The following is a 55,110-nucleotide window of genomic DNA, read 5'->3' as shown; positions in this document are numbered from 1 at the left end:
TTTCCCCGGCCGTCGCCAATCGCCCAGAGGCGCGCCGCTCAGCGGCGGGTCAACGCCAGAACGACCGTAGCCTCGCAATAGGGCATCCAGTTGAAGCCGCGCACCCGCAGGCGGATCAGCAGATCCTCGGCCGTGGCGGGCGTGGCGCCGCCGATCACAAAGACGTTGCGGATCCGCACGCGGGGCCGGGGATCCCAGCCGCCGGGCTCGTCCCAGACCGCGCCGCCCCAGATCCGCCGCCAGGTTCCCCCGGGCGCCAGCGGGTCGGGGATGGTCAGCGTGACCGTGCCGTCGGTCAGAAACAGCGACAGCGCGTTCATGCCGTTGGTGGCGGTCGCGGCCAGCCGCATCCGGGCGCGGATCATCTGCGGGTTGCTCCAGCCCTGCTCCTCGCAGCCCGAGAATTCGGCGATGGTGCCGCCGCCGAGGAAGTCCTGGGCCATCGCGGCGGGAGAGAGCGACAGGGTTGCCGCGGCGACGAGGCCGGCCAGCGTCAGCCGGGTTCTGGAGAACAGCGTCATGATGGTTCCTCCGATCCGGGTCATTGTACGGCCAGCGCGACACGACCGCGGGCGTTGCACCCTGGCGTACCGTCGAAATTCTGCAGTTCGAAAGCGACGAAAACTGTCGTGGCGCCATCGGTGACCTGATCGATGGGCGAGGTTTCCAGAACGCGCAGCTGCACGTCGCTGGCGGTCCCCGCGGAGCCGAAGATCAATGCTGTGTTCACCGGGAACCATTCGCCGAGCTCGGGATAGTCGCCGGGCTGAAAGTCGAACGAGTAATTGATGACGCCGCTGTTCAGGAGAATGGTAATGCGGCTGAGCGTGGCGTGATTTTCCGGCAGGCCGGCCAGGCGCCAGCGCGAGGTGATCGTCGCGGTGCCAGCCCATCCCGCGCTTTCGCAGCCGACAAAATCCGTGAGGAACCCGCCACCGCGCAAATCGGTGGCTGCAAGGGCGGGTGAAACGAGGGCTGGAGAAACAAGGCCCAGCGACAGGCCAAAGGCGGACAGTAATCTTCTGGTTTGCATAAAATAGGACTCCCTTGAACAGACGGCGAAAGCCTAGGGAGCGTCGATCCTCATCACAATAATTTAACGTCCACCGCACCGGATTTCCGATCCGAAGGGTCCGGATTGATTGAAGGTGTCGATCCTTGGCCCTTGTGCCATCGGGATTCGCTATAGGGGCGCCTCAGGAAATCGCCGGGGACCAAGCCCTCGGCCATGGCACAACACCAGACAATCGCCGCGATGATTCGAGAGGGGGAAGCAGGTCGCGGAGATCGCCCCGCGGCCTGCTTTCATCCTCATCATCGGATGGGTTCACTCCGCCTGGTCGAGATACGCGCCGTAGCCTTCGGCCTCCATCCGGTCCTTGGGGATGAACCGCAGCGAGGCGGAGTTGATGCAATAGCGCAGGCCCCCCTGATCGCGCGGGCCGTCGGGGAAGACATGGCCCAGATGGCTGTCGCCATGGGCCGAGCGGACCTCGACGCGGATCATGCCATGGGTGAGGTCGCGTTTCTCGATGACATGGGCGGGGACGATGGGCTTGGTGAAGGCGGGCCAGCCGCAGCCCGAATTATACTTGGCGGACGAGCCGAAGAGCGGCTCGCCGGAGACGACATCGACATAGATCCCCGGCTCGAAATGCTCGTCGAATTCGTTGGTATAGGGGCGCTCGGTGCCGTTCTGCTGCGTGACGCGGAATTGCTCGGGCGTCAGGCGGTCGAGGGCGTCTTGGGTCTTGGAATAAGTCATGGGCTCCTCAGTTCGGGGATGACTGGTCAGATATGGGATGCGGCGCGGCGCTTTCCAGCGCTCAGGGCTGATCGAGGGCGGCGGTCCATTCGGCCAGGAAGCGGTCGCGGGTCATGGTGTCGAGGGTCGACAACAGGCCGGGATCCAGCCGGATCGGCATCAGCCAGGGCTGGCTGGTGAAGCTCTCGGGGCGCATGACGCTGCCGCCGGTGACCTGCGCCTGGATGTCCTGCCCGACATCCGAGAGGATGAAGCGCAACAGCGCCGCGCCCCCGTCGGGATCGGCGGCATTGACCGGAATCAGGGCGGTGCGCTGCAGGGTGATGGTGAAATCCTCCATCGGCACGACCAGCACGCCCGAACCCTCGGGCAGATTGGCGGCGGCATAGCTGCCCAGCACGTTGTAGCCGACCACCAGATCGCCCGCGATCAGCCCCTCGATCACCTCGCCCGAGCAGCAATAGAGCCGCGCGTCGAGGCGGCCCATCACCTCGGCCAGACGCCAGATGGAATCGGACATCCGCGCGTCCTGCGTCAGGAACAGATAACCCGCGCCCGAGATCCGCGGATCATAGGTGCCGATGCGCCCGGCGAAGGTCTCGGGATGGTCCCTGAGCAGCGCGATCAGGTCGCGGCGGGATCGCGGCGGCGGCTGGCCGTTCAGCGCCGATTGGGCGATCAGCAGCACCACGGGTTCCAGCGCGATCGACACCAGCCGGTCGCGCCAGCGCGCCCAGCCCGGCAGACGCTGCACGATATCGGGCGGCAGGGCCCGGGCAAAGCCGTCATTGGCCAGCTTCATCTGCAGATCCATCGCGGTGGAGATCACCAGATCGAAGGGCGCGCCCTCGGCGTCGACGGCCAGGCTGACCGATTGGCTGGAGGCCTGCAGGTACTCGATGCCAAGGCCCGGGTTTTCGGCCAGAAACGCCTCGGCCACCGGCGAGAAGAACGCGAGGTCGGTGGTCCCCAATACGCGGATACGGGGCGCGTTCTCGGGGCCGAAATGGCGCTCGGCCTCGGTCTCGAACCCCCAGGCCAGCGTGACCGACAGGATCAGCGCGAGCGTGGAAACCAGAGCGTGGCGCATGTGCCGCCCTCCTCTCTTTCGGCCAGCGCGAAGCGGCCTCCCATGGCGGTTGCCGTTTCGCTGACGATGGTCAGGCCCAGACCCGAGCCCACCACACCGCCCACATTCGCCCCCCGGCGGAAGCGCTGGGCCAGCGCCGCCTGCGTCTCGCCGCCCAGTCCCCGGCCGCGGTCGGTCACCTCGATCCGGGCGTATCCCAGATCGTCGACAAGGCTGATATCCACCGTCGAATCGGCAGGCGAATATTTCACCGCATTGTCGATCAGGTTGCGCAAGGCCGCCTCGATCAGCACCGCATCGCCCGAGGTTTCCAGCGTCTCCTCGGGCAGCGACAGGCAGATCTCCATGTCCTTGAGGTCGGCCGTCGGCTGGAAGCGTTCGGCCAGCGCCCGAGCCATGGCGCCCAGATCCACGCGGTCCTGCGCCTTCTGGTCGGCGCGAAACAGGACCGTGGCATGGTCCAGCAACTGATTGGCCGAGCGCGCGGATTCCTCGGTCGCCCGGATCATGCCGCGCAGCCGGGCGCGCGTCGGCTCGTCGCCCGCCTGCCTGAGCGCCATCTCGGCCTCGGACCTCAGCGTGGCCAGCGGGGTGCGGATGTGATGCGCGGCTTCGGCGATGAAGGTTTCGGTCTGGGCCAGCGTCTGGCGCAGCCTTGCGATGAAGGCGTTGAGCTGTTCGACCAGTGGCGCGAGTTCCGCCGGCGCGGGGTGGCGCACCGGGCGCAGGTCATGGCCACCGCGACGGCCCACGGCCTCGGCCAGCCGACCGATGGGGCGCAAGAGGGTGCGCGCCGACAGCAGGCTGAACGGGATCGCGAAGAGGAACACCACCAGCCCCAGCGCCGCCGCCCGGTTCGCCAGCCCCAGCGCGATGGCCCGCTGCCCCTCGCGCGTCTGGCCGACGATCACCAGCACCGGCGCGGCGCGGTTCTCGATCATCAGGCTGCGGGCGACGGCCACCAGCCGCAGATCGGCATCGCGGTATTCGGCGTCGTAGAACACGGGTTGCAGCGCGGTCGGGGCCTGGGGCGGCAGGGGCAGGTCGGCGTAGCCGGTGACCGGCAACCCGTTGATGTCGATGCGGTGAAAGATCCGCTCCTCGCCCATCGCCGCCAGCATGGAGAAAGTCCCGGGCGAGAGGTCCAGCTCGGCCCCGCCCTCGACGCTGCGCAGTTCCTCGGCAATGGTCGACGTGGCGGCGCCAAGGATCCCGTCCAGCGTCGCCTCCGACGCCCGCTCGGCCCCCAGCCGCACGGCGACGTAGAGCGCCACCGCCAGCCCGGCCGAGAGCACGATCAGCTGCACCACCAGCCGACGGCGCAGCGAGGGCGCGCGCGCCCTCATCCCCCGGTCAGCCGGTAGCCGAGGCCGCGCACCGTCTCGATCCGGGCGGTCGAGCCCTCCAGCTTCTTGCGCAGCCGGGCGATATAGACCTCGATCGCGTTGTCGGAGACGGGTTCGGAGAGGGAAAACAGCCGGTCGCAGAGCTGATCCTTGGACAGGATGCGCCCGGGCGCCGACAGCAGCACCTCCAGCAGCCGCAATTCCCGGTTACGAAGGTCGCGGTTCTCGCCCGCGACCGAGACGAAACCGCCCATCGGATCGAACACCAGATCGGCGTAGCTTTGCAGATTGGTCACCGTGCCGCCCCGCCGCCGCAGCACGGCGCGGCAGCGGGCCTCCAGTTCCGCGAAATCGAAGGGTTTGGTCAGATAATCGTCGGCGCCCAGATCCAGCGTATCCACCCGGTCCGACACCGCCGAGCGCGCGGTCAGCACGATCACCGGCGTATCGGCCTTGCGCGCGCGCTGGCGTTGCAGGAAGCCGCGGCCGTCGCCGTCGGGCAGGGTGATGTCCAGCAGGATCAGGTCGTAGGGCGCGACGGCCAGATGGTCCTCGGCCTCGGACAGCGAGGCGGCGTGATCGACGGCGTGACCGTCCATCTCCAGCCGCTCGCGGACCGAGCGGGCAAGATCTGCATTGTCTTCGATCAGAAGAAACCGCATGGCGCCTCTTTTTCTTGCGACCTGACAAGTTCGTGACAGGTCTGTGCAAGGTTCCCAGCGAATCCTGCCCGGCGCAAGGGGGAGGACGCGGCCCGCCCGTTCCCGCCCCCGGCACCAACTGGGAGGAACTCCATGACCCGTCTTTCGCTGCCCGCGCTGTCGCTGGGCGCTCTGCTGGCCGTCGGCACCCCGGCGCTGGCCACCGAATGCATCGCCCCCGCCAACCCCGGCGGCGGCTGGGATTTCACCTGCCGCCAGATCGGCCGCATCCTCTATGAGATCGGCGCCGTGCCCTCGCCGGTGCAGGTGACGAACATGGCCGGGGCCGGTGGCGGCGTCGCCTATACCGCCGTGGTCAGCGACCGGGGCGATGACGGCGACCTGATCGTCGCGGCCTCGTCGGCGACCACGACCCGTCTGGCGCAGAACGCCTTCGCCGGGATGACCGCGGATCAGGTCCGCTGGCTGGGCACCATTGCCGGCGATCCGGGCGTCATCGTCGTGGCGGCGGACAGCCCCTATCAGACGCTGGGCGATCTGGTCGCGGCCGTCACCGCCGACCCCTCGTCGGTGGCTTTCGCCGGCGGTTCGGCCGTGGGCGGCTATGACCACCTGAAAGTGCTGATGCTGATGTCGCGTACCGGGTTCGAGGACGCCCGCGCCATCCGCTACATCGGCCTCGACGGCGGCGCCGACGCGATCACCCAGACAGTCGGCGGCTTCACCCAGGCGATGACCGGCGACATCTCGGAAATCGGCGGCTTCATCTCGTCGGGCGAAGTGCGCGCGCTGGCGGTTCTTTCGCCCGAGCGGATCGACGGCTACGACATCCCCACCGCGCGCGAGCAGGGCGTCGACCTGGTGGCGATGAACTGGCGCGGTCTCTACGTGCCCCATGACATCACCGACGAGCAGTTCGAGGCCTGGACCGCGCGCCTGCAGCAGGTCGCCGACAGCGAGCAATGGCAGCAGGTGATGCACGACAACGGCCTGGCCCCCTACACGCTGGTGGGTGACGAGTTCGAGGCCTTCGTCAACGCCAATATCGCCGAAATCCAGGAGATCTCGCGCGAGATCGGGATCCTGCAATGATCAAGGCTGACCGGATCTTCGGTCTGGTCATGATGCTGGTGGCGCTGGGGTATCTCTTCAGCGCCACCCACATTCAGACCAGCTTTCTCTCCGACCCGGTGGGCCCGCGCGTCTTCCCCTACATGATCGGGGGCGCGGTGATCCTGTGCTCGCTGGTGCTGGTGATCCGCCCGGATGCCAATGCCGACTGGCCGGGGCTGGGCACGATCCTGCAGCTGGCCATCGCGCTGGCGGTGCTCATCGGCTATGCCTCGGCGGTGCGGCCGCTGGGCTTCATCATCCCGACGGCGGTCGCCGCGGGGGTGCTGAGCTACCAGATCAACCCCAAACCCGTCAGCGCGCTGCTGACCGGGATCGGGCTGTCGGTCGGGCTCTTCGTTCTTTTCAAGATGATCCTCGGCCTCGGGCTGGTGGGATTTCCGCGCCACTGGTTCTGAGCGCGTCGTGACACGGGTCGCCTGAACCGGCGCGCCCTGGGGGAAAACCATGGATATCCTGTCTAACCTGGCGATGGGCTTTGGCGTCGCGCTGTCGCCCTGGACGCTGATGCTGGCGGTGATCGGCTGCTTCATCGGCACCATCGTCGGCGCCCTGCCGGGGCTTGGCCCGTCGAACGGCGTGGCGCTGCTGATCCCGATCTCGTTCTCGATGGGGCTTGATGCCATCTCGGCGCTGGTCCTGCTGACCTCGGTCTATTATGGGGCGATGTATGGCGGGCGCATCAGCTCGATCCTGCTGAACATCCCGGGTGACGAGCCGGCGATGATGACCACGCTCGACGGCTACCCGATGGCCCGGCAGGGCCGCGCGGGCGATGCGCTGGTCGTCTCGGGCGTGGCGTCTTTCGTCGGCGCCTTCCTCGCCACCATCGGCCTGATGCTGCTGGCGCCGATGCTGAGCCGCGTGGCCTATCAATTCGGCCCGGCCGAGTATTTCGCCCTCTATCTGCTGGCCTTCTGCACGCTGGGCGGCGTGGGCTCGAACAATCAGGCGAAATCGGCGCTGGCGGCGCTGATCGGTCTGGGCATCGCCATGATCGGGCTGGACAAGACCACCGGCATGCCGCGCTTCACCTTCGGCGAGCTGCACCTGATGGACGGGATCGACTTCCTGGTCGCCATCGTCGGCCTCTTCGCGGTGTCGGAAGTGTTCTTCTTCATCGAGAGCCACGGCAAGAATTCGGCCATCGGCGTGGTGCTGGACAAGGTCCGCATCCCGTGGAACGACCTCAAACGCTCGACCGGCGCCATGCTGCGCGGCACGGGCGTGGGCTTCGTGGCGGGGATCCTGCCCGGCGCCGGGGCCTCGCTGGGCTCGTTCCTGGCCTATATCCTGGAAAAGGGCGTGGCCCGGAACCCGCAGGATTTCGGCAAGGGCGAGGTCCGGGGCGTCGCCGCGCCCGAGGCCGGCAACAACGCCGCCGCCGGGGGTGCGCTGATCCCGATGCTGACGCTGGGCGTGCCCGGCTCGGGCACCACCGCCGTGCTGCTGGCGCTGCTGCTGACGCTCAACATCACCCCCGGCCCGCTGCTGTTCACCGAACGGCCCGAGGTCGTCTGGGGCCTCATCGCCTCGCTTCTGATCGCCAACGTCGTGCTGCTCATCATGAACGTGCCGATGGTGAAGATCTTCGTGAAGGTGCTGACCGTGCCCTCGCATATCCTGCTGCCGGGCGTGACGATGGTGGCCTTCGTGGGCATCTATTCGCTGACCGGCTCCAGCTATGACATGCAACTCATGGTCGCCTTCGGGGTCCTGGGTTACCTCTGCCGCAAGCTGGATATCCCGACCGTGCCGATCATCCTGGGCATCCTTCTGGGCAATGCCATGGAGGACAACCTGCGCCGCGCCATGGTGCTGTCGGATGGCGACTGGACCTATCTCTTCTCGTCCGGCGTCTCCATCGGGCTCTGGGTTGCGGCGATCATCGGCTTCATGGCTCCGCTGTTCCTGCGGCGCTTCCTGAAACGGCCCTCCCTGCCGGAGGCCAACGAGGACTGACATGACCACACGCGTTCTGGTGCCTTCGGGCGTGCTGGGACTGGGCTTCGACCGCGCGGCTTTGTCGCGCGGCGTTGCCATGAAACCAGACATCATCGCCATCGACGGCGGCTCCACCGACAGCGGCCCCTGGTCGCTGGGGGCGGGGCAGTCGAAATACTCCCGCGCCGCGACCAAGGCCGAATGGCGCCACCTGATGCAGGCCCGGGCCGAAGCCGGCGTGCCGCTGGTCATCGGCACCTCGGGCACCTGCGGGGCCGATGCCACGGTCGACTGGATGTACGCCATCACCGCCGAGCTGGCCGCCGAACTGGGCCAGAAGCTGACCGTCGCGCGGCTCTATTCCCAGCAGCCCGCCCGCCGAATCGTCCAGGCGCTGGAGGAAGGCCGCGTGACGCCCCTGACCCCCGCGCCCGAGATCGACGCCGACGGCCTGCGCGCCATGGCCAATATCGTGGCGCTGGGCGGGGTCGAGCAGGTGCAGGCGGCCCTCGCCACCGGCGCCGACATCATCCTCTGCGGCCGGGTGACCGATACCGCGACCATCGCCGCCCTGCCCTTGGCGCGGGGCGAGGCCGCGGGCGGCGCCTGGCACGGCGCCAAGATCGCCGAATGCGGGGCGCTGTGTTCGACCAACCCGACCTCGGGCGTGATCCTGGTCGATTTCGACGAAACCGGCTTCACGGTCGAGGCGATGGCCGAAACCGCGCTCTGCACCCCGCATTCCGTCTCGGCGCACATGCTCTACGAGAATTCGGACCCGTTCCAGCTTTATGAGCCGGGCGGCTATCTCGACGTGCGCGGCGCGCATTATACCGCGCTCGACGCCCGCCGGGTGCGGGTCGAGGGCTCGGAATGGGTGCCCGGCCCCTATACCGTGAAGCTGGAGGGCGCCCGCGCCGCGGGTTACCAGACGACGATCATGGCGGTCCTGCGCCAGCAGCATTACGTCACCCATGCCCAGGAATGGGCCGACAAGCTGCACGCTTTCCTCACCGCCCAGATCACCGAGCGGATGGGCCTGACGCCCCCCGATTACACGCTGGAATTCCGCATGATCGGGGTGAACGGCGCGCTCGGCGCGCTGGAGAACCGGCAGGGCCAGCCGGCCGAAGTGGGCGTGCTGGGCATCGTCACCGCCGCGACGCAGGAGATCGCGTCCGAGATCGGCAAGCTCATCAACCCCTGGGTCCTGCATTACCCGCTGACCGAGGATGAGGAATTGCCGACCTTCGCCTTCCCCTATTCCCCGGCAACCACCGACCGCGGCCCGCTTTACGAGTTCGCGCTCAATCACGTCATGGCGCTGGAGGATCCGATGTCGGCCTTCCGCCTCACCGTTTCGGAGGTCGGCTGATGCGTCTGGGCGACAAGGTTCTGAAAGTGCGGTCCAAGAACGCGGGGCCGTTCTGGATCACCATCGACATCTTCTGCGGCACGCCCGAGGCTTTCGCGGAGGTTTCGGGAAAGCTCGAAACACAGCGCGTGGCGGATCTGACCGGCACGCCGCTGCAACTGGTGAAGCGCTTCGATATCGCGGATCTGCGGGTGGTGAAGCTGTCGATCCCGCGCCCCGTGGTGCAGGGCAGCCGCGACGACCGCGACATGCACGGCGCCGCGCTGGCGGTGTTGATCGACGAGATGAGCCTGTAGGGTGCAGGGCCTCGGACGGTGCGTGCAAGCACGCACCCTACGCCACCCTGGGCCCGGTGGTGGGATGAAATCCCACCCTACCCGGCGCCCGTAGGGTGGGGCGCCACCCCTCCGTCGCCAAGGATCGCGTAGGGTGGGGTTTCACCCCACCAAGCGCAGAGGGTCGTCTGTCGGGTGGGGTTCACCCCACCCGTCCCCCTCACACCCCGAGCCGCGCCCTCAGCGGCGCCAGATCTCCGGCGGAAATCCCCGTCCCGGCGGGGATGAACAGCCCGCGCGTCTCGGTCCCGGTGGCGGTGACCGCGCCGTCCAGCGTGACCGTGTACTCCAGCACCAGCGCCTTGCGGCCCCAGTCGCGGGCGGTCACCGCGATTTCGATCCGGTCATTGGGCCGCATCGGGCGGCGGAAGGCGGCTTCCGAGCCCATCAGCCCCATCCCCACCGCGCCCAACTCCCGGCACAGCGCCTGATGCCCGCCGAAGCCCGCCAGCCAGTCGTGGAAGCAGCGGTCGAACCAGCCATAGATATTGGGATAGAAGACGATCCCCGCCGGGTCGCATTCGCCGAAGGTCACCCGATGCTGAATGCTGTGCAGCGCGCTCATGCCTGATCCTGTCCTTGAGGTGTTTCAGGCTTCAAACACCGCGCGCGGCACGGATGCAACCCCGGTCAGAGCGAGCGCATCAGCCCGCCGTCGACCCGGATCTTCTGCCCGGTGATATAAGCCGCGCCCTCGGACAGCAGGAACGCCACCGTCTCGGCGATCTCCTCGGCCGTGCCGTAGCGCTGCATCGGCACCGACTGGCGCCGCACCTCCTGTTCCGGCAGGCTGTCGATCCAGCCGGGCAGCACGCTGTTGATGCGGATCCCCTTGGCCGCATAGGTATCGGCGTAGAGCTTGGTGAAGGCCTGCAACCCCGCCCGCGCCGCGGCCGAGGTGGGGAACATCGGCGAGGGTTCGTCGATCCAGGCGGTGGTGATATTGACGATTGCGCCGCCGCCCTGGGCCTCGAAGATCGGGGTGACCAGCCGCGCCATGCGCACCATGGGCAGGAAATAGACCTCCATCCCCTCCATCCATTGCGCGTCGGTGATTTCCAGCAACGGGCCCTTCGGCCCGTGCCCGGCCGAATTCACCACCGCGTCGATGCGCCCCCATTGGTCCATCGCCGCCTCGACCAGCGCTTGCAGCACCCCCGCGTCCTGGTTCGAGCCGGTGACGCCGATGCCGCCCAGTTCCTCGGCCAGCGCCGCGCCCTTGCCCGAGGCCGAGTTGATGGCGACCTTCCAGCCCTCGGCGGCCAGACGCCGGGCGCAGGCCGCCCCCATGCCGGAACCGGCGGCGGTAATCAGGGCGACTTTCTCGGTCATGCGGGTCTCCATTCGCTGAATGCCTGCTCGACGCGGCCCCAGTCGGCGCCGTCGGGCAGGCCCAGTCTGAGCCAGGTTCGCGAATAGGGGAAGCGCCGCGTCCAGATCGCCCGGCGGGCCAGATGGATCTGCGCCGCCTCGGCATCCGGCGTGGCGTAGGTGCGGAACAGGGGCGTGCCGCCGACCAGCGCCCAGCCGGCGCGCAGGGCCAGCCGGTCGAGCCTGTCGGCATCTGCCGCCAGCCGTTCGGTGGTCTCCTGCTGCCAGTCCCGGTCGCGGAGCGCCCGGGCGCCGATCTCCAGCGCCGGGCCGCTGACCGACCATGGGCCCGCCATCTCGCGCAGCCTGTCCAGCAGCGGGGGGGCGCCCAGCACGAAGCCCAGCCGCGCCCCCGCCAGCCCGTAGAACTTGCCGAAGGATCGCAGGACGATCAGCCGCTCGCTGACCGAGGCGGCGACCGACAGCTCGGGCTGCGGGTCGGCGAAGCTTTCGTCCACCACCAGCAGGCCGACCTTCCTGGCCAGCCCTTCCAGCGCCTCGGGCGTCCAGCAGCGACCGTCGGGATTGTTGGGGTTCACGACCACGGCCAGATCGGCGCCGCCCAGCCCGCGCAGGCCCTCGACCGGCTCGACCTGCCAGCCCTGCGCGGTGAGCGAGGCGGCATGTTCGTTATAGGTGGGGCACAGGACCCGGGCGACGCCGGGCACCCCAAGCCGCGGGTAAAGCTGAATCGCCGCCTGCGCCCCGGCCAGCGGCAGGATGCTGTCAGACGCCACGCCATAGGCCGCCGACGCCGCCTCGACCAGCGCGCGCCGGGCGCCCTCGGTCGGCAGGGCGGTCCAGGCCTCGGCCGGGATCGCGGGCACCGGCCAGGGGCGGCGGTTGATGCCGGTCGACAGGTCGATCCAGTCCGACCCGCCGTATTCCGCGCGCGCGGCATCCAGATTGCCGCCGTGGTCCCGTTTCACCATCCGAACACCGCCAAGATTGCAAGCGGCAGCGCCAGCACCAGCATCGAGCGCCGATAAAGCCCCAGACCCCGCGCCAGATCCTGCGGCTCGGGGTCGGGGGCACCGGCATTGACCCATGGTTCCTGCGCCACCCTGTCCCCGTAAACGCGCGGACCCGACAAACGGATCCCCAGCGCCCCCGCCATCGCCGCCTCGGGCCAGCCGGCATTGGGCGAGCGGTGGTGGCGCGCGTCCTTCGCCATGGTGCGGAAGGCGGCGCCGGGGCGGGGGGAGCAGAGCGCGAAGAGGGCGCCGGTCAGCCGGGCGGGGGCGAGGTTCACCAGATCGTCGATCCGGGCCGAGGCCCAGCCGAACAACTCATAGCGTTCGTTGCGGTGGCCGATCATCGAATCCAGCGTATTGATCGCCTTGTAGGCGGCGATCCCCGGCAGCCCCGCGACGGCGCCCCAGAAGAGGGGCGCGACGATCCCGTCCGAGGTATTCTCGGCCAGGCTTTCGACGGCGGCGCGGGCCACCCCCGCCTCGTCCAGCGTCGAGGGGTCGCGGCCGACGATCATCGAGACAGCATACCGCGCGCCCTCCAGATCGCCCGCCGCCAGCGGCCGGACCACCGCCGCGACATGCTGATGCATCGAGCGGATGGCGACCAGCGGCCAGGCCAGCACCCCGGCGATCAGCGTGCCGACCCAGCCGCCCGGCAGCAGCGCCAGCACCAGCGCGGCCAGCCCACCGGTCAGGCCGATCACCACCAGCGCCGTCAACACGCCCTTGGCGCGGCGGGCGCCGCCTTGGTTGAGCCGTGCCTCCAGCCCGGAGATCAGCGCCCCTATCCAGGTGACGGGATGGCCGATCCGGCGATAGAGCGCGTCGGGCCAGCCGATCACCGCGTCAATCGCCATGGCGATCAGCATGGAGGCCGCGAAACTCATGCCCCACCCCCGGCAAAGCGCAGGAGCTGGGTGAAACCCGCCGCGCGCAGGCTGTGCTCGGCCCCGGGCGGCACCCGGCCGGGCGCGAAGATCAGCCCCCGGGCGCTGCCGGTATGGGCGATCAGCCAGCCCTCGGCGCCCAGCCGTCCGGCCAGCGCCGCCGTCGGATCGCCCGCCGGTCCGCGCAGGGCCAGCGTCCGCGCTGCGCTTTCGCTGGTCAGCGCGGCCATCCCCGGCAGGTCGGGGCCGAGGCGCCAGCGGGCCACCAGATCGGCGATGTCGGGGAAATCCTGATCCTCGGCCCGCGTGCGCTGTCCCTCGCCGAGGAAGCCGCCCAGAACCTCGAACCGGGGCAGGGGCGGCAGCGCCTCGATCACCCGGCCCTCACGCGGCGCAAACAGCAGCCGCTCGGATCGGGGCAGCATCAACGGGTCGCTTGCGCCCTCGGCCAGGACGCAGGCGCGGGCCAGAACCTCGGGCGGGCCGTCAAAACCCAGCCAGCGGGCCAGGGCCACCAGCGCCGCGGTCGAGGACCCCGCCCCGCCGCCCGGCGGCATCGTCGCCGACAGCGCGGGCAGCGCCCCGGGCACCGCCAGCCCCAGCGCGGCGCAGAGCGCCTGCACCCGGCGCGGCCCCAGCAGCGCGGCGTCCTGCCCGCCCACCGTCACCGACAGCGCGGGACAGGGCAGCGAGATCAGCGCCAGCGGCCCCCCGGGACCCAGCCGCCCCTGCATCAGCTCGCCGAAATGCCCGTCCACCCGCTGCGCGGCGGTCGGGGCGGGCGAGAGGGGGGGCAGGGCGACCTCGGACATCACGCTGACTTACTGCGGTCTTTCAGGGCCCGGGGCAAGGGTCGCACAAGGGGGTCAGTTGCCCAGCGAATCGACGGTCTGCGACCCGGCCCGCAGCATCGCCATGGCCTGGGCGAACATCGGCAGCGCCGATTCCGTCGCCAGCACCACATCGCCGGATTCGATCTGGAAGCCTTCGGCGGCGAAAAGTCCGTCGGCGGTGGTCAGATCGAAGGTGAAGATCACCTCCCGCTGGCGCGGATAGGGGCCGTCGCTCCGCACGGCACCGGCCGGATATTGCCGCAAGATCATCACCCCTTCGAGGTTGGCCCGGTTCGAGACCAGCCCGCCCATGCTGGAAATCCCGTCCAGAACGCTGATCCGCTCGCGCTCGAAATAGACGACCTCCTGCCGACCGGCGGCACCGAGGGCCACGAAATTGCGGTGATCCTCTTCGACCATGACCCGGTCGCCGCCGCGCATCTGGATGTCGTTGGCGGGGTTCGAGAAAAGTTCACGCGCCGGGATCGCCATGGCGGACCCTGCCCGGTTCACCCGCACAAGGGGGTTGCGCAGGTTCGGCGCGATGCCGCCCGCCTCGGCCAGAACGCTCAGGATCGTCGGGCTGATCTCCGGCAATTGCACGCGGCCGGGGCGGGCAACGCCGGTCACCACGTCGATCGTGTTCCCGGCCCCGGGCGCCACGGACAGCTGCACCTGCCCGTCGGGCACGATGGGGGCGATGCGGTCCTGGATCTCGCGCCGGGCCTGTTCCGTGGTCATCCCGGCGATCCGCACCTCGCCCACATAGGGCACGAAGACCCGCCCCGAGGCCGAGACGGCGACGTCGTTCATCGTCACCACGCGCTGCTCGGTCGTGGTCAGCAGCGAATCCGGCTGGCTGTCCCAGACCGAGATGCTCATGAGATCGCCCGCGCGGATGGTCCGTGCGGCGGGCGAGGCACCGGTCGAGCGCCAGTTGTGGCGCAGTTCGGGATGGGCGGCGGGCCAGTGCAGCAGCTCCCCCAGCGAGGCGCGGGTGACGGGCACGACCTGCACGCCGTTCAGCGGGTCTTCGGTGCCGCGCAGGATCTCGGATTGCAGGGCGGCGCTGCGCGGCATGGCGCAACCGGCGGCAAGCAGCGGCAGCGAAAGCGCGACGGCCAGCCCGCGCAGCAGGGCCGCCGGGCGGCGCATGCCCGCGCGGGCGATCATCGCTTGTGTCATCGTTCCGGCCACTGTCACTCACTCGTTCCGTTGCGCGCTGCACGCGGGTCTTCGCCGCATGTCAGTGCCACCCCGCAGCGAGGCTTGGGCGCGAGGCTACTGTGCTTCGCCCGGTGCGACAAGCGGGGCGCGACGAATGTTGCCCAAACGGCGCGATGGCGCAACAGCCCGGAGCCGCGCGATGCCCCCAGCGCGAGAGGCTGGCCAGTCGTGGGCGCGCGCCCTAGTCTGGGAGCGCAAGCGAGGGGGGGGGACAGCATGGCAGAGGCATTGCGCTATCAGGCCGATGTGGCCGTGGTCGGCGGCGGTCTGGCCGGACTGGTGGCGGCCTGCGAGGCGGCGGCGCGCGGCAAGCGGGTCCTGCTGCTGGATCAGGAGGGCGAGCAGAACCTCGGCGGTCAGGCCTTCTGGTCGCTGGGCGGGCTGTTCATGGTCGACACGCCCGAACAGCGCCGGATGCGGATCCGCGACAGCGAAGCGCTGGCGCTCTCCGACTGGCTGGGCTCGGCCGGGTTCGACGGGCCGCAGGACCATTGGCCGCGCCGGGTGGCCGAGGCCTATGTCGCCTTCGCCGCGGGTGGCATGCGCGACTGGCTGGCCGGGATCGGCATGCGCTGGTTCCCGGTGGTCGGCTGGGCCGAGCGGGGCGGGGCGCAGGCCCAGGGCCACGGCAATTCCGTGCCGCGCTTTCACGTCACCTGGGGCACCGGGCCCGGCGTGCTGGCGCCCTTCGAGCGGATGGCGCGGGATCATGCCGCCGCCGGGCGCCTGCGCTTCGCCTTCCGCCACCGCGTGACGGCGATCACCCGCGCGGGCGGCCGCATCGCCGGGTTGGCGGGCGAGGTGCTGGAACCCACCAGCGTGGCACGCGGACAGAAATCCTCGCGTGTCGTGGTTGGGGCGTTCGAGGTCGAGGCGGGCGCGGTCATCGTCACCTCGGGCGGCATCGGCGGCAATTTCGACCGGGTGCGCGCCGCCTGGCCGGTCGAGCGGCTGGGCCCGCCGCCCGCGCGGATGGTGGCGGGGGTGCCCGCGCATGTGGATGGGGACATGATCGACGTGGCGGCGACGGCGGGCGCCGGGCTCATCAACACCGGCCGGATGTGGCATTACTGCGAAGGGATCCGCAACTGGGATCCGATCTGGCCCGAGCACGGCATCCGCATCCTGCCCGGCCCCTCGTCTCTGTGGTTCGACGCGCTGGGCCAGCGGATGGAGCCGCCCTTCCTGCCGGGCTTCGACACGCTGGGAACGCTCAGGCGCATCCTGTCGACCGGGCACGCGCATAGCTGGTTCATCCTGACGCAGGGGATCATCAAGAAGGAATTCGCGCTTTCCGGCAGCGAGCAGAACCCGGACCTGAGTTCCGGCCGCTGGGCCGAGGTGCTGAAGGCCCGGCTGGGCTCGGGCGGCAAGGCCCCGGCGCCGGTCGAGGCCTTCAAGGACAAGGGCGCCGATTTCACCGTGGCCGCGACGCTGGAGGAGCTGGTCGCCGGCATGAACCGGATCGGCGCCACGATGGGCGACCCGCCGCTGGATGCCGGGCAGCTGCGCGTGCAGATCGAGGCGCGGGACGCGCAACTCGCCAATCCCTTCGCCAAGGACGCCCAGATCAACGCCATCCGCGAGGCGCGGCATTACCTGGGCGACAAGCTGATCCGCACGGCGAAACCGCATGCGATCCTCGACCCCGCGCAGGGGCCCCTGATCGGCGTGCGCCTGTCGGTGCTGACCCGCAAGACCCTGGGCGGCATCCATACGGATCTGGAGGGTGCGGTGCTGGACGGGGCGGGGGAACGGATCGAAGGGCTGTTCGCGGCAGGCGAATGCGCGGGCTTCGGCGGTGGCGGCTATCACGGCTACAACGCGCTGGAGGGGACGTTCCTCGGCGGGTGCCTCTTCTCGGGCCGCGCCGCGGGGCGGGCGGCGGGGTAGGGGGGCTTTCTGCCCCCCTCTTGGCCCAAGGGCCAATTCACCCCCCGAGGATATTTGCAGAACAAAGATGATGGTTAACGCTTCCTGAGCGCCGGCTCTCCCGGTGACGGGTGAGCGCGTCTGGAGACCCGGAAACGGGGCGCGCAGGGGGCGCCATTAGGACTTTCTTAACCCTCATCTTTGTTCTGAAAATATCCTCCGGGGGTCCGGGGGTGGAAAACCCCCGGGTCTCGCCACGGGCGGGCGGTCAGAGGCTTGCCCCTGCCGGACTCGCGGGCGTTCAACCCTCGCTCAGCCGCCCGGCCACCGCCTTCGCCAGCGCCTCATGGCCCTCGGGCGTCAGATGCACGCCGTCCACCGGGCTGACCGTCGCGTGCTGGCCGGCATCGAGGAACCGCAGGCCGCGGTGGCGGGCGAGCCCGGCCAGCAGCGGCGCCAGCGCCCGGGATTTCGCCGGGGCGCCGAAGAACTCGCCGGCCAGAACGCCCCGCTCCTCGACCGGCACCGGCGCGATCAGCAGCACCCGGAAACCGCCGTGGCGCGTCTGCATCTCATCCCCCAGCGCCAGGTCCAGCAGCCCGGCGATGCCGGCGGCGAGCTGCGGCGCCTCGGCCCCGAAGCGGGTCTTGCTGTCATTCGTGCCCAGCATGATCGTCAGCCAGTCGATCGGCCCGTGGCTCTGCAGCGCCTGCCTCAGCGCCGGCCAGCCGTTCATGATCCCGTCCATCACCGGATCGTCGAACTGCGCGGTGCGGCCGGGCAGCGCCTCCTCGACCAGATCCCAGCCCAGCGTGGCGGCGGCCAAGGTCGGCCAGCGGATGCCGGGCGGATAGCGGCGATAGAGGCCGCGGGTCTCGATCGGCGGGGTGCCGTGGGTGTTGGAATCGCCGAAGGTCAGAAGCGTGGTCATGCGCGCGACGGTGGTGCTTTCGGCCCCGCTTGTCCAGAACTTGCCCCTTGGAACGCGCGCCCGCTGGTCGCATATAGGGGGCAACGCCGGATGTGAGGGGATGCCATGCTGGGCAATATCGACGCCGCGCCCGCCAAGGGGCAATGGATCAAGGACACGAGCGAGGCCAGTTTCATGGCCGATGTGGTGGACGCCAGCCAGGAGGTCCCCGTCATCGTCGATTTCTGGGCGCCCTGGTGCGGTCCCTGCAAGACGCTGGGCCCGGCGCTGGAGGCTGCCGTCACCGCCGCCAAGGGCAAGGTGCGGATGGTCAAGATCAACGTCGACGAGAACCAGCAGATCGCCGCCCAGCTGCGCATCCAGTCGATCCCCACGGTCTATGCCTTCTTCCAGGGCCGCCCTGTTGATGCCTTCCAGGGCGCGCTGCCGGCCTCGGATCTGAAGAAATTCATCGACAACCTGGTGGCGCTGGTCGGCGAGGACGAGGGGCTCACCGCCGCGCTGGACGAGGCCGAGGCGATGCTGGCCGAGGGTGCGGCAACCGATGCTGCCGAGGTATTCGCCGCCGTTCTGGCCGAGGAGCCCGAGAATGCCCGCGCGCTGGGCGGTCTGGCCCGGGCGCAGATCGCGGCGGGTGCGCTGGATCAGGCCGAGGCGCTTTTGACCAATGCCCCGGCCGGGATCGCCAAGGCGCAGGAAATCGAAGCCGCGCGCGCCCAGCTGGCGCTGGCGCGGCAGGCCCAGAACGCGGGCCCGGTCGACGAGCTGCGCGCCGTGCTGGCCGCCAATCCCGCCGATCATCAGGCGCGGTTCGATCTGGCGCAGGCGCTGCATGCCAAGGGCGACGTGGCCGGTGCCATCGATGAATTGCTGGAACTCTTCCGCCGTGACCGCGAGTGGAACGAGGGCGCCGCCAAGGCCCAGCTCTTCACCATTTTCGAGGCGCTGAAACCCACCGACCCGCTGGCCGTGAAGGGCCGTCGCCGCCTGTCGTCGATGATCTTTGCCTGAGGGGCTTCGCGCACTATGTCAGGACCATGCTGAAAGCGACCGATCTTCCTGACGCCATCGCGCTGTTTCCCCTGCCGGGGGCGCTGCTGCTGCCCCGGGCCAAGCTGCCGCTGCATATCTTCGAGCCGCGCTATCTGTCGATGCTCGAGGATTGCATGGCGAGCCGGTTGCGGCTGATCGGCATGATCCAGCCGCGGCCCACCCCGGCCGGGGGCGGTGACCGCCTGCATGCCATCGGCTGCGCCGGCCGCCTGACCGCCTTTTCCGAGACCGAGGACGGGCGCTACATGATCACGCTGACCGGGGTCAGCCGCTTCCGGCTGGGCGAGGAAGTGTTGCCGGGCACCTTCCCCTACCGCCGGGCGAAGGTGCAATGGGACGGCTTCCAGCGCGATCTGGGACCGGCGGAAAGCGATCCGCTCCTGGACCGCGAGGCCTTCATGGACCTGCTGGGGCGCTATTTCGCCGCCGTCTCGCTGTCGACCGAATGGTCGAGCCTGAAGGGCGCGGATGACGAGCTGCTGGTCAATGCGCTGTCGATGCTCTGCCCCTTCCAGCCCGAGGAACGGCAGGCCCTGCTGGAAGCGCCGTCGCTGGCCACGCGGCGCGAGACGCTGGTCACGCTGATGGAATTCGCGCTGCGCGCCAGCGGTGAAAACGGGGAGCTGATGCAATGAGCGACGAGGAACGCGCCGAGCGGCACATGCTGGAGGCGCTGGTCTGCCCGGTGACCCAGGGGCGGCTCACCTATGATCCCGCGGCGCAGGAGCTGATCTCGCAGACCGCGCATCTGGCCTTTCCGATCCGCAACGGCATTCCGATCATGCTGGCGGGCGAGGCGCGGGAAGTGGAATAAACGATCGGTCACCAGGAGGACGGGATGCACAGATTTTTCCTGATCGCGGGCACGATGGCCGTGCTGGCCGGATGTTCGCCCCTGCAGAACTGCCTGATCGAGGCCGATCAGGACCAGCGCGCCATCACCCGCGAGCTTGAGACCCGGCGCCTCAACCTGCAGCGGGGTTTCGCGGTCGAGATGGTCGCGGCGCCCGAGTTCGGGCCGGGCTTCTGCCCCGGGCCCGCCGGTCCCCGGCCCTGCATGCGCTGGGACGACGGCCCGCAGGAAGTCCGCCACCGCATCAACCCGGCGTTCGAGCGTGAGCGGATCGCCCTGCTGGAGCGGCAGCTGGCGCAGGCCGAGGCGCAGGCGCAGGGCGCCCGGGCGCAGTGCCAGGCGACCTATCCCGAGTGATGGCCTCTGCCATGGGGCGCGGGGCCGCAAGGCGCTAGGCAGGCGGCGGGGGATCGGCTATGCGTGGATTTGATCAGATTATCCCGGTCCCCATGGCATCGAGCGACATTCCCGGCGATCCTGTCTCCGCCCCGGCCCAGGGTTCGGCGCCAGGCAAGATGCCTGAACACGAGGCGACCTACCGGCGGCTGCGCGACATGGTGATGTTCGGCCGGCTGGAGCCGGGGCAGAAGGTGACGATCCAGGGCATTACCGCGGCGCTGGGCGCGGGCATGACCCCGGTGCGCGAGGCGATCCGCCGCCTGACCGCCGAGGGCGCGCTGACGCTGCACGAAAACCGCCGCGTCTCGGTCCCGCGACTGGGCGCCTCGCAGGCGGATGAACTGGCCTTCGCCCGGCTGGCGCTGGAACCGCGCCTCGCCGTGCTGGCCCTGCCGCGGCTGGGACCGGACAGCATCGACCGGCTCGAGGCGCTGGACCGGGTGATCGACCGCGCCATCGCCGCGGGCGATGTGCCGGGCTATCTGGCCGGCAATTACCGCTTCCATTTCGCGCTTTACGAGGCGGCCGAGGCGCCGATCCTGACCGCGCTCACCCAATCGCTCTGGCTGCGCTTCGCGCCCTCGCTCCGGGTGGTGATGAATGCCGAGGGCGAGATCGGCCCCGACCGCCACAAGGAGGCGGTGGCAGCGATGCGGGCGGGCGATGCGCCGGCGCTGGCGGCGGCGATCGAGGCCGATATCCGGCAGGGGATCGAGCGGGTTCAGGCGGATCTCCTCGGGTCCTGACGCGGCGCCCGTGGCGGCCCCGGGGGGCCAGCCCCCCGGACCCCCCGGGATATTTTCAGCGCAAAGAAGGCGATTAGCGATTCGTTAACCATCATCTTCGTTCTGCAAATATCCTCCGGGGGTCCGGGGGTGGAAAACCCCCGGCGGCGCGGCGGTCGGGCGGCTGCTTCAGGGGATCAATAATTTGATCAAATCGCGTTGCGGCCCGCGGCCCGCTTGCGTATCCTGCGGCGAATCCCCGGGTTGACCGGGCCGAAGGAGGTTCCCGCCATGCGTCCGATCACCAACCATCTGCCCACCGCCGAGCTGCAGGCGCTGGACGCCGCGCATCACATGCATCCCTTCACCACCAACGACAAGCTGGCCAAGAAGGGCGCGCGGATCATCACCCAGGCCAAGGGCGTCTGGCTGAAGGACAGCGAGGGCGAGGAGATCATCGACGGCATGGCCGGGCTCTGGTGCGTCAACATCGGCTATGCCCGCGAGGAGATCGCCGAGGCCGCCGCCCGCCAGATCCGGGAACTGCCCTATTACAACACCTTCTTCCAGACCTCGCATGTCCCGGCCATCGCGCTGGCCGCCCGCATTGCGGAACTCGCGCCGGGCGATCTGAACCATGTGTTCTTCGCCGGTTCGGGGTCCGAGGCGAATGACACCAACATCCGTCTGGCCCGCCATTACTGGACCCTGAAGGAACAGCCCCAGCGGCAGGTCATCATCGCCCGCAAGAACGGCTACCATGGCTCGACCATGGGTGGCGCGAGCCTCGGCGGCATGGTCTCGATGCACGAGCAGGGGATGCTGCCCATCCCGGGCATCGTGCATATCGACCAGCCCTATTGGTATCTGGAGGGCGGCGAGATGACGCCCGAGGACTTCGGCCTCGCCCGGGCCCGGGCGCTGGAGGACAAGATCCTCGAGATCGGGCCGGAGAAGGTCGCGGCCTTCATCGCCGAGCCCATTCAGGGCGCCGGCGGGGTGATCGTGCCGCCCGCGAGTTATTGGCCGGAAATCCAGCGCATCGTCGACAAATACGGCATCCTCCTGATCGCCGATGAGGTCATCACCGGCTTTGGCCGCACCGGCAACTGGTTCGGCAGCCAGACCTTCGGCATCAGGCCGCATATCATGACCATCGCCAAGGGACTCAGCTCGGGCTATGCGCCGATCGGCGGCTCCATCGTCTGCGACGAGGTCGCCGCCACCATCGCCTCTGACGAATTCAACCACGGCTACACCTATTCCGGCCATCCGGTCGCCGCCGCCATCGCGCTGGAAAACCTGCGCATCATGGAGGAGGAGGGCGTCGTCGAGCATGTCCGCGACGTGGCGCATCCCTATCTGGCCGAGCGCTGGCACGCGCTGGGCGATCATCCGCTGGTCGGCGAGACCAGCCTTGTCGGCCTGATGGGCTCCTTGGCGCTGACGCCGGTCAAGGGCGAGCGGGTGCGCTTTGCGTCCGAGGCCGGCACCGCCGGGTTCATCACCCGCGAGCGCTGTTTTGCCAACAATGTCATCATGCGCCATGTCTATGACCGGATGATTATCGCCCCGCCGCTGGTCATCACTCCGGCCGAGATCGATATCCTGATGGACCGCGCCACCAAGGCGCTGGACGAGGCCTATGTCCAGCTGAAGGCCGAGGGGCTGTTGCAAAAGGCCGTCTGATGGACCTGCTGACCGCCAACGACCGGCCCGGGACCTATCCCGCCAGCTGGTACGCCCAGACCGCGACGCCCCTGCCGCCCTTCCCGGCGGCGGAGGGGGCGCTGTCCTGCGATGTCTGCGTGGTGGGGGGCGGGTTCACCGGCCTCTCCACCGCGCTGCATCTGGCGGAACGCGGCTATGACGTCGTGCTGCTTGAGGCGCAGCGGGTGGGCTTCGGCGCCTCGGGGCGGAACGGCGGGCAGGTCGGCACCGGGCAGCGGCTGGATCAGGGCGCGCTGGAGGGGATGGTCGGCAAGGGGCCGGCACGGGCGCTCTGGGATCTGTCGCTGGAATCGGTGGCGCTGAGCCGGGCGCTGGCTGAGAAGCACGCGCCCGAGGCGGGCTATGCGCCGGGCATCATCCATGCCGCGCATCGCGCCCGCTACGTCGCCGAGTTCCACGCCTATGCCGAGAAGCTGGCGCGCGATTACGATTACCACCAGATCCGGCCGCTGGACCGGGCGCAGATGCAGGGGCTGGTGGCCTCGCCCGTCTATCATGGCGGCGATATCGACATGGGCGGCGGGCATCTGCACCCCTTGCGCTATGCCCTGGGGCTGGCGCGGGCCTGCGCGGCGGCGGGGGTGCGCATCCATGAGGGCTCGCGCGTCACGGCACTGACCAAGGGCGATCCGGCCCGGGTTACGACCGACAAGGCCACGATCACCGCGCGCTATGTTGCGCTGGGGCTCAACGGCTATGCCGGGCGGCTGGAGCCCGAGATTTCCGCCCGCGTGATGCCGATCAACAATTTCATCGCCGCCACAAGGCTGATGACGGATGCCGAGCGCGCCGCGGTGATGAGCGCCGATCACGCGGTGGCGGATTCGAAATTCGTCATCAATTACTTCCGCTTCTCCGACGACAACCGGCTGCTGTTCGGCGGCGGCGAGAGCTATGGCTACCGCTTCCCGGCCGATATCGCCGCCAAGGTCAGGAAGCCGATGGAAGAGATCTTCCCCCAGCTCAAGGGGATCGAGATCACCCATGCCTGGGGCGGGACGCTGGGCATCGCCTTCAACCGCATGCCCAGCTTCGCCCGGCTCTCGGGCAATGTGCTCAGTGCGGCGGGTTTCTCGGGCCACGGGGTGGCGATGGCGACGCTGGCCGGCAAGCTGATGGCCGAGGCGCTGGCCGGGCAGGCCGAGCGCTTCGACGTCATGGCCGCCGTGCCCAGCCCGCAATTCCCCGGCGGCGCCAGCCTGCGCTGGCCGCTGATGGTGGCGGCGATGCTGTGGTTTTCCCTGCGCGACAAGATTTGAACCAGGGGTGATTCGCCCCGTGGCGGGCCGGATCACTCTCGCCGGGGGCGAGTCCGCCCCATCGGCAAAGGCCCGCCGATCGTTTGCCAGTGGCCTTGCCGCAACAGGACTCAGGGCGCCTGTGCTCCGAATCCCCATAACTTGTGGTTTTCCTGCCTCATTCCACAAGAGACGGGCGAAGCCGGGCCGGATTCGACTTTTCCACATGCTGTTGAAAGACATAGGAGTCGAGTCAGCTGCCAACACAACTGTCGGGGGACAGTGTGACCAAAATCAACCGCCGGACGCTGATGTCCGGGGCCGGTGCGCTGACCCTTGCCGGGGTCGCGCAAGCCGGTTTCGCTTCGCATGCCGTCGCGCAAAGCGTGCCGGCCGTTCCGACCAGGCCGATGCCGGCGCTGGCGCGGACCCATGATACGGTGTCATTGACCGCCGTGCAGACCAACCGTCCGCGGGTGGCGCTGACTTTCGACGACGGGCCGCATCCGCAGAACACGCCCTGGCTGCTGGACATCCTGGCGCAATACCGCGCCAAGGCGACCTTCTACGTCATCGGCCAGAACGCCCGGCGTTACCCCGAGATCATGCGCCGCATCGTCGCCGAGGGGCACGAGATCGGCAACCACACCTTCACCCATCCGGTGCTGTCGCAACTGGGCGACGGCAATGTCCTGCGCGAGGTCGACCGGACCCAGCAGATCGTCTGGGACACGGTCGGCGCGGTGCCGGTGACCATGCGCCCGCCCTATGGCTCGTTCAGCCACCGGCAGATGCGCATGCTCTTCGACCAGCGCAACCTGACCTCGGTGGTCTGGTCGGTCGATCCGCAGGATTGGCGGCGGCCCGGCGTTTCGGTCGTGGCCGACCGTATGGTGCGCGGCGCGCGGCCCGGGGCGGTGATCCTGGCGCATGACATCCATGGGCCGACGATTCGCGCCGTGCCTGCGGCGCTGGACGGGATCCTGGCGCAGGGGCTGCAGCCGGTCACCATGTCCGACCTTCTGGCCTGGCCGCATTGGGGGCCGCGCGGCCTGCGCTACGTCGCCGGGCCCGCGGGGCATTATCAGGGCTGAAGGCCCCGGAATTCCTGACAAAGGCGCGGCCCCCCGGGGGCCGCGCCTTTTGTTTTGGCGGCGAGGGGTTCCTCGGCCCCGCCCCGCCGGAGCCGCGAAAATTTTTCGCGTTCTGACATGAACTCTTCACAAACGAATAATATCGCAGCAAAGTGCAGAAATTCGCGCCCGCGGAGCCGTGGGGAGCAGTTTCGCAGCCTTGCGCGTAACCAGACCAATCAATGGGGGGATCCCTGATGTTCAAACATAGCCTGATGGCCGCGACGGCCCTGGCCCTCGTGGCGCCTGCCGCCGCTTCGGCCCAGACGGAAATCCAGTGGTGGCACGCCATGAGCGGCCGCCTGGGCGAGCTGGTCGGCGAGACCGCGGCGACCTTCAACGCCTCGCAATCCGATTACGTTGTCGTGCCCAGCTACCGCGGCACCTATTCCGAGGCGATGAACGCCGCGATCGCCGCCTTCCGCGCCGGTGAGCAGCCGCATATCCTGCAGGTCTTCGAAGTGGGCACCGGCACGATGATGGCCGCCGAAGGCGCCATCGTGCCGATCTATGAACTCATGGCCGCCCATGACGTCCATTTCGACCCGCAGGAATACATCCCCACCGTGGTCGGCTATTACACCGACCCCGATGGCAACATGCTGTCCTTCCCGTTCAACTCCTCGACCCCGATCCTGTATTACAACAAGGACGTGTTCGCGGCGGCCGGTCTCGACCCCGAGGTCGCGCCGACCACCTGGGCCGAGGTCGAGCAATTCTCGCAGCAGATCATCGATTCGGGCGCCGCGCCCTGCGGTTTCACCACCCGCTGGCCGTCCTGGATCCAGATGGAGAACTTCCTGGCGCTGCATAACCTGCCGCTGGGCACCGAGCAGAACGGCTTCGCCGGCTTCGACGCGGAACTGGTGCTGAACCAGCAGGCGCCGCTGATCCGCCACTGGGAGAACCTCGCCCGCTGGCAGGCCAACGGCATCTTCAAATGGGCGGGCGGCAATGACGGCCCCGACGCGGGCCCGACCTTCTATTCGGCCGAATGCGCGATGCTGATGGAAAGCTCGGCCGGGCGCGCGGGCGTGATGGCCAATGCCAACTTCCAGGTCGGCTATGCGATGCTGCCCTATTACGACGATGTGGAGGGTGCGCCGCAGAACTCGATCATCGGTGGCGCCACGCTCTGGACGCTGTCGGGCCATGACGAGGCCGATTACGAAGGCGTCGCGCAGTTCTTCGCCTTCCTCTCGACCCCGGAACAGCAGGCCTGGTGGCACCAGTCGACCGGCTACCTGCCGATCACCCAGGCCGCCTATGAGCTGTCCCAGGAGCAGGGCTATTACGAGGCCAACCCGGGCGCGGACGTGTCGATCCGGCAGATGAACCTGAACCCGCCGACCGAGAATTCGCGCGGCCTGCGCTTCGGCAATTACCTGCAGGTGCGCGATGTCGTCTCGGAAGAGATGGAAGCCATGCTGATGGGCACGATCACCGCCCAGCAAGCGGCTGACAACGTGGTCCGCCGTGGCAACGAGCTGCTGCGCGACTTCGAATCCTCGCTGCAGTGATCTGACCCAGAACGACCGGTAGGATGGGCAATATTGCCCATCCTACGCCTTTCGGAGGCCAGCGGTGCAAACCAAACGCATGACCTTTTCCAGCCGCTGGCTGCCCTATGCGCTGCTTGCGCCGCAGGTGCTGATCACGGTGGTTTTCTTCATCTGGCCGGCCAGCCAGGCGCTGTGGCAATCCATGCTGCGCCAGGACGCTTTCGGCCTGCGCACCACCTTCGTGTGGTTTCGCAATTTCGAGCGACTCTTCGACAATCCGCTCTACCTCGCCTCGATGAAGACCACGGCGATCTTCGCCATTTCCACGACGCTGTTGGCGATGTCGCTGTCCCTGCTCTTCGCCGTCATGGTGAACCGCATGCTGCGCTCGCGCGAGTGGTACACGACCTTCCTCGTCTGGCCCTATGCCGTGGCGCCCGCCATCGCCGGTGTGCTCTGGTGGTTCATGTTCAACACCTCGGTCGGCATCGTGCCCTATATGCTCGAGGGTTTCGGCTATGACTGGAATCACCGGCTCGATGGCAACGACGCCATGATCCTGGTGGTCCTCGCCGCCGCCTGGAAGCAGATCAGCTACAATTTCCTGTTCTTTCTGGCCGGGCTGCAATCGATCCCGCAAAGCCTGCTCGAGGCCGCGGCCATCGACGGTGCCGGCCGCACCAAGCGGTTCTGGACCATCGTCTTCCCGCTGCTGTCGCCCACCACCTTCTTCCTGATGGTGGTGAACGTGGTCTATGCCATGTTCGACACGTTCGGCGTGATCCATGCCACGACCGAGGGCGGACCGGCGCAGGCCACCAACATCCTTGTCTACAACGTTTTCCGCGACGGCTTCGTCAACGGCAACCTCGGCGCCTCGGCGGCGCAATCGGTGGTGCTGATGGGCATCGTCGTGGTGCTGACCGTGGTCCAGTTCCGCTTCATCGAGCGGCGCGTGAATTATTGAGGGGCATGCCATGGTAGAGAACGACCGTTTCGGCAGCCTGCTTGCCCATCTCATCCTGATCCTCGGCGTCGCCGCCGTGGTCTTCCCGGTCTATGTCGCGGTGATCGCCTCGACCCATGCGCCGGGGACCTTCCTGCAGGGCGTCATGCCGCTGCTGCCCGGCAGCCACGCGATCGAGAATTACCGCACGGTGATCTTCGAGGGCCGCGCCCAGGCCGGGGCCCCGCCCATCGGGCTCATGCTGTGGAACAGCTTCGTCATGGCGATGATGATCGCGGTCGGCAAGATCGCCATCTCGCTGCTCTCGGCCTTCGCCATCGTCTATTTCCGCTTCCGGTTCCGCATCTTCTTCTTCTGGGTCATCTTCCTGACCCTGATGCTGCCGGTCGAGGTTCGGATCGTGCCGACCTATGCCGTGGTGGCCAATCTGGGGCTGCTGAACAGCTACGCCGGGCTTTCCATCCCGCTGATCGCCTCGGCCACCGCGACCTTCCTCTTCCGGCAGTTCTTCATGACCGTGCCCGAGGAGATGCTGGAAGCGGCGCGGGTCGACGGCGCCGGGCCGATGAAGTTCTTCAAGGACATCCTGCTGCCGCTCAGCATCACCAATATCGCGGCGATGTTCGTCATCATGTTCATCTATGGCTGGAACCAGTACCTCTGGCCGCTGCTGGTGACCAATGACGAGCGGTATTACACCGTGGTCATGGGCATCCAGCGCATGGTCACCGGCGGCGACAGCGAGCCCCTTTGGCATCTGGTGATGGCGACCGTGGTGATGGCCGCGCTGCCGCCGATCCTGGTCATTCTTTTCATGCAACGGCTCTTCGTGAAGGGCCTGGTCGAGACGGAGAAATAACGATGGCCCGCATCGTGATGGACGACCTGCACAAGGTCTATCCCGGCGGCGTCAAGGCCGTCACCGGCATCAGCCTGGACATCGCCGATGGCGAGATGATCGTGCTCGTCGGCCCCTCGGGCTGCGGCAAGTCCACGCTCTTGCGCATGGTGGCGGGGCTGGAGACGATCACCGGCGGCACGCTGACCATCGGCGAGCGGGTGGTGAACCAGCTTGAACCCGCCGACCGCGACATCGCCATGGTGTTCCAGAACTACGCGCTTTACCCGCATATGACGGTCTACAACAATCTGGCCTATGGGCTCAGGAACAAGGGCGTGCCGAAGCCCGAGATCGACCGGAGGGTGCAGGAAGCCGCGGGCATGCTGCAGATCGCCGATTACCTCGACCGCAAGCCGCGCGCCCTGTCGGGCGGGCAGCGGCAGCGGGTGGCCATGGGGCGGGCGCTGGTGCGTGAACCGGCGGCGTTCCTGTTCGACGAGCCGCTCTCGAACCTCGACGCCAAGCTGCGCGTGCAGATGCGGGTCGAGATCCGGCAGTTGCAGAAGCGGCTGGGCACGACGTCCCTTTACGTCACCCACGACCAGCTGGAGGCGCTGACGCTGGCCGACCGGCTGGTGGTGCTGAATGGCGGGCAGATCGAACAGGTCGGCACGCCGATGGAGCTGTACCGGCGGCCGGGGACGGTCTTTGTCGCGGGCTTCATCGGTTCGCCCGCCATGAACATGATCGACATGGCCTATCTGCGCGACCGGGGCGCCGCGCCGCCCGCGCTGCCCGCCGGCACCGATCTGGTGGGGGTGCGGCCGGACGATCTGTCGCTGACCCCCGGCGAGAGTCCGGCGATGGCGCTGCGGGGCACGGTGGCGCTGCTGGAGCCCGCCGGGGCCGAAAGCCATATCTACGTGACCCTCGACGGCAATGCACAGCCGATCACCGTCCGCGTGCCGGGCCTGCCCGAGGTGGCCGAAGGCGCGGCGGTGGTGCTGCACGCACCGCTGGAGGCGCTGCACCCGTTCAACAGCGCCAGCGGCAAGCGGACCGGCTGAGGCTCACCCCTTGACCGGGCGCGGGGGCTGCCCGGGCCCGGCCTCGGCCGTGAAGCCCGCGTAGAAGGTGTCAAGGCTGCGGCCATAGACCTGGGCGAAAGCATCGGGGAAGGGTTGCCCCTCGCCCATCAGCGAAAACAGCCGCCCGGCGCCGGAAAAGCCCGCCCGCTCGATCAGCATCGAGGCGGCCCACATCCCGGCCTGATAGACATCGTCCTGCCGCGACAGCAGGTCCGAACGGGTCTGCAGGCGCGTCAGGCTGGGCACGCTGCGCCCGGCATAGCGCCGCGCACCCAGTTCGCGGATCTCCAGCGGGTCCAGCCGGTCACCCAGCGCATGGCCCACCACATCGGCCAGCCCTTCGAGCAGCCACATCGGCCCCTCGAAACGCACCCGCCCGTCGGCCGCGGTGCCCGAGCCCGGCAGGCCGGTCAGCTGGAACTGCACCAGATGCGTCGCCTCATGGGTCAGCACGAAAACCAGGGTGCTATAGGCCAGATCGGTCAGCAGCCGGGTGTTCGGACGCAGGCAGATCACCATCACCCCGGGCGTGGCAAAGGCGCCGATGCGGCCGCTGGGGTTGCAGTGATCCTCGAGCACGGCGTCCAGATTGGCGATCGGCCGGTGCTGCCTGTCGCCGGTGATCATCTGCCGCAATTCGTCGATCCCGGCGCCGACGAAGACCCGGTCGGTGCCCGAAAGTTCGACGCCCAGCAGCGCCGCGACCTCCTGGTGCAGTTCGGGAAGGCGCACGCGAATCAGCCGCGCCAGCACCGGATCGACCCCGGCCCCGGTCTGCACCACCACCGCATTGGTCGCCGAGGGCCAGTAGGCCCGGAGCGCCGGATCCGCCTGACCCAGCCTGCGGCACCAGGTTGTCGCCGTGTCCGAGGTCAGCGCATGGCCGCTTGTCACCCCCTCCTGCGCCGCGACCGTTCGCAGCGCGGCCAGGGTGCGCGGCCCGACCACGCCATCGACGGGGCCGGGGTCCTGCCCCGCCTGGACCAGCTGCTCTTGCACGCAGCGCACGTCATCGGTCCAGGCCGCGGCAGGCGCGGCGGCGAGAAGGGTCAGGAGGAGGATCAGACGCGCCAGCATGAGGGCATTTTTCAACGCGCGGGGCGGGCTGTCTACAGGCTCGGTGCCTGCTCACCGATTATTGCGTGAGATGCCTGAGCCCTTGCGTGACATCGGTACGGATCGCCAGCCTCAGCCCGGGCTCGTCCCCCGCCTTCAGCGCGGCGATAATCATCCGGTGATGCGGCGGCGGCGTGTTGCGGCGCAGGCGGCCGTAAAGCGCCCGCATCGTCGGGCCCAGCTGCAGCCAGATCGTCTCGACCATGGCCAGCATCGCCGGGGATTGGGCCCGCAGATAGAGCGTGCGGTGGAATTCCAGATTGGTGCGCACATAGGTCACCGCATCCTGCCGGACCACCGCATCGGTATTGGCGGCGTTGATCGCCTCCATCCGGTCGATCAGCGCCGAATGGGCGCGGGGCAGGGCGCGCGACCCCAGCTCGGGCTCCAGCAGCGCCCGGATCGAGGCCAGCTCCTCGATCCGCTCGTTGCCCAGTTCCGGCGTCTGCACCCGGCCCGAGGCGGACATGGTCAGCGCCCCCTCGGCCACCAGCCGCTGGATCGATTCGCGCGCGGGCGTCATCGAGACGCCGAATTCCCGGGCGATGCCGCGCAGGGTCAGGGCATGGCCGGGCGGCAGCTCGCCGTGCATGACCTGCGTGCGCAGGGTCCGGTAGACGCGATCATGCGCCGACAGGGTCGAAGGGTCCGGCAGGGGGCGCGTGGTAGACATGGCGCAGCGTGATCACAAAAGCGGCGGCGACTCAAGCCGGGGCGAAGCGATAGCGGTGCAGCGCCGCGCCTTCGGCCTTCAGCCAGCGCCGCGCCTCGCGATGGGCGGGGAAAAGCCGCGCCACCTCGGCCCAGAAGGCGGGCGAATGGTTCATCTGCGCCAGATGCGCCACCTCATGCGCCGCGACGTAATCGAGGATCGGCGGCGGCGCCAGAATCAGGCGCCAGTTGAACATCAGATCGCCCGAGGCGGTGCAGGATCCCCAGCGCGAGCGCGTGTCGCGCAACGTGAGCTTGCCCGCCGGGCGCCCCAGTGCCGCGCTGTGCCGCGCCACCTGCTGCGCCAGCCGGTCCCGCGCGCGGAGCTTGAGGAAGGCCAGCGCCGCCGCCGCGGGCCGCCCGGCGGGCACCAGCAGCGCGTCGCCCTCGATCCGGGCCGCGCGGACCGGGGCGGTGGTCAGGGTCAGGCCCTGCCCCTCGACCGGCAGCACGAGGCCCGGCGCCACCGCCAGCGGCCCCTCCAGCCCCGCCACCGCCGCCGAAAGCCAGTCGCGCCGCTCCTCCAGAAAGGCGAGCGCGCCGCGCAGGGGGGCGCGGGCGGGCAGGGTCAGCGTCACCGCCCCGTCCAGCCGCGACACCTTGAGCGAGACGCGCCGCGCCCGGGCCGAGCGGCGGAGCCGGACGGCAAGGGGCGGATCGCCGGGCATGGGGCCGGGCAGGGAGATCGTCTCGGGGTCTTTTGTCATCGGCGGGCCTCGGCGGGGTCGGCGACACCAAACAGGAAAGGCTTTGACAAGGCAATCCAACTATGGCAACGGGCGTCGATCCAAGCATGGGAAGGACCGTCTATGCCCAAGGAAGAATGGGGTGTGAAGCGCCTGTGCCCGACGACCGGCAAGCGTTTCTACGACCTGAACAAGACCCCGGTGATCAGCCCCTACACCGGCGAGGTCGTGCCGATCGACCTGCCCGGCCGCAAGGGTTCGGTCTCCATGGCTGCCGAAACGGCCAAGGCGAAGGTCAAGGCTACCGCCGATCTGGACACGGATGACGTGCTTCTGGACGATGACGATGATGTCGCGGTGGATGCGGATGACGAACTGCTCGAGGACGAGGACGACGATACCGTGTCGTTCGACGAACTCGGCGACGTCGCCGGCGAAGGCGACGACGAAAGCTGAGATTCGCGGCCCCGCAACGGGCTGGTCGGGGGCGGGCGCCATGGGTGTCCGCCCCTTTTCCATGGCCACGGGGGGTGCCGGGCGGCGGTGTTTTCAGGCTTTCGCGAGCGCATGTATTTTTCCCCTTGATCTCTCTCTCGGCAGGCCCTAAACCCCGCCTCGCAGCCGGGAACGGCGGCACCTCGGTGGGGCCATAGCTCAGTTGGGAGAGCGCTTGAATGGCATTCAAGAGGTCAGGGGTTCGACTCCCCTTGGCTCCACCAAAAGAATTCAAGGGCTTGGCGAGTGATCGTCGAGCCCGTTTTCTTTTCTGCCTCCGACATGCGCACCGGCTGTCGCTTCCCGCGACAAGCCCGCCCACTGCCTCGGCCTGACCACTCCCCCCTCCCGCAAGGTGTTTTAGGCTTAAAATAATGCTTGCGGAATGCGGTCTGACCGGTAGTCTCGCTCTATCAGGCCGCGCAGAACGGCCGCCAACACACAGGGAGTTGTCGATATGAAGTTTCGCAAGAATGCGCTGGCCTGCGCGTCGGTGCTGGCGCTGGGCGCGGGCGTGGCCCAGGCCGACCCGGTCACCGTGGGCCTGATTACCACGCTCTCGGGGGGCGGTGCCGGGCTGGGCGTCGATGTGCGCGACGCTTTCGAGCTGGCGCTGCAGATGGCCGGGTCGGACGCGATCCATCTGGTGGTCGAGGATGACGGCCAGCGCCCCGAGAACGCGGTGCAGATCGCCGACCGGATGATCCAGTCCGAAGGCGCGCAGATCCTGACCGGGATCATCTGGTCGAACCTCGCCATGGCCGTGGTGCCCGCCGTCACGGCGCAGGACGTGATCTATGTCTCGCCCAACGCCGGGCCTTCGGCGCTGGCCGGCGCGGGCTGCACGCCGAATTATTTCAACGCCGCCTACCAGAACGACACGATGCACGAGGCGGCCGGTCAATACGCCAACACGCTGGGCTATCAGAACGCCTTCATCATGGCGCCGAACTACCCGGCCGGGGTCGATGCGCTGACCGGCTTCAAGCGCTATTTCCAGGGCACGCTGGCCGGCGAGGTCTATACCCAGCTGGGCCAGACCGATTTCGCCGCCGAGATCGCCCAGATCCGCGCCTCGGGTGCCGATTCGATCTTCATCTTCGAGCCGGGTGGCATGGGCATCAGCTTCATGCGCCAATACGCGCAATCGGGTGTCGATCTGCCGATCATCTCGGCCGCCTTCACCTTCAGCCAGGACGTTCTCCCGGCGGTGGGCGATGCGGCGCTGGGCGTCATCAACACCGCCGAATGGTCGCCCGACATGGATAACGAGGCGAACGTGGCCTTCGTCGCCGCCTTCCAGGAGGCCTATGGCCGCCTGCCGTCGGTCTACGCGGCGCAGAGCTTCGACACGGCCAACCTGATCCTCTCGGCGCTGGCGGCGGCCGATATCTCGGATCTGGAGGCCTTCCGCACCGCCATGCGCGCCGCCGATTTCGACTCGGTGCGCGGCAGCTTCCGCTTCGGCAACAACCAGCATCCGATCCAGAACTACTACGCCCGTGAGGTCGTCTCGGTCGATGGCGTGCTGACCAACCGCATCGTCGGCACCGCCTTCGAGGATCATCAGGACGTCTACGCCGCCGATTGCGCGATGGAATGACCCCCGCGAGGGGCGCGCGGCCCAGGCCCGCGCCCCTCCCATCCATTCGGCCGGTCCGGGGGGTAACGTGACAGCCGCTCTTCTTTTCGAACAATTCCTGAACGGCCTGCAATTCGGGCTGATGCTGTTCCTCATGTCCGCGGGCCTGACGCTGGTCTTCGGGGTGATGGGGCTCATCAATCTGGCGCATGGCTCGCTCTTCATGATCGGCGCCTTCTTCTGCGCCGCCGCCGCCGGGCTGACCGGCAATTTCTGGCTGGGCCTTGCCGCCGGGATGGCCGCCGCCGCCGCCGCGGGCGCGCTGATCGAGGTGACGGTGATGCGCCGCCTCTATACGCGCGATCACCTCGATCAGGTGCTGGCGACCTTCGCGCTGATCCTGATCCTGTCCGAGGGGACCAAGATCCTGTTCGGGCCCTTCCCGCTCTATCTGGACGTGCCGCCGCTTCTGACCGGCACCGTGGATCTGGGCCTGACGCCCTATCCGCTTTACCGGCTGGCGCTGATCGTGGCCGGGATCGGTGTGGCGCTGGGGCTGTGGCTGCTGATCGGGCGCACGAGGCTCGGCATCCGCATCCGCGCGGGCGAGAATGACCGCGAGATGATCGCCGCCCTCGGCGTCAACATCCGCGCCCTCTATACCGTGGTCTTCGCGCTGGGCGCGGCGCTGGCGGGGCTGGCCGGGGCGCTGGTCGGCGCGGTGCAATCGGTGCAGGTCGGCATGGGCGAGCCCGTGCTGATCCTGGCCTTCGTGGTCATCGTCATCGGCGGGATCGGGTCGATCCGGGGCGCCATGGTCGGCGCGCTTCTGGTGGGGGTCATCGACACGATGGGCCGCTTCCTGCTGCCGCAGGTCTTCGCGCTGTTCCTCGACCCCAGCAAGGCCTCGGGCGCCGGTGCCGCGCTGGCCTCGATCCTCGTCTATCTGCTGATGGCCCTCATTCTGGTCATCCGGCCCAAGGGATTGTTCCCCGTCCATGCCTGACAAACGCCGAGAATATGCGCTCAATGCCGTGCTGGCGCTCGGGCTGCTGCTGGTGCCGCTCTGGGCCTATTGGGCGGGCTCGCCCTTCACCATCACCGTCTTCACCCGGATCGCCATCTTCGCCCTGGCCGCGGTCGGGCTGAACATCGCCCTGGGGCTGGGTGGCATGGTCTCGTTCGGGCATGCGGTCTATTTCGGCGTCGGCGGCTATGTCGCCGGGATCGCCGCGCAGCATGCCTTCAATGGCGAGACCTTTCTGGGCATCGCCGGGGCCAACCAGATGCTCATCATCTGGCCCGTCGCCATGATCGCGGCGGGGTTGCTGGCGGCGGTGATCGGCGCCTTCAGCCTGCGCACCTCGGGCATTTTCTTCATCATGATTACGCTCGCCTTCGCGCAGATGGTCTATTACTTCGCCATCTCCTGGCCGACCTATGGCGGCGAGGACGGCCTGCCGATCTATGTGCGCAACACCTTCCCCGGGCTGAACACGATGCGGCCCTGGAACCTGTTCATCCTCTGCTGGTGCCTCTTGATGCTGGCGATCGGTGCTTTCGCGCTGATCCGGGCCTCGCGCTTCGGGGCGGCGCTGATGGCGATCCGGCAGAACCCGGACCGGGTGGCGGCGGTCGGCATCTCGCCCTTCGGGATCAAGCTGGCGGCCTTCGTCATCTCGGCGATGATTACCGGGCTTGCGGGGGCGCTGATGGCGGATCTGTCGCGCTTCGCCAGCCCGGCGGCGATGGCCTGGACCATGTCCGGCGAGTTGATCGTCATCATCATCCTCGGCGGCACCGGGCGGCTGTTCGGGCCGGTCGCGGGGGCGGCGGTGCTGGTCGGCTTCGAGGTGATCTTCGGCGGCATGACCGAGCATTGGCGGCTCTGGCTGGGCCTTGTGCTGCTGCTGACCGTGCTCTTTGCGCGCGGCGGCATCGTCACCCTGATCGCGGGGAGGGAGCGCCTTGGTTGACCCGGTTCTGAGCCTTTCCCACCTGTCCAAGAGCTTCGGCGCGCTGAAAGCCACCGACGACGTGTCGCTGACCCTGATGCCCGGCGAGATCCACGCGCTGATCGGGCCGAACGGGGCTGGGAAATCCACGCTGATCGGCCAGATCTCGGGCCGGATCGCGCCCGATGCCGGGACCATCACCTTCAAGGGCCGCGACATCACCGGCCTCAGCGTGGCGCAGCGGGCGCGGCTGGGGCTGGGGCGCAGCTTCCAGATCTCCTCGCTGATCCCGGAATATTCGGCGCGGCGCAACGTCATGCTGGGTTTGCAGGCGCGGCAGGGTCATTCCTTCCGCTTCCTCAAGCCGGTGATGCACGACCGCCGCCTGCGGGACGAGGCCGAGGCGATTCTGGCCAAGGTCGGCCTTGCCGGGCGCGCCAGCGTGCCCTCGGCCGAACTCAGCCATGGCGAGCGGCGGCTTCTGGAGATCGCCGTGGCGCTGGCGCTGGAACCCGCCTGCTTCCTGCTCGATGAGCCGATGGCGGGCATGGGGGCCGAGGGCGTGGGCGCGCTGGTCGACTTCCTGCGCGGGCTCAAGGCGCAGGCGCCGATCCTGCTGATCGAACACGACATGGACGCGGTTTTCGCGCTGGCCGACCGGCTGAGCGTGCTGGTCTATGGCCGCATCATCGCCTCCGGCTCGGTCGAGGAGATCCGCAACGATCCCGCCGTGCGCGAGGCCTATCTGGGGGATTCCGAATGACCGCGCTGGCCGAGGTCGAGGGGATCGAGGTGTTCTATGGCGCCTCGCAGGCCCTCTTTGGCATGGATCTGACGATCCAGCCGGGCGAGGCCGTGGCCCTGATGGGCCGCAACGGCATGGGCAAATCGACGACGATCCGCGCGCTGTGCCGGATGCAGCCGGTCGCCAAGGGGAGCGTGCGGTTCGACGGCCGCGACATCACCGCGCTGCCGTCCTTTCAGGCGGCACGGCTGGGCATTGGCCTGGTGCCCGAGGGGCGGCGCTGTTTCGCCACGCTCACCGTGACCGAGAACCTGATCGCCGCCGCCCGTCCGGGCCAATGGACGCTGGAGACGGTGCGCGCCTTCTTCCCGCGGCTGGCCGAACGCTCGGCGCAGCAGGCCTCGACCCTTTCGGGCGGTGAGCAGCAGATGCTGGCCATCGGCCGGGCGCTGATGACCAACCCGCGGCTGCTGATCCTTGATGAGGCGACCGAGGGGCTGGCGCCGGTGATCCGGGCCGAGATCTGGGCCGCCATCGCCCGGCTGAAGGCACAGGGCCAGTCGATCCTGATCGTCGACAAGACGGTGAAAGAGCTGAAGCCCATCGCCGACCGCTGCGTGGTGCTGGAACGGGGCCGCGCCGTCTGGACCGGCGCCACCACGGCGATCACCCCCGAGATCGAGCAGCGCTATCTGGGGATCTGACCCCGCACCGGGGCGGCTTGCGGTTGCGGGCGCCCCGGGCCGGGGGGTAGGGTGCGGCTGACCCCAAGGCCCGTTTTCCATGACCCGCCCGCCGATCCTGCTGATAACCCGCCCGCTGCCGCAGGCCCGCCGCTTCGCCGCCGAGGCCGCGGCCGCCTGCCCGCCGCATGAGGCGCTGATCGCGCCCCTGTCCGAGGTGGTGGGCCTGCCCTTCGACCCCGCCGTGTTCGAGGGCGCATCGGGGCTGGTGCTGACCTCGGCCAATGCCGTGCCCTTCCTGCCGCCGCTTCCGCCCTTGCCCGCCTGGTGCGTCGGACCCGCCACGGCGCGGTCGGCGGCCCGGGCCGGGTTCCTGCCGCACGAGGCCGGGGGCGATGCGGTGTCGCTGCTGGCGCTTCTGAACGCCGACCGCCCGGCGGGGCGGCTGGTCCATGCCCATGGGCGGCATCTGGCGCGCCAGATCGCCGGGGCGGTGCCCGGTCTCGATATCGACGGCGTGGCGCTGTACGAGGCCCGGGCGCTGCCCCTGCCTGCGGATCTGCTGCCCCGGGGCCGGCGGATCGTGGCGCCGCTCTTCTCGCCCCGGGCGGCGGCGGCCTTGGGGCGCCAGTCGGGGGTTCTGGCGCTGCCGGACCTGCTGCCGGTGGTCATCAGCCCGGCGGCGCGGGCGGCTTTACCCGATCCGCTCGCCGCCCGCGCAATCGTCGCCGGGGCCCCGGATGGCTCCGCCATGCTGCGCGCCGTGACGGAAGCGTTGTCGCAGAATGCCCCGGCGGGTTGAGACCGGGCAGGGGGCGAGCTAAGTAACAGGGAAGCGCCCGAATTTCCGGGCGGCTCTGACGTTTGAACCGGTGACGGGGAGGTTCCGATGGCCCGCAAGACCAGCAACCGCACCAGGACGCCCAAGGAGGGCGGCAAATCCACGCCGATCGACGAGGCCGAGATCGCCGCAGGAAGCCCCGCGCAGGCGGAGGGCGAAAGCCCGGACCTCTCGCCCCAATACCCGGACCCCGCCGATTCCGCCGCGGTCAGCGATCCCGAACCGCCGACGCCCGATCCCGTGCCGGAAGCCCCGCCTGCCGAGGGCACGGATCCCGAGGTCGCGGACCCCGCGCCGGTTACGCTGGACCCGGCCGTCTCGGACCCCGAACCCCCGGCCCCGGTGGTCGAGGATCCCCGGCCCGCCCCGGCCGAGCCCGAAGCCGCCCTGCCCGCCACGGAGCCCGTGACCCCCGCCGAGCCGGAACCGACACCTGCACCCCTGCCGCCCCCGCCCCCGCCGCCCGCGCCTGCGGGCAGCAGCGCCATGCCCCTCATCTTCGGCGGGTTCGCCGCGGCGGTGCTGGGCGCGCTGGTGGTGTTGATCTTCCTGCCCAACGGCTGGCAGGGCGGCGCGGCTGACCCTGACCTGCTGCGCCGCGTGCAGGCGCTCGAATCCGCCAACGGCGGCAGCGACAGCGAGGCCGTCTCGCGGCTCGAGGCGCGCATCGCCGCGCTCGAGGATCAGGGCGACGGCGGGCTGGACGACCGGGTCACCGCGCTCGAGGCCCGGCCCCCCGCCACCACCGACCTCGCGCCGCTGGAGGCCCGCATCGCCGCGCTGGAAAGCGCGACCCCGGCCGAGGCCCCGGTCGAGGCGCTGGCTGCCCGGATCGAGACGCTGGAATCGGGGATCGACACCCGCATCATGGGCTCGGTCGCCGCCGCCATGGCCGAGGCCCGCGCCGCCATCGACGCCCGGGCCGATTCGCTCGACGCCCGCGAGGAAGATGTCGCCGCCGCCCAGCAGCGCATCGCCCGCCGTGCGGCGCTGGCCGAACTGGTCGCCGCCGCCGAATCGGGGGCGCCTTCACCCGGCGCGCTGGCAACGCTGGGTGACGTGCCCGCCGACCTCAGGCCGATGGGCGAGGGGCTGCCGACGCTGGCCGAGATCCAGGCGGGTTTCGCGGGCAATGCCCGCCGCGCGCTGGCCGCCGATCCGGTGGCGCCCGGCGCCTCGCTGGGCGAGCGGGTCACGGATTTCCTGCGCGCGCAGACCGGCGCCCGGTCGCTGGCCCCGCGTGAGGGCAACGATACCGACGCCATCCTGTCGCGCGCCGAGGCGCGTGTGCGGGCGGGCGACCTGCCGGGCGCGCTGACCGAGCTGGATGCGCTGAGCGCGGGCCCGGCGGCGGAAATGGCAGCATGGCGCGGCTCGGTCGATGCGCGGCTGGCGGCGCTGGCGGCTTTGGCCGAGCTTCAGGCGCAGATGGAAAACGGGGAGTAAGCGGCGATGTTCTGGACCGTTCTGAAGATCGTCCTGTTCCTGGCGGTGGTGGCGGGCCTCGTCTGGGGCGCCGAGGCGCTGATGACGCAGGAGGCGGGGCTCAGGCTGGCCGTCGGCAATACCGAGTTCACCCTCGGCCCGGTGCAGATGGCCATCGCCGCGCTGCTGCTGCTGGCCGGGCTGTGGCTGCTGATGCGGCTGGTGGGGCTGACCGTCGCCGTCCTGCGCTTCATCAACGGCGACGAGACGGCGATCAGCCGCCATTTCGAACGCAACCGCCGCCGCCGCGGGCTGGAGGCGCTGACTGACGGCTTCATGGCGTTGGCCGCGGGCGAGGGGGAAAAGGCCCTGACCAAGGGCCGCAAGGCCGAGAAGCTGCTGGAAGATCAGGCGCTGACCACGCTGCTGATCGCGCAGGCGGCGCAGGTCAAGGGCAATACCGCCCTGGCCGAGGATTATTACAAGCGCCTGCTGGAGGATGATCGCTCGCGCTTCGTCGGCGTGCAGGGGCTGCTGGCCCAGCAGGTCGAGGCCGGCAATGCCACCAAGGCCCGCAAGCTGGCCGAAACCGCGCTGACCCTGCGCCCCGGCCATGCGCCGACCCAGGACCGGCTTCTGATGCTGCAGAACCAGGCGGGCGACTGGTCCGGCGCGCGCCGCACGCTATTGGAAACCACGCGCTCGGGCCGCCTGCCGAAGCCGGTGTTCAAGCGCCGCGACGCGGTCCTGACCCTGCAACAGGCCGAGGCCGAGGAAGCCGCGGGCAATACCGCGCTGGCGCAGGATCTGGCGATCGAGGCCAACCGCGAATCGCCCGAACTGGTGCCTGCCGCGGTGATGGCCGCGAGGGCGCTCGCTGCGCGCGGCAAGGGACAGGCCGCCGCCAAGCTCATCAAGCGGGCGTGGAAGGCCCAACCGCATCCCGAACTGGCCCAGGCCTTCGCCGCCATCGCCCCTGACGAGGCCCCCTCCACCCGGCTGAAGCGCTTCGAGCCGCTGCTCGCCCTGACCCCGGGGCCCGAGGCGCAGATGACCCGCGCCGAACTGCTGATCGCGGCCGAGGATTTCCCCGCCGCGCGCCGCGCCATGGCCGATCTGCACGAAACCCACCCGACGCAGCGCGTGATGACCATCATGGCCGCCATCGAGCGCGGCGAGGGCTCGCCCGATCAGGTGGTGCGCGGCTGGCTGGCCCGGGCGCTGATCGCGCCGAAGGGCCCGCAATGGGTCTGCGAGAATTGCCACCACGTCCATGCGGGCTGGCACGCGCTCTGCGCCCATTGCGGCGCTTTCGACACGCTGGGCTGGACCGAGACGCCCGACAGCTCCGGCCCCAGCGCCACCGGGACCGAGATGCTGCCGCTGATCGTCGGCGCCCTGCCCGCGGCGGATCTGCCCGAGACGGTCGAGCCCGAACCCGCCCCGGAGCCCGAGGTCGCCGATGTCATCCCGCCCGAACCCGAAAAGGACGATGCCGCCGCCGAGGCCGAGGTGATCGACCTGAACCAGACACGGCGCATGGGCCTGTGATCCCGCAATGCTGCGGGCGAAAAAAGGGGCTGGATACGGCCCCGGCCCGATGCTAAGACCCAGCCACCAGAACGGGGCCCTTCGGCGCCCCGTGCGTGGCACCGGGCCGGTGTAGCTCAGCTGGTAGAGCAACGCATTCGTAATGCGTGGGTCGGGGGTTCGAGTCCCTTCACCGGCACCATCCTTCCCGTCGGTTTCATGATCCTTCCCGCCTCGGCGGCGGCTTTCGCATGCGTTCCGTTCGGGACCGGCCGCGGCGGCCCCCCTGAGGGCACCGGGCGAGGGGGCATTGGTTGCGATCCGGCCGCCCCGCGTCGCACCCCTGTCACAGGTGCCGGGCCAGAGTTTTCGCTGCCATGTACCCCGGGACCGCCGGTCTGCCGCCGGGCCGCGCAGCTGTCATGAAAACTTCACTGGCACCGGATAAATAATTCCACTAATCAGGAATCATGGAAACGACAGATGCCTCCCTCGCCTTCTCGACCCTCGGCCATCCCGACCGGCTGGCGGTGTTCCGCCTGCTCATGCGCTTCGCCCCCCGCGGCGTGCGCCCGACCGAAATGGCCCAGGCGCTGGAGCTGAAGGCCAACACGCTTTCGCATCACCTGGCCGATCTGACCGCGGCCGGGCTGGTCGCGGCCGAACGGCAGGGGCGCAGCCTGTACTACTCGGTCGCGATGGACAGGGCCGAAGCCTTGATCGGCTACCTCGCCCTCGACGTCGGGCGGGGGCGGCCACAGTTCACCGCCCCGATACGGGGTCCGCAGGAGGACCGGATCATGCCGGACAAGACCTTTAACGTGCTCTTCATCTGCTCGGGGAATTCGGCGCGCTCGATCTTCGCCGAGGCGCTGCTGCGCGATCTGGGCGGTCCCCGGTTCCACGCCTATTCGGCCGGCACCAACCCCAACAGCAGCCTGAATCCGGTGGCGTTGCAGGTGCTGGCGCGCAATGACCATGCGGTCGATGGCCTGCGCTCGAAACACATCTCGGAATTCCAGCAGCACGGCGCGCCGGTGATGGATTTCGTCTTCACCGTCTGCGATACGGCCGCGGCCGAGGAATGCCCGCCCTGGCCCGGCCAGCCGATCACCGGCCATTGGGGCGTGCCCGATCCCGCCCGCGCCACCGGCACCGAGGCCGAGAAGGGCATCGTCTTTGCCCGCACCTATGGCGCGCTCCGCCGCCGCATCGCGACCTTCGTCGAGCTGCCGGTCGAGACGCTTGACCGCATGGCGCTGCAGGCCAGCGTCGACGCCCTGTCCCTGACCCAACCGCAGGACTGACCCATGCCCCGCATCGCCCTGAACGGCCTCGGCCGGATCGGCAAACTCGTGCTGCGCGACCTGATCGAGCAGGGAATTGCCGGTGACATCGTGCTGCTGAACGACCCGGCGGGCGATCCCGACCAGCACGCGCTGCTTCTGGAATTCGACAGCGTGCACGGCCGCTGGCCTGCCCGGATCGCCGCCCAACCGGGCGCGCTGACGATCAACGATCACAAGATCCGCCTGACGCAGGAAAAGACGCTCGAGGCGCTGCCGCTCGGCGGCGTGGACATGGTCATCGACTGCACCGGCGTCTTCAAGACGCAGGCGAAACTCGCCCCCTATTTCGCCGCCGGGGTGAAGAAGGTCGTGGTCTCGGCCCCGGTCAAGGAGTCGGGCGCGCTGAACCTCGTCTATGGCATTAACCACGATGGCTACGATCCCGCGCGCCATGACCTCATCACCGCCGCCTCCTGCACGACGAATTGCCTGGCGCCGGTGGTCAAGGTGATCCACGAGGGCCTCGGTATCCGCCACGGCTCGATCACCACGATCCATGACGTGACCAACACCCAGACCATCGTCGACCGCCCCGCCAAGGACATGCGCCGCGCCCGTTCGGCCCTGACCAACCTGATCCCCACGACGACCGGCTCCGCCACAGCGATCACCGTCATCTACCCCGAACTGAAAGGCCGCCTGAACGGCCACGCCGTGCGCGTGCCGCTGCTCAACGCCTCGCTCACCGATTGCGTCTTCGAGGTGGAGCGCGCGACCAGTGCCGACGAGGTCAACGCGCTCTTCCAGATCGCCGCCGACGGGCCGCTCAAGGGCATCCTCGGCTTCGAATCGCGCCCGCTGGTGTCGTCGGATTTCACCAACGACCCGCGTTCGGCGATCATCGACGGGCCCTCGACCATGGTCATCAACGGCACGCAGGTGAAGATCTACGCCTGGTACGACAATGAATGGGGCTATGCCTGCCGTCTGGCAGATATCGCCCGGATGATCGCCGCCAGCCTCTGACCCCTTCTTTGCGCTGCAAATATCCCGGGGGGTCCGGGGGGCTGGCCCCCCGGTTCCCCGGCCCGGACGTGAGAGCCCGCATGAATCCGCTTCGCGCCTATGCCGCCGTCACCGCCGCCTATTGGGCCTTCATGCTCTCGGACGGGGCGCTGAGGATGCTGGTCCTCCTCCAGTTCAACGGGCTGGGCTTCAGCCCGATTCAACTGGCCTGGCTGTTCCTGCTCTACGAACTCGCCGGGATCGTCACCAACCTCTACGCGGGTTTCCTCGCCCAGCGCTTTGGCCTCGCCGCCACGCTCTATGCCGGACTCGCGCTGCAGATCGCCGCGCTGCTGGCGCTGACGCAGCTGGGGCCGGAATGGTCCGTCGCCGCCTCGGTCGGTTTCGTCATGGCGGTGCAGGGGGTTTCCGGCGTGGCCAAGGATCTGGCCAAGATGTCGTCCAAATCCGCCGTCAAGCTTTTGGCGCCCGAGGGCGGCCTCTTTCGCTGGGTGGCGCTGCTCACCGGCTCGAAGAACGCGGTCAAGGGCGCCGGTTTCTTCCTCGGCGCGGCGCTGCTGGCCCTGGCCGGGTTCCAGCCCGCGCTCCATGCCATGGCCGGGGTTCTGGCGCTGATCCTGATCGCCGTCGCGCTCTTCCTGCCCAGGGGCCTGCCCGCCCCCGACAAGGGCGCCAAATTCGCCGGCTGGCGCTCGCCCGATCCGCGGGTGAACCGGCTGTCGCTGGCGCGGCTCTTCCTGTTCGGCGCGCGGGATGTCTGGTTCGTGGTCGGCGTGCCGGTCTATTTCCAGTCGGTCCTGTCGGATGGCACGGACGAGGGCCGCCGCTGGGCCTTCTTCGCCATCGGCGGTTTCCTCGCGCTCTGGATCATCGCCTATGGCGCGGTGCAGGCGCTGGCGCCGCGGCTTCTGCAAGGGGGCGAGCCGCAGGCCAAGGCCCGAAGCTGGGCCGCGCTGCTGGTGCCGATCCCCTTCGCGCTGGCGCTGGCGGCGTGGCTTTCGGGCGGGCCGCAGGATTGGCTGACGGCGGTGCTGGTCCTCGGGCTGCTGGCCTTCGGCTTCGTCTTCGCCGTCAATTCCTCGGTCCATTCCTACCTGATCCTGGCCTTCGGGCAGGCCAGCCGGATCACCCGGGACGTCGGCTTCTACTACATGGCCAACGCCGCCGGGCGGCTCTTGGGGACGCTGCTGTCGGGCGTCAGCTATCAGCTGGGAGGCTTGCCGCTGTGCCTGGCCACGGCGGGGCTGCTGGCCGCCGCGGCCTGGATCGTCACGCGCCGCCTTTGACCACCCGCTGGTCGATGGCGCCGAACAGCGGCGTGCCGTCGGGCAAGGCCGCCTCCATCCGAACCCGGTCGCCGAAGGCCATGAAGGGCGTCCGCGGCGCGCCGTGATCGACGATCTCCATCCCGCGCCGCTCGGCGATGCAGGAGGAGCCGACCTCGCGGTAATTCTGGTTGGCCACGGTGCCCGAGCCGATCACCGTCCCCGCTACCAGCTTGCGGGAATAGGCGGCATGCGCCACCAGATCGTCAAAACCGCAGCCCATGTCGACGCCATTGGCCGCGCCGAACCGCGCGCCGTTCCAGTCGATCAGCAGGTCCAGCGCGATCCGCGCCTCGGCCCAGGCCGGTCCCAGCTCATCCGGCGTGACCGCGACCGGCGCCATGGAGGAGGCGGGCTTTGCATGGATCCAGCCGAAGCCGGTCCGCATCTCGACCGGCGCGATGCGGCGCAGCGACCAGTCGTTGATCTGCACCAGCAGCCGGATGTGGCGCCGCGCTTCGGCCGGGTTCACCCCCATCGGCACGGCGTCGGTGATGATGCCGAACTCGCCCTCGAAATCGATCCAGTCGTCTTCGGAAGGCAGCGGCACATCCTCGGCCCCCGCCAGGAATTCATGCGACATGCCCTGATACATCAGGGGCTTGCCCTGACTGTCGATGGGAGCGGCCTTGAAGGCCTGCATCATCAGCTCGGCATGCGCGGCAAAGGCCGAGCCGTCCAGCCATTGCCAGGCCCGGGGCAGGGGGGCGAGCGCCGCGGCCGGGTCGAAGGCCACGCCGCCGCCCGCGTTCAGCGCGCCATATTCGGCCTCCAGCGCCGGGGCGAGGGCTTCCCATCCCTCCAGCGCCGCTTGCAGCGTGGTGCAGGCCTTGGCCGGAGCGCAGCGGCTCAGGTCGCGGCTGACCAGATGCAGGCGGCCGTCCTTGCTGCCGTCCGGCAGGGTGGCGAATTTCATGATGGTTCCTCCCAATCGTCCCGGGCGGCACTGTCGCGGGCTTTCGCTGCCTCGGCAAGGGGTGAGGCGCAGACGATCGGACAATCGGGCAGACGATCAGGCGCGCTGGATCATTTGCCGCACCGCCTCCATCTTGGCGACGACCGGCGGTGTCAGGACGAAGGGATAGAAGGTCTCGTGCCCCATCGCCTGATTGACGGCGTTGAGCGCGACCGACAGCGCCGCCCAGGCCTCGGCCAGCCGTGCCATCGGCAGGGCGGCCAGATCCGCCAGGTCGAGCGGCAGATCCCCCGGCACCAGCCGGAAGGCCCGCGCCGTTTCCAGCCCGTCGAGCAGATGCATCACATGCGCCCAGGTCTCGGCGAAATCCTCCCAAGGGTGGGACGAGGCATAGGCCGAGATAAAGTGCTGCGACCAGTCCGGGGGCGGCCCGTCGCGGTAATGCGCCTCGAGCGCGGCGGCGTAATCCTGCCGCTCGTCGCCGAAGACCGCGCGCAGGGCGTCGAGGCGCGCGGGCTCGCCCCCGGTCAGCACCTGCCAGTAATGATGCGCGACCTCGTGGCGGAAATGGCCGGTCAGGGTGCGGTAGGGCTCGCCCAGCGACTGGCGGATCGCGGCGCGTTCGGCATCGTCGGCCTCGGCGATGTTGAGGGTGATGGTGCCGTTGTCATGGCCGGTCATCACCTTGGGCGCATCGGAGGCCAGCGGATCGCCCTTCAGCTCGAAGACCGGGGCGGGTTGGCCCTGCGCATCGGTCAGCGGCAGTCGCAGGTGATGCAGCGCGCGGATCACCGGGCGCTTGGCGGCCTCCAGCCGGGCCCAGCGCTCGGCATTGCCGGCGACGGTCAGGTCGGGCACGATCAGCGTATGCTGGCAGGACAGGCACAGCCCGTCCGGGCTTTCGCCAGCCCAGTTGCAGCCGATCGCCTCGCGGTTGGCGCAGAACCCGTCGCCATCGGTCGAGGGCAGGAACCCCCGCCCCGGGGCATAGACCAGCGCCGTGCCGCAGCTCAGGCAGGCGGTATTGGCGAAAAAGACCTCGTGGCCACACGAGGGACAATCGAAACGACGCATGACAAGCCCTTGAGAGATCGGGTTAGGGTGCCAGTTAACCCGTGAAGGGGCGAGAGGTTTCATCTGCCCCTGAGGACGTGATGCCGATGCCAGCCGATGCCACCCGCCTTCTGACCCTGCGGCCCGAGGGCCTCTATTGTCCAGAGGGCGATTTCCATATCGACCCGACGCGCCCGGTCGCCCGCGCGCTGATCACCCACGGCCATGCCGACCATGCCCGGGCCGGGCATGGCGCGGTGCTGGCCTCGGCCCAGACGCTGGACATCATGGCGATCCGCTATGGCGAGGGCTTCGCGGGCACCCGGCAAGTGGCCGAGGGGACGGTCACGCTGGGGGGCGTCGAGGTGCGGTTTCATCCGGCGGGCCATGTGCTGGGCTCGTGCCAGATCGAGGTCCGGGCGGGCGGCGTCAACGCGGTCGTCTCGGGCGATTATTCCCGGGTGCCGAACCCGGCCTGCGCCCCCTTCGAGCCGGTGCCCTGCGACCTTTTCGTGACCGAGGCCACCTTCGCCCTGCCGGTCTTTCACCACCCTCCGCCGGGCGAGGAAATCGCCCGGCTGCTGGCCTCGGTTCAGGCCTTCCCCGAGCGCGCGCATCTGATCGGCGCCTATGCGCTGGGCAAGGCGCAGCGGGTCATCATGCTGCTGCGGCAGGCGGGCCATGACGCGCCGATCTATATCCACGGCGCCCTGCAGCGGCTCTGCGACTACCATCTGGAGCAGGGGATCCCGCTGGGCGACCTGCGCCCCGCGACCATGGACAAGGCCGAGGCGAAGGCGCTGCGCGGTGCCGTGGTCATCGCGCCCCCCTCGGCCTTCGCCAGCCCCTGGGTGCAGCGTTTCGCCGATCCGGTGATCGCCTTCGCCTCGGGCTGGATGCAGATCCGCGCCCGGGCCCGCCAGCGCGGGGTGGAGCTGCCGCTGGTCATCTCGGACCATGTGGATTGGCCGGACCTGACCCGCACCCTGCGCGAGCTGAACCCCGGGGAGTTCTGGATCACCCACGGCCGCGACGACGCGCTGATGCGCTGGGCCGACCTGGAACAGCGCCGCGCCAAGCCGCTGCATCTGGTGGGCTACGAGGACGAGGTCGAATGAAAGCCTTCGCCGATCTCCTCGAACGCCTCGCCTTCACCCCCGGGCGCAACGCCAAGCTGGCGTTGTTGGAGCGGTTTTTCCACGAGGTGCCGGACCCCGACCGCGGCTATGCCCTTGCCGTGCTGACCGGCGGGCTGGAGACAGGGCAGGCGAAACCGGCGCTGTTGCGGGCGCTGGTGGCGGAGCGGGTCGATGCCGAGTTGTTCGCGATGTCCTACGATTTCGTCGGCGATCTGGCCGAGACCATCGCGCTGATCTGGCCTGCCCGGGGCCCCGAGCGCGACGTACCCCTGACCGAGGTGGTCGAAGGGCTGGCGCGGGCGGGCAAGGCCGAGGTTCCGGGTCTGATGGCCCGCTGGCTCGATGCGCTGGGCCCGTCCGAGCGGTTGGCGCTGATAAAACTGGTGACGGGTGGCCTGCGCGTCGGCATCTCGGCCCGGCTGGCGCTGACCGGCCTCGCCCGCATCGGCACCGTCCCGGTCGAAGAGATCGGCGAGCTTTGGGCCGGGTTCACGCCGCCCTACGCGCCCCTCTTCGCCTGGCTTGAGGGCGGCCCCCGCCCCGAAATCACCGCCCGCGCCCCCTTCCGGCCCGTCATGCTGTCGACGCCGCTCACCGAGCCCGACCTCGCCACCCTCGACCCCGCCGATTTCGCCGCCGAATGGAAATGGGACGGGATCCGCGTGCAGGCGGTGGCCGAGGGCGGCACCGCCCGGCTCTATACCCGCACGGGCGAGGATATCTCGGCCGCCTTCCCCGAGATCACCGCCGGGCTGCGGTTCGACGGTGCGCTCGACGGCGAATTGCTGGTCCGGCGGGGCGAGGAGGTGGCGCCCTTCGCCGATCTGCAAAAACGCCTCGGCCGCAAGGCGCCCGGCAAGGCGATGCTCGCCTCGCATCCCGCCGCGCTCAGGCTCTACGATATCCTGATCTGGCAGGGCGAGGATCTGCGCCCGCTGCCCTGGTCCCAGCGCCGCCCCCGGTTGGAGGCCGCCGTCGCCACCCTCGACCCCGCCCGTTTCGACGCCTCGCCCCGGCTTGCCTTTGCCGATTGGGAGGCTCTGGCGGCGCTCAGGGCCGATCCGCCCGCCGCGGTGATCGAAGGGGTGATGCTGAAACGGCTCGAGTCTGCCTATGTTGCCGGGCGGCCCCGGGGCCCCTGGTTCAAATGGAAGCGCGAGCCGATGGTGGTGGATGCGGTGATCCTTTACGCCCAGCGGGGCCATGGCAAACGCTCGGGCTTCTATTCCGATTTCACCTTCGGCCTGTGGGACGGGGACCGGCTGGTGCCCGTGGGCAAGGCTTATTCCGGCTTCACGGATGAGGAGTTGGGCAAGCTCGACCGTTTCGTCCGCGCCCATACCATCGACCGTTTCGGCCCGGTCCGGTCCCTGAAACCGGCGCTGGTGGTCGAGGTGGCGTTCGAGGGGCTGAACCGCTCCCCCCGCCACAAGTCGGGCGTCGCCATGCGCTTTCCCCGGATCAGCCGCATCCGCTGGGACAAGCCGGCCGAGGAGGCCGACCGCCTGACCGCGCTGACCGATATTCTGGACGGGGCCGGCGCATGATCCTGCCCGACAGGTTCCGCGACTGGTTCGCCGCGCGCGGCTGGGCGCCCCATGCGCATCAACTGGCGCTGCTGGAGGCCCGGGGCGACACCCTGCTCATCGCCCCCACCGGCGGCGGCAAGACGCTCGCCGGGTTCCTGCCCTCGCTGGTCGATCTGGCGGGCGGCGGCACCGGGCTGCACACGCTCTACCTGTCGCCCCTTAAGGCGCTGACCGCCGACATCGCCCGCAACCTCGCCGCGCCGGTGGGCGAGATGGGCCTGCCCATCCGTATCGAGGACCGGACCGGCGACACCTCCAGCACCAAGCGGGCGCGCCAGCGGGTCGATCCGCCGAACATCCTGCTGACCACGCCGGAATCGCTGGCCCTGCTGACCTCCTACCCCGAGGCGCCGAAGATCTTCAAAGACCTCAAGCGCGTGGTGGTGGACGAGATCCACGCCCTGGCGGAATCGAAACGCGGCGACCAGACCATGCTGGGCATCGCCCGGCTGCGGACCCTGTCCCCGGGGCTGACCGTGACCGGCCTTTCCGCCACCGTCGCCGACCCTGAGGGCCTCGCCGCCTTCATGGGCGGCGCCACGGTGCTGCGCGCCGATCCCGGGCCCGCCGCGGACATCGCCCTGCTGCCGACCAGCGCCCCGGCGCCCTGGGCCGGGGGCAACGCCCATTACGCGGTGCCCGATGTGATGGCCGCCGTCGAAAAGGCGCGGATGACGCTGATCTTCGTCAACACCCGCGCGCAGGCGGAACTCTTCTTCCAGCAGCTCTGGGAGCATAACCCGCAGAACCTGCCCATCGGCCTGCACCACGGATCCTTGGCGCGCGAGGCCCGGCAGCGGGTGGAGCAGGCGATGGCGGCGGGGGCCCTGCGTGCGGTGGTCTGCACCGGCTCGCTCGATCTGGGCATCGACTGGGGCGATGTGGATCTGGTGTTGCAGGTCGGCGCACCGAAGCTGGTCACGCGGCTGGTGCAGCGGATCGGCCGGTCGAACCACCGCTACGACGCGCCCTCCCGCGCGCGCCTCGTGCCCGCCAACCGCTTCGAGGTGATCGAAAGCGTCGTCGCGCTGGAGGCGGTGAATACGGGCGATCTGGACGGCGAAAGGCGCGGGCCGGGGCCCTTGGACGTGCTCTGCCAGCACATCCTGCTCACCGCCTGCGCCGGTCCCTTCGAAGCCGACGCGCTCTATCACGAGTTCCGCAGCGCCGGCCCCTACCGCACCCTGACCCGCGCCGATTTCGACGCCTGCCTCGATTTCTGCGCCACCGGCGGCTATGCGCTGAAGGCCTATGACCGCTGGCAACGGCTGATGCTGCGGGGCGGCCTCTGGTATCTGCGCGACCCCCGCGTCGCGAAGCTGATCCGCCTCAACATCGGCACCATCACCGACCCCGAGCATCTGAACGTCCGCATGGCCCGCTCGCGCGGCGGTGCCCCCCTCGGCACGGTCGAGGAGAGTTTCGCCGCGTCCCTCGAACCCGGCGACACCTTCCTGATCGGCGGCAAGGTCGTCGCCTTCGAGCGCCTGCGCGAGATGGTGGTGGAGGTCGGCCACGCCGCCCGCAAACAGCCGCGCATCGCCGTCTTCAGCGGGGTGAAGATGGCGAGTTCGCTGCAGGTCTCGCACCGCATTCAGGCGCTGATCGGCGACCCCGGGCGCTGGGACGTGCTGCCCCCCGACCTGCGCGATTGGCTGGAGACGCAGCGCCGCCTCTCGGTCCTGCCGCGCCCCGGGGTGCTGGCTTGCGAGACGTTCCCGCGCGGCGACCGCTGGCATTTCACGCTCTACGGTTTCGCGGGGCGGAACGCGCACCAGACCCTCGGCCTGCTGCTGACCCGGCAGATGGAGGCGCTGGGCCTCGGCCCGCTGGGCTTTGTCCCGACTGACCATGCGCTGATGATCTGGTCGGTCGACCCCCTGACCGACCCCGCCCGCTTGCTGAACGCCGGGGCGCTGCGCGAGGGGCTGGACGGCTGGCTGTCCGGCAATTCGCTCATCAAGCGGAGCTTCCGCAATGTGGCGACCATCGCCGGGCTGATGCAGCGCAATCTGCCGGGGCAGCGGCGGTCCGGCAAGCAGGCGACCTTTTCCTCGGACATCATCCATGACACCCTGCGGCGGCACGACCCCGACCATCTTCTGCTGCGGATCACCCGTGACGAGGCGCGGCGGGGGCTGGTGGATTTCGACCGGATCGAGGATATGCTGCGCTCCAACCCCTTGATAGATCACGCGCTTGCGCCGCATGTGACGCCCTTGTCCGCGCCCCTGATCCTGGAGATCGGCAAGGTCTCGGTCGAGGGCGAGGGCCGCGAGCGGCTGATGGCGCGCGAGGCCGAGCGGCTGATGCAGGAGGCGGGGCTGGCATGACCCATCCGCTGTCTTTCGCGGGGCAGGGGTTCGAGGCCCGGCCGGCCGGCACCCTCTGGTGGCCCGCAAGGCGGACGCTGATCGTCGCCGACCTGCATCTGGGCAAATCCGCGACCATGGCGGCGCGCGGCGGCGCGCTGCTGCCCCCGCACGAGGACGAGGATACGCTGTCGCGGCTGGAGGCGGAGCTGGCGGCGCTGCCGGTCGTCCGCGTCCTGTCGCTGGGCGACGCTTTCGAGGATGACCGCGCGCCCGAGGCGCTGAGCGCCCCGAACCGGGCGCGGCTGGCGGCGATGGCGCGGGGCCGGGTCTGGGTCTGGATCACCGGCAACCACGATGGCGGGGCGCTGCCGGGGCTGGGCGAGACTGTTTCGGAAATCCACGAAGAAGGCATCGCCTTTCGCCATATCGCGGGCGAGGGGCCGGACATCAGCGGCCATTACCACCCCAAGGCGCGGCTGGCCGGGCGCAGCCGGCCCGCGTTCCTCTGGGGGCGGGCGCATCTGATCCTGCCCGCCTTCGGCACCTATACCGGCGGCCTCGATTGCGAGGCGCCGCCGCTGGCCGATCTGGTCGGTCCGGGGCTGGCGCTGCTGACCGGCACGCGGGTCATGGCCCGGCCGCTCACCCCCGGCACGAGGCGGCGGGCATGAGCGGCGGCTGGCTCAACGCCCTGCCGCGGCTGGCGATGCGGGTCGCGGTGCGCATGTATCAGGAGGTCATCAGCGACCAGATCGGCCTGCTGGCCGCCGGCATCGCCTTTTACGCGCTGCTGGCGATCTTTCCCGCCATGGCCTCGGTGCTGGCGATCCTCGGCATCTTCTTTTCCGCGGCCGAGATCACCGGCCCGGTCGAAACCGCGACCGCCGCCATCCCGCCCAGCGCCGCAAGCCTGATCCGCGAGCAGGCCTCCAGCATCGTCGCCGCCGACCACAGCGCGCTGGGCGTCACCGCCGCCGTGGGCCTGATCGCGGCGCTCTATGCCACGGCGCGCGGCATGCGGCACCTGATCCAGGGCCTGAACGTGGCTTTCAACCAGACCGAGACGCGCGGCATCGTCAGGCGCTGGCTGGCGATCATCCTGCTGGCGGTCTTCGTCATCGGCGGGGCGCTGCTGGGCATGGCCGCCATCGCGGTGATCCCGGTGCTGCTGGCGCTCTTTCCCGAAGCGGTGCAGGCGCAGAGCATCGTCTCGGTGATCCGCTGGGTTGCGCTCTTCTCGATCAGCACGGCGGGGATCGCGGTGATCTACCGCTTCGGTCCGAACCGGCAGCGGCGCAGCTGGCATTGGACGCTGCCGGGGGCGGTGGTGGCCTGCCTGCTGTGGGTCATCGCTTCGGCCGGGTTCTCGCTCTATGCCGAGAATTTCGCCAGCTACCAGCGCAGTTTCGGCGCGCTGACCGGGGTGATCGTGTTGCTGACCTGGCTCTGGCTCTCGGTCTATGTGCTGCTGCTCGGCGCCGAACTGAACGCGGCGCTGGAGGCGGTGTTTCACGGCGAGCGCAAACGCAGGGCGGGCGCGCCCGAAGGTGCGCCCGCCGAGTCAGTGCCCCGGGATTGAGGCTCAGAAGGTCAGGACGCGGTGGACGCCCAGATCCGGCGTCTCGTCCTTCGACAGGTTGGCCTTCAGCACCTCGAAGCCGAATTTCACCGGATTGCCGGTGCTGCCCCAGAGCGCGGCATCGGCCAGATCGAGGCGCAGCATGGTCAGCATCGGGTCCTCCTTGCCGCCCTTGAACCAGGCGGCGGCGACGGGGGACCAGTACTCGTCCAGCCTGGCGCGGTCCAGATCCTCGGTCAGGTGCCCGGCGAGGCAGGCGTCGAACCCGTGCTTTTCGTCCATGACGCAGAAATGCGCCCGGGCGCCCGGGGACAGGCTGCGCACGAGGTCGGTGTCCTTCGAAGTCAGGAACCACAGCCGGTTCTGCGGCCAGTCGGCGAAATGGGTCATCGGCTGCATGTGCTGGGCAGAGCCCTGCACCCCCAGCATTCCGGCACGGACCTTTTCCAGCCCTTTCTCCAGAGCGTGGCGCGGGTCTTCGGTGATGGCGGCATAGGCGTTCATCGCATCGTCCTTTCGGTTGGCGTTTCGCTGTTGTCAGGAAAACGCGCCACCCTGCCGCCTGTTCCCCTCAGGCCCCGTCGCGCGCCGCCTCGATCCGCTGGCGGTCGGTTTCGGTGTCCTGGGGCGAGGGCGGGGTCCAGCCGCGCTCGTGCCGCTCGCGGAAGGCACCCAGCGCGGCGCCGGGCTCCATCACCTCGTTCATCTCGCGCACCTTCTGCACATAGGCGGGGTTCTGGGTCTCGGGGATCTCCGGATCCCAGACCTGCGCCAGTTCATAAAGCGCGTGGCGGTCGGCCTTGACGAAGGCCCGCGCCAGCCGCTCGGCCTCGAACGGATGCATGCCCAGCGCCTCGTAGGACGAACGCCCGGCCCGTACCGAGGAATCGAAGGTCTCGCGGATCACGTCCCGGCAGCCGGCGTTGTACAGCTCGTAGACATGGTGCCGGTCGCGGGCCCGGGCGATGATGTGGACATGCGGGTGGTTCTGGGAGACGTGATGCACGATCGCCACCGCCTGCGCCGGGTCGTCGATGGCGATGACGAGGAGCGTCGCCTCCTCGATCCCCGCCGCATGCAAGAGGTCCGGGCGCGAGGCATCGCCGTAATAGACGTTGAAGCCGAAGACCCTGAGCATGTCGAGCTGCGCCGCCGAATGGTCCAGCACCGTCGTCTTGTAGCCCGCCGCCAGCAGCATCCGGTTGACGATGCCGCCGAAGCGCCCGTGCCCGGCGATGATCGCGGTGCCCTTTTCGGTGATCTCGTCATCCTCGCGGACGACCGGGCGGTCGAAGGCGGGCCGGATCACCCGTTCGTACAGGATGAACAGCCCCGGGGTCAGCATCATCGACAAGGTGATGATGAGGTTGAGCCTTGGCGCCATCGTCTCGGGCAGGACCAGGTTGGACACCGCGAACGAGCTCAGCACGAAGCCGAATTCCCCCGCCTGCGCCAGCCCCAGACCGAAGAGGAACTTCTCGGACCCCCTGAGCGCGAAGATCCGGGCGAGGATCAGCAGCACCAGCGCCTTGGCCGCAATGACAGCGAATGTCAGGCCCAGGATCGGGAACAGGTCGTCCCACAGCATCTGGAAATTGATCGCCGCGCCGACGGTCATGAAGAACAGACCCAGCAGCAGCCCGCGGAACGGGTCGATGTCCGATTCCAGCTCGTGCCGGTATTCGCTGTTGGCCAGCACCACACCCGCGAGGAACGTGCCCAGCGCGGGCGAGAGGCCCACCAGCGTCATCAGAAGCGCGATGCCGACCACGAACATCAGCGCGGTGGCCACGAAGATCTCGCGCAGCCGGGCCTTGGCGATGTAGCGAAACAGCGG

55 protein-coding genes and 2 tRNA genes (1 of these 57 cut by a window edge) are annotated in these 55,110 nt (G+C 69.2%); 37 read left to right on the top strand and 20 right to left on the bottom strand.

Annotation, left to right across the window (positions count from 1 at the left end):
• Positions 1-38: 38 nt before the first annotated feature.
• From DDE23_RS14670 to DDE23_RS14645, 6 genes are all read right to left on the bottom strand, one after another.
• Complete coding sequence (locus DDE23_RS14670) at positions 39-521, bottom strand: hypothetical protein (protein ID WP_107752490.1); 483 nt, start codon at positions 519-521, stop codon at positions 39-41.
• A gap of 20 nt (positions 522-541) precedes the next feature.
• Positions 542-1,033, bottom strand: a complete 492-nt coding sequence (locus tag DDE23_RS14665; RefSeq protein ID WP_133239576.1) for a hypothetical protein — start codon at positions 1,031-1,033, stop codon at positions 542-544.
• A gap of 294 nt (positions 1,034-1,327) precedes the next feature.
• Complete coding sequence (msrB, locus tag DDE23_RS14660; protein ID WP_107752488.1) at positions 1,328-1,765, bottom strand: peptide-methionine (R)-S-oxide reductase MsrB; 438 nt, start codon at positions 1,763-1,765, stop codon at positions 1,328-1,330.
• A gap of 61 nt (positions 1,766-1,826) precedes the next feature.
• Positions 1,827-2,855 (bottom strand): ABC transporter substrate-binding protein, encoded by a 1,029-nt coding sequence (locus tag DDE23_RS14655; RefSeq protein ID WP_107752487.1) that lies wholly within the window; start codon positions 2,853-2,855, stop codon positions 1,827-1,829.
• Positions 2,822-4,201, bottom strand: coding sequence for a sensor histidine kinase (locus DDE23_RS14650; RefSeq protein ID WP_107752486.1), 1,380 nt, complete (start codon positions 4,199-4,201; stop codon positions 2,822-2,824). The genes DDE23_RS14655 and DDE23_RS14650 overlap by 34 nt, the downstream gene beginning before the upstream one ends.
• Positions 4,198-4,863, bottom strand: coding sequence for a response regulator transcription factor (locus DDE23_RS14645; protein ID WP_107752485.1), 666 nt, complete (start codon positions 4,861-4,863; stop codon positions 4,198-4,200). The genes DDE23_RS14650 and DDE23_RS14645 overlap by 4 nt, the downstream gene beginning before the upstream one ends.
• A 132-nt stretch (positions 4,864-4,995) precedes the next feature.
• On the opposite strand from DDE23_RS14645, the gene DDE23_RS14640 reads away from it, so the two are divergent.
• Genes DDE23_RS14640 through DDE23_RS14620 form a run of 5 tightly spaced genes read left to right on the top strand, consistent with a single transcriptional unit; the run spans position 4,996 to position 9,609 of the window.
• Positions 4,996-5,955 (top strand): Bug family tripartite tricarboxylate transporter substrate binding protein, encoded by a 960-nt coding sequence (locus tag DDE23_RS14640; RefSeq protein ID WP_107752484.1) that lies wholly within the window; start codon positions 4,996-4,998, stop codon positions 5,953-5,955.
• Complete coding sequence (locus DDE23_RS14635) at positions 5,952-6,392, top strand: tripartite tricarboxylate transporter TctB family protein (protein WP_211316885.1); 441 nt, start codon at positions 5,952-5,954, stop codon at positions 6,390-6,392. Before DDE23_RS14640 ends, DDE23_RS14635 begins: the two co-directional genes overlap by 4 nt.
• 49 nt (positions 6,393-6,441) lie before the next feature.
• The gene (locus tag DDE23_RS14630; RefSeq protein WP_107752483.1) at positions 6,442-7,956 is read left to right on the top strand and encodes a tripartite tricarboxylate transporter permease; all 1,515 of its coding nucleotides are present in this window, start codon (positions 6,442-6,444) and stop codon (positions 7,954-7,956) included.
• 1 nt (position 7,957) lies between these two features.
• Positions 7,958-9,313, top strand: coding sequence for an acyclic terpene utilization AtuA family protein (locus DDE23_RS14625; RefSeq protein ID WP_107752482.1), 1,356 nt, complete (start codon positions 7,958-7,960; stop codon positions 9,311-9,313).
• Entirely contained in the window at positions 9,313-9,609 is a 297-nt protein-coding gene (locus DDE23_RS14620) for a DUF4387 family protein (protein ID WP_202863267.1), read from the top strand. The genes DDE23_RS14625 and DDE23_RS14620 overlap by 1 nt, the downstream gene beginning before the upstream one ends.
• Before the next feature lie 199 nt (positions 9,610-9,808).
• On the opposite strand, the gene DDE23_RS14615 is transcribed toward DDE23_RS14620, so the two are convergent.
• From DDE23_RS14615 to DDE23_RS14590, 6 genes are all read right to left on the bottom strand, one after another.
• Positions 9,809-10,213, bottom strand: coding sequence for an acyl-CoA thioesterase (locus tag DDE23_RS14615; RefSeq protein ID WP_107752480.1), 405 nt, complete (start codon positions 10,211-10,213; stop codon positions 9,809-9,811).
• 65 nt (positions 10,214-10,278) lie between these two features.
• Complete coding sequence (locus tag DDE23_RS14610; protein ID WP_107752552.1) at positions 10,279-10,980, bottom strand: SDR family oxidoreductase; 702 nt, start codon at positions 10,978-10,980, stop codon at positions 10,279-10,281.
• The gene (cobD, locus tag DDE23_RS14605) at positions 10,977-11,951 is read right to left on the bottom strand and encodes a threonine-phosphate decarboxylase CobD (RefSeq protein WP_107752479.1); all 975 of its coding nucleotides are present in this window, start codon (positions 11,949-11,951) and stop codon (positions 10,977-10,979) included. Before cobD ends, DDE23_RS14610 begins: the two co-directional genes overlap by 4 nt.
• Positions 11,945-12,880 carry an adenosylcobinamide-phosphate synthase CbiB gene (cbiB, locus tag DDE23_RS14600; RefSeq protein ID WP_107752478.1) on the bottom strand — a complete coding sequence of 312 codons (936 nt, stop codon included), beginning with the start codon at positions 12,878-12,880 and terminating at the stop codon, positions 11,945-11,947. Before cbiB ends, cobD begins: the two co-directional genes overlap by 7 nt.
• Positions 12,877-13,692: a propanediol utilization protein gene (locus tag DDE23_RS14595; protein ID WP_107752477.1), complete on the bottom strand. Its 816-nt coding sequence runs from the start codon at positions 13,690-13,692 to the stop codon at positions 12,877-12,879. Before DDE23_RS14595 ends, cbiB begins: the two co-directional genes overlap by 4 nt.
• Before the next feature lie 54 nt (positions 13,693-13,746).
• On the bottom strand, positions 13,747-14,898 hold the full coding sequence (locus DDE23_RS14590; RefSeq protein ID WP_107752476.1) for a polysaccharide biosynthesis/export family protein: 1,152 nt from the start codon (positions 14,896-14,898) through the stop codon (positions 13,747-13,749).
• 258 nt (positions 14,899-15,156) lie between these two features.
• Here DDE23_RS14590 and DDE23_RS14585 point away from each other — a divergent pair, with 258 nt between their 5' ends.
• The gene (locus tag DDE23_RS14585; protein WP_107752475.1) at positions 15,157-16,833 is read left to right on the top strand and encodes an FAD-binding dehydrogenase; all 1,677 of its coding nucleotides are present in this window, start codon (positions 15,157-15,159) and stop codon (positions 16,831-16,833) included.
• A gap of 280 nt (positions 16,834-17,113) precedes the next feature.
• On the opposite strand, the gene DDE23_RS14580 is transcribed toward DDE23_RS14585, so the two are convergent.
• A complete protein-coding gene (locus DDE23_RS14580) occupies positions 17,114-17,743 on the bottom strand; it encodes a GDSL-type esterase/lipase family protein (RefSeq protein ID WP_107752474.1) in 630 nt (209 codons plus the stop codon).
• Positions 17,744-17,848: 105 nt separating this feature from the next.
• Here DDE23_RS14580 and trxA point away from each other — a divergent pair, with 105 nt between their 5' ends.
• The 12 genes from trxA to ugpC all read left to right on the top strand — a co-directional run bounded on the left by trxA (position 17,849) and on the right by ugpC (position 29,252).
• Positions 17,849-18,754 carry a thioredoxin gene (trxA, locus tag DDE23_RS14575; protein WP_107752473.1) on the top strand — a complete coding sequence of 302 codons (906 nt, stop codon included), beginning with the start codon at positions 17,849-17,851 and terminating at the stop codon, positions 18,752-18,754.
• 26 nt (positions 18,755-18,780) lie between these two features.
• Positions 18,781-19,431: an LON peptidase substrate-binding domain-containing protein gene (locus DDE23_RS14570; protein WP_107752472.1), complete on the top strand. Its 651-nt coding sequence runs from the start codon at positions 18,781-18,783 to the stop codon at positions 19,429-19,431.
• Entirely contained in the window at positions 19,428-19,610 is a 183-nt protein-coding gene (locus DDE23_RS14565) for a Trm112 family protein (protein ID WP_107752471.1), read from the top strand. The genes DDE23_RS14570 and DDE23_RS14565 overlap by 4 nt, the downstream gene beginning before the upstream one ends.
• A 24-nt stretch (positions 19,611-19,634) precedes the next feature.
• Positions 19,635-20,006, top strand: coding sequence for a hypothetical protein (locus tag DDE23_RS14560; RefSeq protein ID WP_107752470.1), 372 nt, complete (start codon positions 19,635-19,637; stop codon positions 20,004-20,006).
• 158 nt (positions 20,007-20,164) lie between these two features.
• Positions 20,165-20,794 carry a GntR family transcriptional regulator gene (locus DDE23_RS14555; protein WP_238149991.1) on the top strand — a complete coding sequence of 210 codons (630 nt, stop codon included), beginning with the start codon at positions 20,165-20,167 and terminating at the stop codon, positions 20,792-20,794.
• A 270-nt stretch (positions 20,795-21,064) separates the two neighbouring features.
• The gene (locus DDE23_RS14550; RefSeq protein ID WP_107752469.1) at positions 21,065-22,462 is read left to right on the top strand and encodes an aspartate aminotransferase family protein; all 1,398 of its coding nucleotides are present in this window, start codon (positions 21,065-21,067) and stop codon (positions 22,460-22,462) included.
• Entirely contained in the window at positions 22,462-23,763 is a 1,302-nt protein-coding gene (locus DDE23_RS14545) for an NAD(P)/FAD-dependent oxidoreductase (protein ID WP_107752468.1), read from the top strand. The genes DDE23_RS14550 and DDE23_RS14545 overlap by 1 nt, the downstream gene beginning before the upstream one ends.
• A gap of 263 nt (positions 23,764-24,026) precedes the next feature.
• On the top strand, positions 24,027-24,836 hold the full coding sequence (locus DDE23_RS14540) for a polysaccharide deacetylase family protein (RefSeq protein WP_107752467.1): 810 nt from the start codon (positions 24,027-24,029) through the stop codon (positions 24,834-24,836).
• Positions 24,837-25,072: 236 nt separating this feature from the next.
• Entirely contained in the window at positions 25,073-26,395 is a 1,323-nt protein-coding gene (gene ugpB, locus DDE23_RS14535) for a sn-glycerol-3-phosphate ABC transporter substrate-binding protein UgpB (protein ID WP_107752466.1), read from the top strand.
• A 64-nt stretch (positions 26,396-26,459) separates the two neighbouring features.
• Entirely contained in the window at positions 26,460-27,344 is an 885-nt protein-coding gene (ugpA, locus tag DDE23_RS14530; protein ID WP_107752465.1) for a sn-glycerol-3-phosphate ABC transporter permease UgpA, read from the top strand.
• 10 nt (positions 27,345-27,354) lie between these two features.
• The gene (gene ugpE, locus DDE23_RS14525) at positions 27,355-28,203 is read left to right on the top strand and encodes a sn-glycerol-3-phosphate ABC transporter permease UgpE (protein ID WP_107752464.1); all 849 of its coding nucleotides are present in this window, start codon (positions 27,355-27,357) and stop codon (positions 28,201-28,203) included.
• Between the two features lie 2 nt (positions 28,204-28,205).
• Positions 28,206-29,252: a sn-glycerol-3-phosphate ABC transporter ATP-binding protein UgpC gene (ugpC, locus tag DDE23_RS14520; protein WP_107752463.1), complete on the top strand. Its 1,047-nt coding sequence runs from the start codon at positions 28,206-28,208 to the stop codon at positions 29,250-29,252.
• Positions 29,253-29,255: 3 nt separating this feature from the next.
• Here ugpC and DDE23_RS14515 read toward each other — a convergent pair whose 3' ends face one another.
• From DDE23_RS14515 to DDE23_RS14505, 3 genes are read right to left on the bottom strand one after another with little or no spacing between them, the layout of a single operon-like run.
• Complete coding sequence (locus tag DDE23_RS14515; RefSeq protein ID WP_107752462.1) at positions 29,256-30,350, bottom strand: peptidoglycan-binding domain-containing protein; 1,095 nt, start codon at positions 30,348-30,350, stop codon at positions 29,256-29,258.
• A gap of 58 nt (positions 30,351-30,408) precedes the next feature.
• Complete coding sequence (locus tag DDE23_RS14510; protein ID WP_107752461.1) at positions 30,409-31,062, bottom strand: GntR family transcriptional regulator; 654 nt, start codon at positions 31,060-31,062, stop codon at positions 30,409-30,411.
• Positions 31,063-31,093: 31 nt separating this feature from the next.
• Positions 31,094-31,807: a M48 family metallopeptidase gene (locus tag DDE23_RS14505; RefSeq protein WP_107752460.1), complete on the bottom strand. Its 714-nt coding sequence runs from the start codon at positions 31,805-31,807 to the stop codon at positions 31,094-31,096.
• A 102-nt stretch (positions 31,808-31,909) separates the two neighbouring features.
• Here DDE23_RS14505 and DDE23_RS14500 point away from each other — a divergent pair, with 102 nt between their 5' ends.
• The 14 genes from DDE23_RS14500 (at position 31,910) to arsJ (ending at position 44,643) form a co-directional block, all read left to right on the top strand.
• A complete protein-coding gene (locus tag DDE23_RS14500) occupies positions 31,910-32,242 on the top strand; it encodes a TIGR02300 family protein (RefSeq protein ID WP_107752459.1) in 333 nt (110 codons plus the stop codon).
• Positions 32,243-32,429: 187 nt separating this feature from the next.
• Positions 32,430-32,505: transfer RNA gene (locus DDE23_RS14495), tRNA-Ala, on the top strand.
• Between the two features lie 233 nt (positions 32,506-32,738).
• Positions 32,739-33,884 (top strand): ABC transporter substrate-binding protein, encoded by a 1,146-nt coding sequence (locus tag DDE23_RS14490; RefSeq protein WP_107752458.1) that lies wholly within the window; start codon positions 32,739-32,741, stop codon positions 33,882-33,884.
• 67 nt (positions 33,885-33,951) lie between these two features.
• The gene (locus tag DDE23_RS14485) at positions 33,952-34,869 is read left to right on the top strand and encodes a branched-chain amino acid ABC transporter permease (protein ID WP_107752457.1); all 918 of its coding nucleotides are present in this window, start codon (positions 33,952-33,954) and stop codon (positions 34,867-34,869) included.
• Positions 34,862-35,839, top strand: coding sequence for a branched-chain amino acid ABC transporter permease (locus tag DDE23_RS14480; protein WP_107752456.1), 978 nt, complete (start codon positions 34,862-34,864; stop codon positions 35,837-35,839). The genes DDE23_RS14485 and DDE23_RS14480 overlap by 8 nt, the downstream gene beginning before the upstream one ends.
• Positions 35,832-36,581, top strand: a complete 750-nt coding sequence (locus DDE23_RS14475; protein ID WP_107752455.1) for an ABC transporter ATP-binding protein — start codon at positions 35,832-35,834, stop codon at positions 36,579-36,581. The genes DDE23_RS14480 and DDE23_RS14475 overlap by 8 nt, the downstream gene beginning before the upstream one ends.
• Positions 36,578-37,267, top strand: a complete 690-nt coding sequence (locus DDE23_RS14470) for an ABC transporter ATP-binding protein (protein ID WP_107752454.1) — start codon at positions 36,578-36,580, stop codon at positions 37,265-37,267. Before DDE23_RS14475 ends, DDE23_RS14470 begins: the two co-directional genes overlap by 4 nt.
• Before the next feature lie 79 nt (positions 37,268-37,346).
• Positions 37,347-38,048, top strand: a complete 702-nt coding sequence (locus DDE23_RS14465; protein ID WP_107752453.1) for a uroporphyrinogen-III synthase — start codon at positions 37,347-37,349, stop codon at positions 38,046-38,048.
• Positions 38,049-38,135: 87 nt separating this feature from the next.
• A complete protein-coding gene (locus tag DDE23_RS14460; protein WP_107752452.1) occupies positions 38,136-39,533 on the top strand; it encodes a COG4223 family protein in 1,398 nt (465 codons plus the stop codon).
• A 6-nt stretch (positions 39,534-39,539) separates the two neighbouring features.
• Entirely contained in the window at positions 39,540-41,063 is a 1,524-nt protein-coding gene (locus tag DDE23_RS14455; RefSeq protein WP_107752451.1) for a heme biosynthesis protein HemY, read from the top strand.
• Positions 41,064-41,168: 105 nt separating this feature from the next.
• A tRNA-Thr gene (locus tag DDE23_RS14450) sits at positions 41,169-41,244 on the top strand.
• Positions 41,245-41,512: 268 nt separating this feature from the next.
• The gene (locus DDE23_RS14445; protein WP_107752450.1) at positions 41,513-42,349 is read left to right on the top strand and encodes a metalloregulator ArsR/SmtB family transcription factor; all 837 of its coding nucleotides are present in this window, start codon (positions 41,513-41,515) and stop codon (positions 42,347-42,349) included.
• Positions 42,350-42,352: 3 nt separating this feature from the next.
• Positions 42,353-43,357, top strand: coding sequence for an ArsJ-associated glyceraldehyde-3-phosphate dehydrogenase (locus tag DDE23_RS14440; protein ID WP_107752449.1), 1,005 nt, complete (start codon positions 42,353-42,355; stop codon positions 43,355-43,357).
• Between the two features lie 80 nt (positions 43,358-43,437).
• Entirely contained in the window at positions 43,438-44,643 is a 1,206-nt protein-coding gene (gene arsJ / locus DDE23_RS14435; RefSeq protein ID WP_107752448.1) for an organoarsenical effux MFS transporter ArsJ, read from the top strand.
• Here arsJ and DDE23_RS14430 read toward each other — a convergent pair.
• On the bottom strand, positions 44,627-45,598 hold the full coding sequence (locus tag DDE23_RS14430; protein WP_107752447.1) for a fumarylacetoacetate hydrolase family protein: 972 nt from the start codon (positions 45,596-45,598) through the stop codon (positions 44,627-44,629). The two genes, arsJ and DDE23_RS14430, sit on opposite strands and share 17 nt — an antisense overlap.
• Positions 45,599-45,694: 96 nt before the next feature.
• Positions 45,695-46,672 carry a zinc-binding metallopeptidase family protein gene (locus DDE23_RS14425; RefSeq protein WP_107752446.1) on the bottom strand — a complete coding sequence of 326 codons (978 nt, stop codon included), beginning with the start codon at positions 46,670-46,672 and terminating at the stop codon, positions 45,695-45,697.
• 86 nt (positions 46,673-46,758) lie between these two features.
• Here DDE23_RS14425 and DDE23_RS14420 point away from each other — a divergent pair, with 86 nt between their 5' ends.
• The 5 genes from DDE23_RS14420 to DDE23_RS14400 are packed head-to-tail and all read left to right on the top strand — an operon-like array spanning position 46,759 to position 53,273.
• Complete coding sequence (locus DDE23_RS14420; RefSeq protein ID WP_107752550.1) at positions 46,759-47,769, top strand: ligase-associated DNA damage response exonuclease; 1,011 nt, start codon at positions 46,759-46,761, stop codon at positions 47,767-47,769.
• Positions 47,766-49,337, top strand: coding sequence for a cisplatin damage response ATP-dependent DNA ligase (locus DDE23_RS14415; RefSeq protein ID WP_107752445.1), 1,572 nt, complete (start codon positions 47,766-47,768; stop codon positions 49,335-49,337). The genes DDE23_RS14420 and DDE23_RS14415 overlap by 4 nt, the downstream gene beginning before the upstream one ends.
• On the top strand, positions 49,334-51,712 hold the full coding sequence (locus tag DDE23_RS14410) for a ligase-associated DNA damage response DEXH box helicase (protein WP_107752444.1): 2,379 nt from the start codon (positions 49,334-49,336) through the stop codon (positions 51,710-51,712). The genes DDE23_RS14415 and DDE23_RS14410 overlap by 4 nt, the downstream gene beginning before the upstream one ends.
• On the top strand, positions 51,709-52,365 hold the full coding sequence (gene pdeM / locus DDE23_RS14405) for a ligase-associated DNA damage response endonuclease PdeM (protein WP_107752443.1): 657 nt from the start codon (positions 51,709-51,711) through the stop codon (positions 52,363-52,365). Before DDE23_RS14410 ends, pdeM begins: the two co-directional genes overlap by 4 nt.
• Positions 52,362-53,273, top strand: a complete 912-nt coding sequence (locus DDE23_RS14400) for a YihY/virulence factor BrkB family protein (protein WP_107752442.1) — start codon at positions 52,362-52,364, stop codon at positions 53,271-53,273. Before pdeM ends, DDE23_RS14400 begins: the two co-directional genes overlap by 4 nt.
• 3 nt (positions 53,274-53,276) lie before the next feature.
• Here the strand turns inward: DDE23_RS14400 and DDE23_RS14395 are convergent, their stop codons facing one another.
• Both DDE23_RS14395 and DDE23_RS14390 read right to left on the bottom strand, forming a co-directional pair.
• Positions 53,277-53,777 (bottom strand): pyridoxamine 5'-phosphate oxidase family protein, encoded by a 501-nt coding sequence (locus DDE23_RS14395; RefSeq protein WP_107752441.1) that lies wholly within the window; start codon positions 53,775-53,777, stop codon positions 53,277-53,279.
• Between the two features lie 67 nt (positions 53,778-53,844).
• On the bottom strand, positions 53,845-55,110 hold the 3' portion of the coding sequence (locus DDE23_RS14390; RefSeq protein WP_107752440.1) for a cation:proton antiporter domain-containing protein. The gene runs 651 nt beyond the window's last position; only the last 1,266 of its 1,917 coding nucleotides appear in the window; its start codon lies beyond the right edge, outside the window; it ends in the stop codon at positions 53,845-53,847.

The sequence above is a fragment of the Pararhodobacter aggregans genome, from assembly GCF_003075525.1.
Classification (GTDB): Bacteria; Pseudomonadota; Alphaproteobacteria; order Rhodobacterales; family Rhodobacteraceae; genus Pararhodobacter; species Pararhodobacter aggregans.
Note: the sequence above shows the minus strand (reverse complement) of the source record. Positions and strands in the feature narration are given on the sequence as shown.

What these genes read in the sequence shown, in the direction of transcription:
- DDE23_RS14625 (WP_107752482.1), top strand. Translation starts at nt 7,958, where the DNA reads ATGACCACACGCGTTCTGGTGCCTTCGGGCGTGCTGGGACTGGGCTTC.
- ugpE (WP_107752464.1), top strand. Translation starts at nt 27,355, where the DNA reads ATGGTAGAGAACGACCGTTTCGGCAGCCTGCTTGCCCATCTCATCCTG.
- DDE23_RS14655 (WP_107752487.1), bottom strand. Translation starts at nt 2,855, where the DNA reads ATGCGCCACGCTCTGGTTTCCACGCTCGCGCTGATCCTGTCGGTCACG.
- DDE23_RS14590 (WP_107752476.1), bottom strand. Translation starts at nt 14,898, where the DNA reads ATGACACAAGCGATGATCGCCCGCGCGGGCATGCGCCGCCCGGCGGCC.
- DDE23_RS14490 (WP_107752458.1), top strand. Translation starts at nt 32,739, where the DNA reads ATGAAGTTTCGCAAGAATGCGCTGGCCTGCGCGTCGGTGCTGGCGCTG.
- DDE23_RS14515 (WP_107752462.1), bottom strand. Translation starts at nt 30,350, where the DNA reads ATGCTGGCGCGTCTGATCCTCCTCCTGACCCTTCTCGCCGCCGCGCCT.
- DDE23_RS14455 (WP_107752451.1), top strand. Translation starts at nt 39,540, where the DNA reads ATGTTCTGGACCGTTCTGAAGATCGTCCTGTTCCTGGCGGTGGTGGCG.
- DDE23_RS14665 (WP_133239576.1), bottom strand. Translation starts at nt 1,033, where the DNA reads ATGCAAACCAGAAGATTACTGTCCGCCTTTGGCCTGTCGCTGGGCCTT.
- DDE23_RS14560 (WP_107752470.1), top strand. Translation starts at nt 19,635, where the DNA reads ATGCACAGATTTTTCCTGATCGCGGGCACGATGGCCGTGCTGGCCGGA.
- DDE23_RS14640 (WP_107752484.1), top strand. Translation starts at nt 4,996, where the DNA reads ATGACCCGTCTTTCGCTGCCCGCGCTGTCGCTGGGCGCTCTGCTGGCC.
- DDE23_RS14395 (WP_107752441.1), bottom strand. Translation starts at nt 53,777, where the DNA reads ATGAACGCCTATGCCGCCATCACCGAAGACCCGCGCCACGCTCTGGAG.
- DDE23_RS14420 (WP_107752550.1), top strand. Translation starts at nt 46,759, where the DNA reads ATGCCAGCCGATGCCACCCGCCTTCTGACCCTGCGGCCCGAGGGCCTC.
- DDE23_RS14545 (WP_107752468.1), top strand. Translation starts at nt 22,462, where the DNA reads ATGGACCTGCTGACCGCCAACGACCGGCCCGGGACCTATCCCGCCAGC.
- ugpB (WP_107752466.1), top strand. Translation starts at nt 25,073, where the DNA reads ATGTTCAAACATAGCCTGATGGCCGCGACGGCCCTGGCCCTCGTGGCG.
- DDE23_RS14415 (WP_107752445.1), top strand. Translation starts at nt 47,766, where the DNA reads ATGAAAGCCTTCGCCGATCTCCTCGAACGCCTCGCCTTCACCCCCGGG.
- DDE23_RS14635 (WP_211316885.1), top strand. Translation starts at nt 5,952, where the DNA reads ATGATCAAGGCTGACCGGATCTTCGGTCTGGTCATGATGCTGGTGGCG.
- DDE23_RS14595 (WP_107752477.1), bottom strand. Translation starts at nt 13,692, where the DNA reads ATGTCCGAGGTCGCCCTGCCCCCCCTCTCGCCCGCCCCGACCGCCGCG.
- DDE23_RS14620 (WP_202863267.1), top strand. Translation starts at nt 9,313, where the DNA reads ATGCGTCTGGGCGACAAGGTTCTGAAAGTGCGGTCCAAGAACGCGGGG.
- pdeM (WP_107752443.1), top strand. Translation starts at nt 51,709, where the DNA reads ATGACCCATCCGCTGTCTTTCGCGGGGCAGGGGTTCGAGGCCCGGCCG.
- DDE23_RS14400 (WP_107752442.1), top strand. Translation starts at nt 52,362, where the DNA reads ATGAGCGGCGGCTGGCTCAACGCCCTGCCGCGGCTGGCGATGCGGGTC.
- DDE23_RS14500 (WP_107752459.1), top strand. Translation starts at nt 31,910, where the DNA reads ATGCCCAAGGAAGAATGGGGTGTGAAGCGCCTGTGCCCGACGACCGGC.
- DDE23_RS14585 (WP_107752475.1), top strand. Translation starts at nt 15,157, where the DNA reads ATGGCAGAGGCATTGCGCTATCAGGCCGATGTGGCCGTGGTCGGCGGC.
- msrB (WP_107752488.1), bottom strand. Translation starts at nt 1,765, where the DNA reads ATGACTTATTCCAAGACCCAAGACGCCCTCGACCGCCTGACGCCCGAG.
- DDE23_RS14630 (WP_107752483.1), top strand. Translation starts at nt 6,442, where the DNA reads ATGGATATCCTGTCTAACCTGGCGATGGGCTTTGGCGTCGCGCTGTCG.
- DDE23_RS14550 (WP_107752469.1), top strand. Translation starts at nt 21,065, where the DNA reads ATGCGTCCGATCACCAACCATCTGCCCACCGCCGAGCTGCAGGCGCTG.
- DDE23_RS14460 (WP_107752452.1), top strand. Translation starts at nt 38,136, where the DNA reads ATGGCCCGCAAGACCAGCAACCGCACCAGGACGCCCAAGGAGGGCGGC.
- DDE23_RS14580 (WP_107752474.1), bottom strand. Translation starts at nt 17,743, where the DNA reads ATGACCACGCTTCTGACCTTCGGCGATTCCAACACCCACGGCACCCCG.
- DDE23_RS14440 (WP_107752449.1), top strand. Translation starts at nt 42,353, where the DNA reads ATGCCCCGCATCGCCCTGAACGGCCTCGGCCGGATCGGCAAACTCGTG.
- DDE23_RS14565 (WP_107752471.1), top strand. Translation starts at nt 19,428, where the DNA reads ATGAGCGACGAGGAACGCGCCGAGCGGCACATGCTGGAGGCGCTGGTC.
- DDE23_RS14505 (WP_107752460.1), bottom strand. Translation starts at nt 31,807, where the DNA reads ATGACAAAAGACCCCGAGACGATCTCCCTGCCCGGCCCCATGCCCGGC.
- cbiB (WP_107752478.1), bottom strand. Translation starts at nt 12,880, where the DNA reads ATGAGTTTCGCGGCCTCCATGCTGATCGCCATGGCGATTGACGCGGTG.
- DDE23_RS14570 (WP_107752472.1), top strand. Translation starts at nt 18,781, where the DNA reads ATGCTGAAAGCGACCGATCTTCCTGACGCCATCGCGCTGTTTCCCCTG.
- DDE23_RS14430 (WP_107752447.1), bottom strand. Translation starts at nt 45,598, where the DNA reads ATGAAATTCGCCACCCTGCCGGACGGCAGCAAGGACGGCCGCCTGCAT.
- ugpC (WP_107752463.1), top strand. Translation starts at nt 28,206, where the DNA reads ATGGCCCGCATCGTGATGGACGACCTGCACAAGGTCTATCCCGGCGGC.
- DDE23_RS14650 (WP_107752486.1), bottom strand. Translation starts at nt 4,201, where the DNA reads ATGAGGGCGCGCGCGCCCTCGCTGCGCCGTCGGCTGGTGGTGCAGCTG.
- DDE23_RS14670 (WP_107752490.1), bottom strand. Translation starts at nt 521, where the DNA reads ATGACGCTGTTCTCCAGAACCCGGCTGACGCTGGCCGGCCTCGTCGCC.
- DDE23_RS14480 (WP_107752456.1), top strand. Translation starts at nt 34,862, where the DNA reads ATGCCTGACAAACGCCGAGAATATGCGCTCAATGCCGTGCTGGCGCTC.
- DDE23_RS14410 (WP_107752444.1), top strand. Translation starts at nt 49,334, where the DNA reads ATGATCCTGCCCGACAGGTTCCGCGACTGGTTCGCCGCGCGCGGCTGG.
- DDE23_RS14470 (WP_107752454.1), top strand. Translation starts at nt 36,578, where the DNA reads ATGACCGCGCTGGCCGAGGTCGAGGGGATCGAGGTGTTCTATGGCGCC.
- DDE23_RS14615 (WP_107752480.1), bottom strand. Translation starts at nt 10,213, where the DNA reads ATGAGCGCGCTGCACAGCATTCAGCATCGGGTGACCTTCGGCGAATGC.
- trxA (WP_107752473.1), top strand. Translation starts at nt 17,849, where the DNA reads ATGCTGGGCAATATCGACGCCGCGCCCGCCAAGGGGCAATGGATCAAG.
- DDE23_RS14465 (WP_107752453.1), top strand. Translation starts at nt 37,347, where the DNA reads ATGACCCGCCCGCCGATCCTGCTGATAACCCGCCCGCTGCCGCAGGCC.
- DDE23_RS14510 (WP_107752461.1), bottom strand. Translation starts at nt 31,062, where the DNA reads ATGTCTACCACGCGCCCCCTGCCGGACCCTTCGACCCTGTCGGCGCAT.
- DDE23_RS14610 (WP_107752552.1), bottom strand. Translation starts at nt 10,980, where the DNA reads ATGACCGAGAAAGTCGCCCTGATTACCGCCGCCGGTTCCGGCATGGGG.
- cobD (WP_107752479.1), bottom strand. Translation starts at nt 11,951, where the DNA reads ATGGTGAAACGGGACCACGGCGGCAATCTGGATGCCGCGCGCGCGGAA.
- arsJ (WP_107752448.1), top strand. Translation starts at nt 43,438, where the DNA reads ATGAATCCGCTTCGCGCCTATGCCGCCGTCACCGCCGCCTATTGGGCC.
- DDE23_RS14425 (WP_107752446.1), bottom strand. Translation starts at nt 46,672, where the DNA reads ATGCGTCGTTTCGATTGTCCCTCGTGTGGCCACGAGGTCTTTTTCGCC.
- DDE23_RS14645 (WP_107752485.1), bottom strand. Translation starts at nt 4,863, where the DNA reads ATGCGGTTTCTTCTGATCGAAGACAATGCAGATCTTGCCCGCTCGGTC.
- DDE23_RS14555 (WP_238149991.1), top strand. Translation starts at nt 20,165, where the DNA reads ATGCCTGAACACGAGGCGACCTACCGGCGGCTGCGCGACATGGTGATG.
- DDE23_RS14445 (WP_107752450.1), top strand. Translation starts at nt 41,513, where the DNA reads ATGGAAACGACAGATGCCTCCCTCGCCTTCTCGACCCTCGGCCATCCC.